General features: G+C 51.6%; 29 protein-coding genes and 1 pseudogene. 18 read left to right on the forward strand and 12 right to left on the reverse strand.

The window, feature by feature from the left end; all coding sequences use genetic code 11:
* Positions 1–4,220 (reverse strand): HYR domain-containing protein (locus B036_RS27840; protein ID WP_157472014.1); only part of this gene is annotated, 4,220 nt, incomplete at its 3' end.
* Positions 4,221–4,422: 202 nt separating this feature from the next.
* Positions 4,423–4,518, reverse strand: a pseudogene (locus tag B036_RS34530) (DNA translocase FtsK); the annotation flags it as partial.
* Between the two features lie 263 nt (positions 4,519–4,781).
* Between B036_RS34530 and B036_RS0102970 the strand changes: the two are divergent.
* From B036_RS0102970 to B036_RS0102995, 6 genes are all read left to right on the forward strand, one after another.
* On the forward strand, positions 4,782–7,187 hold the full coding sequence (locus tag B036_RS0102970; RefSeq protein WP_026231629.1) for a B12-binding domain-containing radical SAM protein: 2,406 nt from the start codon (positions 4,782–4,784) through the stop codon (positions 7,185–7,187).
* A gap of 149 nt (positions 7,188–7,336) precedes the next feature.
* Positions 7,337–8,107, forward strand: coding sequence for an SDR family NAD(P)-dependent oxidoreductase (locus tag B036_RS0102975; RefSeq protein ID WP_026231630.1), 771 nt, complete (start codon positions 7,337–7,339; stop codon positions 8,105–8,107).
* 79 nt (positions 8,108–8,186) lie between these two features.
* The gene (locus tag B036_RS0102980) at positions 8,187–8,819 is read left to right on the forward strand and encodes a hypothetical protein (protein ID WP_020567203.1); all 633 of its coding nucleotides are present in this window, start codon (positions 8,187–8,189) and stop codon (positions 8,817–8,819) included.
* Between the two features lie 166 nt (positions 8,820–8,985).
* A complete protein-coding gene (mqnE, locus tag B036_RS0102985) occupies positions 8,986–10,173 on the forward strand; it encodes an aminofutalosine synthase MqnE (protein ID WP_020567204.1) in 1,188 nt (395 codons plus the stop codon).
* Positions 10,174–10,320: 147 nt separating this feature from the next.
* Positions 10,321–10,953 carry a histidine phosphatase family protein gene (locus B036_RS0102990; RefSeq protein WP_020567205.1) on the forward strand — a complete coding sequence of 211 codons (633 nt, stop codon included), beginning with the start codon at positions 10,321–10,323 and terminating at the stop codon, positions 10,951–10,953.
* Positions 10,947–11,750, forward strand: a complete 804-nt coding sequence (locus B036_RS0102995; RefSeq protein WP_020567206.1) for a menaquinone biosynthetic enzyme MqnA/MqnD family protein — start codon at positions 10,947–10,949, stop codon at positions 11,748–11,750. The genes B036_RS0102990 and B036_RS0102995 overlap by 7 nt, the downstream gene beginning before the upstream one ends.
* Before the next feature lie 337 nt (positions 11,751–12,087).
* Here the strand turns inward: B036_RS0102995 and B036_RS0103000 are convergent, their stop codons facing one another.
* Entirely contained in the window at positions 12,088–14,271 is a 2,184-nt protein-coding gene (locus B036_RS0103000; RefSeq protein ID WP_020567207.1) for a M56 family metallopeptidase, read from the reverse strand.
* The gene (locus B036_RS0103005) at positions 14,264–14,644 is read right to left on the reverse strand and encodes a BlaI/MecI/CopY family transcriptional regulator (RefSeq protein ID WP_020567208.1); all 381 of its coding nucleotides are present in this window, start codon (positions 14,642–14,644) and stop codon (positions 14,264–14,266) included. The genes B036_RS0103000 and B036_RS0103005 overlap by 8 nt, the downstream gene beginning before the upstream one ends.
* A gap of 424 nt (positions 14,645–15,068) precedes the next feature.
* Between B036_RS0103005 and B036_RS33390 the strand changes: the two genes are divergently transcribed.
* From B036_RS33390 to B036_RS0103055, 9 genes are all read left to right on the forward strand, one after another.
* Positions 15,069–15,404 carry a hypothetical protein gene (locus tag B036_RS33390; RefSeq protein WP_157472015.1) on the forward strand — a complete coding sequence of 112 codons (336 nt, stop codon included), beginning with the start codon at positions 15,069–15,071 and terminating at the stop codon, positions 15,402–15,404.
* A 130-nt stretch (positions 15,405–15,534) separates the two neighbouring features.
* Positions 15,535–16,128 (forward strand): hypothetical protein, encoded by a 594-nt coding sequence (locus tag B036_RS0103015; RefSeq protein WP_020567210.1) that lies wholly within the window; start codon positions 15,535–15,537, stop codon positions 16,126–16,128.
* Between the two features lie 88 nt (positions 16,129–16,216).
* Positions 16,217–16,663 carry a hypothetical protein gene (locus B036_RS27845; protein WP_020567211.1) on the forward strand — a complete coding sequence of 149 codons (447 nt, stop codon included), beginning with the start codon at positions 16,217–16,219 and terminating at the stop codon, positions 16,661–16,663.
* Positions 16,664–16,715: 52 nt separating this feature from the next.
* Positions 16,716–16,964 (forward strand): hypothetical protein, encoded by a 249-nt coding sequence (locus B036_RS0103025; protein ID WP_020567212.1) that lies wholly within the window; start codon positions 16,716–16,718, stop codon positions 16,962–16,964.
* 786 nt (positions 16,965–17,750) lie between these two features.
* A complete protein-coding gene (locus B036_RS34535; protein ID WP_406603394.1) occupies positions 17,751–17,894 on the forward strand; it encodes a carboxymuconolactone decarboxylase family protein in 144 nt (47 codons plus the stop codon).
* A gap of 86 nt (positions 17,895–17,980) precedes the next feature.
* On the forward strand, positions 17,981–18,511 hold the full coding sequence (locus B036_RS0103040; protein ID WP_020567215.1) for a DUF4136 domain-containing protein: 531 nt from the start codon (positions 17,981–17,983) through the stop codon (positions 18,509–18,511).
* A 71-nt stretch (positions 18,512–18,582) separates the two neighbouring features.
* Positions 18,583–19,773, forward strand: coding sequence for a molybdopterin molybdotransferase MoeA (locus B036_RS0103045; RefSeq protein ID WP_020567216.1), 1,191 nt, complete (start codon positions 18,583–18,585; stop codon positions 19,771–19,773).
* Positions 19,770–20,891, forward strand: coding sequence for an NTP transferase domain-containing protein (locus tag B036_RS33210; RefSeq protein WP_020567217.1), 1,122 nt, complete (start codon positions 19,770–19,772; stop codon positions 20,889–20,891). Before B036_RS0103045 ends, B036_RS33210 begins: the two co-directional genes overlap by 4 nt.
* A gap of 319 nt (positions 20,892–21,210) precedes the next feature.
* Positions 21,211–23,007, forward strand: coding sequence for an acyl-CoA dehydrogenase (locus tag B036_RS0103055; RefSeq protein WP_020567218.1), 1,797 nt, complete (start codon positions 21,211–21,213; stop codon positions 23,005–23,007).
* A gap of 357 nt (positions 23,008–23,364) precedes the next feature.
* Here the strand turns inward: B036_RS0103055 and B036_RS0103060 are convergent, their stop codons facing one another.
* The 7 genes from B036_RS0103060 to B036_RS0103090 form a co-directional block, all read right to left on the reverse strand.
* Positions 23,365–24,546 carry a DUF1501 domain-containing protein gene (locus tag B036_RS0103060; RefSeq protein ID WP_020567219.1) on the reverse strand — a complete coding sequence of 394 codons (1,182 nt, stop codon included), beginning with the start codon at positions 24,544–24,546 and terminating at the stop codon, positions 23,365–23,367.
* Positions 24,547–24,557: 11 nt separating this feature from the next.
* Positions 24,558–25,922 carry a DUF1800 domain-containing protein gene (locus tag B036_RS0103065; protein WP_020567220.1) on the reverse strand — a complete coding sequence of 455 codons (1,365 nt, stop codon included), beginning with the start codon at positions 25,920–25,922 and terminating at the stop codon, positions 24,558–24,560.
* 240 nt (positions 25,923–26,162) lie between these two features.
* Positions 26,163–27,350, reverse strand: coding sequence for a THUMP domain-containing class I SAM-dependent RNA methyltransferase (locus B036_RS0103070; RefSeq protein WP_406603395.1), 1,188 nt, complete (start codon positions 27,348–27,350; stop codon positions 26,163–26,165).
* On the reverse strand, positions 27,337–28,176 hold the full coding sequence (locus B036_RS27850) for an endonuclease/exonuclease/phosphatase family protein (protein WP_044101728.1): 840 nt from the start codon (positions 28,174–28,176) through the stop codon (positions 27,337–27,339). The genes B036_RS0103070 and B036_RS27850 overlap by 14 nt, the downstream gene beginning before the upstream one ends.
* Positions 28,177–28,355: 179 nt before the next feature.
* Positions 28,356–28,802, reverse strand: coding sequence for a single-stranded DNA-binding protein (locus tag B036_RS27855; protein ID WP_020567223.1), 447 nt, complete (start codon positions 28,800–28,802; stop codon positions 28,356–28,358).
* A gap of 323 nt (positions 28,803–29,125) precedes the next feature.
* Entirely contained in the window at positions 29,126–29,827 is a 702-nt protein-coding gene (locus B036_RS0103085) for a LytR/AlgR family response regulator transcription factor (RefSeq protein ID WP_020567224.1), read from the reverse strand.
* Positions 29,828–29,882: 55 nt separating this feature from the next.
* On the reverse strand, positions 29,883–32,894 hold the full coding sequence (locus B036_RS0103090) for a sensor histidine kinase (protein WP_169435027.1): 3,012 nt from the start codon (positions 32,892–32,894) through the stop codon (positions 29,883–29,885).
* Positions 32,895–33,422: 528 nt separating this feature from the next.
* On the opposite strand from B036_RS0103090, the gene B036_RS34070 reads away from it, so the two are divergent.
* The 3 genes from B036_RS34070 to B036_RS0103105 are packed head-to-tail and all read left to right on the forward strand — an operon-like array spanning position 33,423 to position 44,004.
* Complete coding sequence (locus B036_RS34070; RefSeq protein ID WP_211217364.1) at positions 33,423–37,250, forward strand: hypothetical protein; 3,828 nt, start codon at positions 33,423–33,425, stop codon at positions 37,248–37,250.
* A gap of 49 nt (positions 37,251–37,299) precedes the next feature.
* Positions 37,300–40,674: a T9SS type A sorting domain-containing protein gene (locus B036_RS0103100; RefSeq protein ID WP_020567227.1), complete on the forward strand. Its 3,375-nt coding sequence runs from the start codon at positions 37,300–37,302 to the stop codon at positions 40,672–40,674.
* A 9-nt stretch (positions 40,675–40,683) separates the two neighbouring features.
* Complete coding sequence (locus tag B036_RS0103105) at positions 40,684–44,004, forward strand: gliding motility-associated C-terminal domain-containing protein (RefSeq protein ID WP_026231634.1); 3,321 nt, start codon at positions 40,684–40,686, stop codon at positions 44,002–44,004.
* A 300-nt stretch (positions 44,005–44,304) separates the two neighbouring features.
* Here B036_RS0103105 and B036_RS0103110 read toward each other — a convergent pair.
* Positions 44,305–45,321 (reverse strand): T9SS type A sorting domain-containing protein (locus B036_RS0103110; RefSeq protein ID WP_026231635.1); only part of this gene is annotated, 1,017 nt, incomplete at its 5' end.

The following is a 45,321-nucleotide window of genomic DNA, read 5'->3' on the forward strand; positions in this document are numbered from 1 at the left end:
TGGCTGGCCGTCAGGCTGGCGATGCCACAGGCATCCGTAGCGGAGGCCAGTTGGCCCACCGTCAGGGTCGCCGTGCCGGCGTCGTCGCTCAGTACCACCGTTTGGGGGGTAACCGTGATGACGGGGCGAATCGTGTCCAGAACCGTGATGGTGAAGGTGCAAGGAAGGCTTTCGTTGCCGCTTTCATCTGTGCGGGTCTGGGTAAACTCATTAACACCAACTTCGTCACAGGTAAAGAAGCGAAGTGGGTTACCGACTATTGCCATGGGGGGACAGTTGTCTTCCTCGATAGTAACCTGTTCGCCAGGGGAGGCCGATACCGACCCGTTGGCCTCCAAGTAAATGGTACTGTTGACACAGCTGATGACCGGAGCAATGGTATCCAGCACCGTGACGAAGATGGTGTCGCGCGTCTCGTTGCCGGAGGCATCGGTGGCGATGATTTCTACGCAAAGGTTCGTATTGCCCAGGTCGGCGCAATCGAAGTCGAGGGTGGCATCCTTGCTCGTTGATGCGTTGTTTGCACCTGCGATCCCGCCCCCGAAACCATCTTCCTCTTCATCGTGGTTGAAGCGGAAAATGTCCGTAACGGTCACTTCACAGTTGTCGCTGGCAGCATACTCGTAGTCTTCTACAGACAAAGAGGCCATGCCGTTTTCATCGAGGTAGAGGATGGTGTCGTTGGCCATAACGACTGGAGGGAAGGAGTCCCGCACAATCACATTATAGGAACAAGAACCTACATTGCCCGACTCGTCTGCAGCTTCGAAGGTAATGACAGTTGTACCTAGTTCGAAGGTGGAACCAGGAACCGGGCCAGCCGTTTGCGTACTGACAAGCGGTACATTGTTATTATTGAAAGCAAAATTACGTAAGGCTTCGTAGTAACCTGAGCCAGGAGTTGACCATGGGTCGAAAGACTCCTCATCATCATTATCAGTGGATACCCAGGCAACTTGCCCTCCCGTTGTCGTCCGTAAGGACCAGCGGGCACCTTCGTCTGAATCGAAGACAATAACTGTTTCGGCGTTCAAGTCCAAGAGTCCGTCTTCGTCTCCTATGTCGGCAGGAATTAAGCCTATAATGTCGAACAGACCACTGTTCAGACTATTGGGTGGGCCTAAAATGGCGTATGCCATATCATCGTCGTCTGGAGTGTCTTCCGTATCACTCCCACCTAACAGTCCAGCCAGATTGTTATCATCAGGAGAATCGATCACATCATAGCCAGTAACAAATAGGTTACCTCCGTCTAAAACGTAAGCCAGCAAATTATCCGTAGTAGCAGCATTGTGCTCATCACCACTTCCAGTACCTACTGCATGCCAGTAAATGATATTGTAGGCGGACAAGTCTCCCTGGAGGACATTGTTATCTCCCTGAGCCTTACCCTCCTCGTTATCGTCCTCATCATTACCTCCTTCAAAATCATTCAGGACAACGGTTACATCATACCCCGCATCCAGAAGTTCATCGGGTATTTCCGTCCTGTTTTCATTGTCTGAAACAAATAGGATAGCTAATGGCCCGCCAGAACAGTTGTCCTGGAACATGATGGTATCGAAGCTATAAATTATGCTACAAGCATCCATCCCTACATAGAGTATGGTGTCTGATGGACATTCTATAGCAACGGGCAGTTCGTTATCTTCTACGGTTACGGAGAAACTACAGTTTGCTGTATTACCGGCCGCGTCGGTGGCAGCGAAGGAAACCATCGTTTCACCCAATTGGAAATTCGCTCCACTAACCGGGCCTTCAGTTTGCGTCACGAGTGCGGCCTCTCCAACAACAAGGCGCAAAAAGTTGAGGATTATATCGTTAATTTCTTCTGCGCTGTAGACATAGCTCTCATCCTCGACTTCATCCAGGCCATACCAGTTAAATTGGTAAATTCTAGTGGCACCAGCCAAGCCGTCTACCCGGTGGTCATCGTCATCAGTATTCGAAGAAAATGAGTGGGTGCTGGCGGGCGCGTCAGGTACAAGGATAAGGTGGTTTACGGTCGGATCATCATCATCTTCAGTGACTCCCTTTACGAAAGCGTTATAAACCGTACCGTTGATTGCGGTGTAGGTGCGGACGAAACTATAGGTAAAGCCATCTTCGTCGGCACCCAATTCACCATTAATTTCATAGAAGGTAAGGTCCACAATATCTGCGGCCATCATCCAGAGTCCTGACCGGTAAGCGGTGAAGTAAGCGCTGCCCGTACCAAAGTCATCGGAAAAAGTGATGGCGCCTTCGGAGTATTCGATTTCCGAGGCAAAATCGGTATTCATATAGTTACCGTCGTCGTAAGCGTCATCGCCGCCGTCACTAATGTATTCGTCTTCAATATCATCCTCGTCTAAAATGTATTGGAAGGCAATCGAACCTGCCAGGGCAGCTCCGTTCGTTTGATAGCGGTCCAGGATGGCCTGGAGGGAGAAATCAGCGGTTGGAGAGTTACAAGGATCGGCTACCAGGGTTGGGGTAGGGAAGGTAACTGCAGCGAAACATAATCCTGGGTCTGTATCTACGGTAGTGCCCGTTGGGCAATCTGCGAAGACTGGAGGTGACGTATCGGTCACGGTAAGTTCTGCCGTACAGGTGGAACTTGACGTACCATCACTTACGGTAAGGGTTACGGTGGTCACGCCGAAGGGGAAGGGATTGGCTGGGTCGATGCTCAGGGTGATGGGGTCACCTTCGGGGTCCATGGAGCCGTTGTCGAAGTCTGCGGCGGTCAGGTCCGTTAAGCATGGGTCCTCGTTGGTGAGGTCAACGGTTACGTCTTGGCAGACAGCCATGGGGGGTTGATTGCCGGCTGACTCAAATATATAGGCCGAACCGGCACCAGGAGCCGTATTCGCCCCCGCAGCGTCTTCGGATTCTCTATAAGCTGCGACAATAGCGAAATCACCACTGATCGAAACGGAAAAACCAAAAAAATCGTTAGCCGCCCGGTCGGAGGCGACCAGTTTTTGCCCTTCGACCCAGTTGCCCAACCCGTCGCGCTTGAAGATATAGGCCGAACCGGCATTAGTAGCAAAACTCGCCCCGGCAGCGTTTTCGTCTTCTCCAGCAGCCCCTACAATGGCGAAATCGCCACTGATCGAAACGGAATAACCAAAAATATCGTTAGCTGCCCGGTCGAAGGTAGCCAGTTTTTGCACTTCGACCCAGTTGCCCGAGCCATCGCGCTCGAAGATATAGGCCGAACCGGCACCAACAGCCGTATTCGCCCCGGCAGCGTTTTCGTCTTCTAGATATGCCCCGACAATGGCGAAATCGCCACTGATCGAAACGGAAAAACCAAAATTATCGTCAGCCGCCCGGTCGGAGGCGACCAGCTTTTGCACTTCCACCCAGTTGCCCAACCCGTCGCGCTCGAAGATATAGGCCGAACCGGCACTACCGGCCGTATTCGCCCCGGCAGCGTTTTCGTCTTCTAGATAAGCCCCGACAATGGCGTAAGCGCCACTGATCGAAACGGAATAACCAAACAAATCGTTAGCCGCCCGGTCGGAGGCGACCAGCTTTTGCTCTTCCACCCAGTTGCCCAACCCGTCGCGCTCGAAGATATAGGCCGAACCGGCAAAAGTAGCAAAATTCGCCCCGGCAGCGTCTTCGTCTTCTTGTCTAGCCCCGACAATGGCGTAAGCGCCACTGATCGAAACGGAAAAACCAAACAAATCGTTAGCCGCCCGGTCGGAGCTGACCAGCTTTTGCACTTCACCCCAGTTGCCCGAGCCGTCGCGCTCGAAGATATAGGCAGCCCCGGCTTGACTAGCCGTATTCGCCCCGGCAGCGTCTTCGTCTTCTGTATAAGCCCCGACAATGGCGAAATCGCCACTGATCGAAACGGAATAACCAAAAGAATCGGAATTCCTGCGGTCGGAGGCGACCAGTTTTTGTACTTCGATCCAGTTACCCAACCCATCGCGCTCGAAGATATAGGCCGAACCGGCTTCAGGAGCCGTATTCGCCCCGGCAGCGTCTTCGTCTTCAAAAAAAGCCCCGACAATGGCAAAATCGCCACTGATCGAAACGGAATAACCAAAAAAATCGTTAGCCGCCCGGTCGGAGGCGACCGCCTTGATCACTTCGTTGAAATTCTGAGCGGCCAGGCTGCTGGGGAGGGTGAGCGAGAGCGCAAAGCAACAGAACAAAATTGTTGCGCTCAATCGAGCAAACAACCTGCTCCCATTGCCTGGGGAAGGTAGAACTTTAAGCATGTGTCTTTCTTTAAACTGAGATTAAACTAAGTGGGCAATCTTACACTGGCCCAATGTTACGAGGTAAGGTATGAAACGAAGGATCGTAAAGTTCCGATTCGATAATAAATCATCTGAATGGGCACTGATTACCACCAGAACAGGTAAAATTACCTAGTTGATTTAACTGTCTGGTTAAGATTCAACGCCCGGCAACATCACCGCCAGCTCGGTTATAACCGAGTTTCAGGCGGCGCTGAATCATGGAGGTGGAGCCGTGCTGCTGGCTAATGATCAGCTGGGCGGCGTCCTCAAATGTCGTCGAGGTCGGCGTAGGATAGGGGTGGAAATAGGATGACAACCCCGTAGCACTTTACTTTTTACCCAATTTCTTGATAAGGATGTTTCGTAGCGGGAAAGCCAGGGCGAAGTATGGCAAGTCCTTCTCTTGCCGGTGGCATAATAATCTTTTGTCAGGCCTGCGGCTGGTGCTGATTGCGTCCTTTCTTGAATCAGGGGAAAGAAAAATTAGCTCAAATTAGTTTTGGTGGAAGCTCCTGCGTACTCCGTACCTTCGCCGCCGTGACCAGCATCCTTCTCATTACCCCGCCCTTCACCCAGCTGAATACCCCGTATCCGGCAACGGCCTATTTAATGGGCTTTCTCGATACCAAGGACATTCCGGCCAGTCAAATGGATCTGGGCATTGAAGTGATCCTGGAGCTTTTTACGGCCGCTCGTTTGGCCGAAGTTTTTGAGCAGGCGCGGCCGCTGGTGCAGGGTGAGGTGAAAAGCAGCGAACTGACCTCCGTTGCCTCCGACGTGCGGCAGCAACTCAGCGACTCAGCAACTGTCCCCCTCAGTCATTTGCGGCAGCCACTAAGTGATGCTCCCCCTCATCATCTCACTCCCAATGCCCGCCGCATCTACGCGCTGCGCGCGGAGTACCTGGCTACCATCGAACCCGTCATCGCCTTCCTCCAGGGCAAGCAACCGACGCTCGCCCACCAAATCGCCGGAGAGAACTTCCTGCCGCAGGCCAGCCGCTTCGATCAACTCGAAGAACTCGACTACGCCTTCGGTAGCATGGGCCACCAGGACAAAGCCAAACACCTGGCCACCCTCTACCTCGAAGACCTCTCCGACTTCATCGTGGAATGCGTTGACCCCGACTTCGGCTTCAGCCGCTACGCCGAACGCATCGGCCGTTCCGCCAACTCCTTCGATGAGCTCTACGCTAAGCTGCAGGCTCCACCTACTTTCATTGATCGGATTACTTTGGAGGTGCTGGAAAGAAAACTCGAGGATTCCCTCCAACGTGCGGTAGCCCAATCGCCAATCGAGAATCACCAATCGAGAATCGAGAATCCGGAGGCAGCTGTAGCCAAATCAAATATCGCCAATCGCGAATCGCGAATCGCATATCCCCTGGTCTGCTTCAGCGTCCCCTTCCCCGGCAACCTCTACTCCGCCTTCCGCTGCGCCCAGTGGCTAAAGACTAACTACCCCGGCATAACAACGGCGATGGGAGGAGGCTTCGCCAACACCGAGCTCCGCTCGGTCAGTGATGCCCGCGTCTTCGAATTCTTCGACTACATCACCCTCGACGACGGAGAACTGCCGATTGAGCTGTTGTACGAACACTGTCTCAAGACTTCCAATACACCTGCGTTCGCGCCCCTGAAAAGAACCTTCCACCTCGAAGACGGCCAGGTCACCTACAACGACTTCTCCCTCCGAAAAGACTACCGACAAAGCGCCGTCGGTACCCCAGACTATTCCGGCCTGCCGCTGGATCGCTACATCTCCGTCATCGAAGTCGCCAACCCCATGCACAGCCTGTGGAGCGACGGCCGGTGGAACAAACTGACCATGGCGCATGGCTGCTACTGGGGAAAGTGTACCTTCTGCGACGTCAGCCTCGATTACATCGGAAACTACCAACCGGTGCAGGCCACCATGCTGGTAGACCGGATGGAAGAACTCATCGCCCAAACGGGCGAAAACGGCTTTCACTTTGTCGACGAAGCCGCACCGCCTGCGCTGATGCGCGACCTTGCATTGGAGATCATCCGCCGCAACCTGCGACTGACCTGGTGGACCAACATCCGCTTCGAGAAAAGTTTTACACCTGACCTCTGCCGACTGCTGCAAGCCAGTGGTTGTATTGCCGTCTCCGGCGGCCTGGAAGTGGCCAGCGACCGGCTCCTTGACCTGATCCAAAAAGGGGTAACCGTCGAACAGGTAGCCCGGGTAACCGGGGCCTTCACTGACGCCGGCATTATGGTGCACAGCTACCTGATGTATGGCTACCCGACCCAAACGGTGCAGGAAACGGTGGACAGCCTGGAGATGGTCCGGCAGCTGTTTCAGGCCGGCGTTATTCAGTCGGGCTTCTGGCACCAGTTTGCGCTCACGGCCCACAGCCCGGTTGGCCTCGACCCCGACGCCTACGGCATTACGCCTCATTACCAGCCAATTACCTTCGCCAATAATGACGTTCAGTTTACCGATTCCACCGGCATCGACCATGATAAATTCAGCTTCGGATTGAAAAAGTCCTTGTTCAATTACATGCACGGCATGTGTTTTGATTTTCCGCTACAGGAATGGTTTGACTTCCGGATTCCGAAGACCAATATCTCGCCGGACTATATTGCCGGTTGCCTGGAATATGAAGATGAAAGCCTCAGCCGGTCTACCGCGCGGGTAGTTTGGGTAGGTGGGGAGCCGGAATACCATAAATCGGCCGACGGAGGCCTGGAGATATCCTTGTTTGATCGCCGGGATACGGACACCATTCTTCTTACTGAAACTCAGGGCACCTGGCTGCTGACACTTCTTGACCGGACCGGCGACCGGTCGGCTAAATTGATCACCCTGGGAGAACTTCGGGCCGACTATGAAGCCGCCTTAGCCGCCTTCGAGGATTTTTGGTTCTCTGAAGCCATGGATATGGTGCGCAGCTATGGATTATTGGTAGTGTAACCTCGGGTGATTGATGTTACAGTATGGACTCAGTGCTTCTCCTGTGTCTCCCTCCGCGCTGCCCTCTGTGAAAACAATCTGGTTAGTGCTTTTTTGCTTCTATAGCAAACCCTGCAACGCCTCAAAACGTATTGGCAGAAAGTATAACCATGAATAATGTAGGATTGATCACCGGGGCAAGCTCCGGCATCGGAAAAGAATTAGCCAGAATACACGCCGAAAAAAAACGTGATCTGGTCATCGTAGCCCGCAGGGAATCTGAATTGAACGAGCTCAAGCAAGCGTTGGAACAAGCGCACGGTGTATCGGTAAAAGTTATTGCGAAAGACCTGACAAAGCCGGACTCGGGTAAGGAAATCCGTGAAGAGCTTGACCGCGAAGGTATCAACGTAGACTACCTCTTCAACAACGCTGGTTTTGGCGGTCGTGGCAACTTCCACGAGCAGGAATGGGGAATGCTGTCGGGGATGATTGACCTGAACATAAAATCCCTGACCGAGTTGTGTCATCTATTTTTGCCTGGTATGGTAAAGCGGAGTAAGGGAAAAGTCCTCAACACTTCCAGTACCGCTGGTTTTATGCCCGGCCCGTTGCAGGCTGTTTACTTCGCCACTAAAGCCTACGTAAACTCCTTTTCTAAGGCCATTGCTTCTGAGTTGGAAGGATCGGGGGTGACGGTCACCGCGCTGTGTCCGGGGGCAGTCGCCACGGAATTCGCTGACACGGCTGATTTATCCGACACCAGCCTATTCGAAAACGCAGCAACACCTCGCAGCACCGCCGAAAAGGGGTATGCTGCCATGGAGGCCGGAAAGCTGGAGGTCATTACAGAATTTGGTTTGAAGGTGATGATTAAGGCGGGAATACCCTTTACGCCGGAAAGAGTAGGCATGAATATGATCAAGAAAATGCAGGCTTAGTCCTCCTTCAAAAATCTTTATGATGAAGAAATGGAGGCGCGGCCGCAGGTGCAAGAAGAGGAGTAGCTACCTTCGTTGGATGCGCATCTTATATTGTCTGGTACTGGTCATCTGGATGGTTTCCCTGCCGGCTCAGGATACTTACATTGCTCAACTGGCTAGTGAAGTTTGTAACTGCATGGAACGGATCAGCGTTGAATCAGTCAACCGGCAGGCCACCAATTGCCTGCGGGAAGTCGCCGTAGCTAACGAGAAAACATTACTTAAACGCTATAACCTCGTCGCTGCAGAATCATCTCAAAGGGATCTGCTGGCGGAGCGTTTGGCCGAAGACCTGTTGAGGGATTGTCCGATCCTGGCCACCTTGAATTACGATAAGGAGGAAGAATTTCGTTGGTCGGACCGCGAACGCCCGCCGGCCCCCGAACTGATGCTGTTTAGTAGCGATAAAGGCCCTCCTGCTGATCCGGCAGACAGCGTCACCGGAGAGTCTCCTATTAAGTGGTTGGCCGAAGGCACGGTGAAACGGGTAGCCGCGGGGCGGATGCTGTTAGAGATTGGTACCGGAAATATTCTATCGTTTGAACTTCCTTCAGGAATTGCACGACCTCGCCGAATAAAATCCGGAGACGAACTAAAACTGTCTTTTCGACGGGAATGGCGCAAGGGGGAGAACAGGATTGTCCACGTAGTGACCGGGATCGAGGAGTGATAAAGTGAGGGGGTAGACACAGGAGTGTTGCATAGAAGTCGCAGAGCTACTTCGAAGGGCCCGGTCATATTGACAGCAAAAAAACTTGAAAATAATTACTTTCACTAAAAACTGAAAGTTCCCCCGACTGTTGTATCACTATTATTCTGTCTAATACTTGCCCCTGATGAAAGGTCCTTCTATCCACACTGTACTGCGTGATGACACGCTTCCCGCCGGTTTGCGGGCGATTGCCGAAAAGGTCTTTGCCGGAGATCGTATTACACCAGATGAGGGGCAATTGCTGTACGACGAGGCGCCGCTTGGCTATTTGGGGGCGTTGGCCAACTTCATCCGGGAGAAGCGGCACGGTGACCGGACCTACTTTAACCGGAACTTTCACATTGAGCCCACAAATGTCTGTTTGTATACCTGTACCTTTTGTAGTTACAGCCGTCGAATCAAGAAGCGCGAGGACGGTTGGGAGTACAGCCTGGAGGACATAATGGACATCGTGAAGAAGTATGATGATAAGCCAGTAACGGAGGTGCACATTGTAGGTGGTGTATTGCCACAGTATGATGTTCCTTTTTACAGTGAGCTGTTCAGCCGCATCCGGAAGCATCGGCCGGACCTTCACGTTAAGGCACTTACGCCAGTTGAGTACCACTACATTTTCAAAAAAGCTAAGATCAGCTACGAAGAAGGGATGGCTTTGATGAAAGAAGCCGGTCTGCAATCTATGCCTGGCGGTGGTGCAGAGATTTTTCACCCGGAAATACGGGACCAGATTGCCGGCGGGAAATGTTCCGGCGAAGAATGGCTGCGTATTCATGAAATCTGGCACGACCTGGGGATGCGTTCCAACGCCACCATGCTGTACGGCCATATCGAAGAATTCCGTCATCGGGTGGATCACCTGGAGAAGCTGCGGCAACTTCAGGATAAAACCGGTGGCTTTCAGACCTTCATTCCCCTGAAGTTCAGGAACCAGAACAACGAGTTGAGCCACCTCGATGAGAGCTCGGTGATCGAAGATCTACGCAACTACGCCATCAGCAGGATCTACCTCGATAACTTTGACCACATCAAGGCCTACTGGCCGATGATTGGCCGGACAACGGCGCAGCTCAGCCTCACCTTCGGCGTGGATGACATCGACGGTACCATCGACGATACCACCCGTATCTACTCCATGGCCGGCGGTGAACAAAACCCTGCCCTGAGTACGGAGCAGCTTGTGAAAATGATTCGTTCCGTTGGCCGTCATCCCATTGAACGGGGTACGCTGTACGACGTAATTCAGGACTACAAGGATGTGGAGTTTGCCGACGATAAGCAATACCGGGGGTACACCTCTTTGCCGGTGGTTTGATCGGCCCCTGCCTTTGCTCCCTAACGTTGGTTTGCACCTGCGACCGCGCCCAGATAAAGGGCTAAAGGAAAAAGGGAGAAAAGAAACCGTTCTCCCATTTTCTTCCTTTTCCCTCACTTCCTACCTTTTCCCCTTTACTCCTTTTCTATGAAAACTGTTTATATCCTCCGCCACGGCCAAACTGACTTTAACCTGAAAGGAATTGTTCAGGGAAGTGGGGTGGACTCCAGCCTGAATGATTTTGGCCGGGAGCAAGGAGCTTACCTCTTTGAAAAATACCGGGAGGTCCCTTTTCAGGTGGTGTTAACCTCTGCCCTCCGGCGGACCTGGGAGACGGTTTCCGGTTTCATTGACCTTGATATTCCGTGGGAAAAGCACCCCGAGATCAACGAAATGAGCTGGGGGAGCCACGAAGGAAAAAAGGGAACACCCGAGAGTATTGAAGAATATCGCCGCATCAAGGATGGCTGGTCCGAGGGAGAGATTGACGGCCGGATCGGTGGGGGAGAGTCCGCCCGTGAAATGGGGCAACGGTTACAGACTTTTATCGACCACCTGCCCGACCGCGAAGAAGATTTGATCCTGGTCTGCAGCCACGGCCGCGCCATGTGTGGCCTGGTCACCCTGATGATGGGTAAGCCGATTGACCTGATGAACGAACTGCGCCACAGCAATACCGGCCTTTGGCGGGCTACTTTAAAAGCGGATGGTTTCTGGGAATTCGACCTGATGAATGATCGAACCCACCTTCCGGAGGCACTAATCTCAGGCTCATGGTAAGTGCAGTAGCGGAAGAAAAGATAGGGAGATTTAAGGGAGGTAAACGACACCGCGTGGTGGCCGTTTCTTACCTCAACACCAAGCCTTTGCTCTACGGGCTTTTGCGGTCGGATATTCAGGAAGAACTTGATCTGGATCTGGCCATACCCAGTGAATGTGCCCGCAGGCTGGTCGCTGGAGAGGCGGATATTGCCCTGGTACCCGTAGCGGTAATTCCGGAATTGCCCGAGGCCCACATCATCAGTGATTACTGCATTGGAGCCGATGGCGCAGTGGCCACCGTATGCATCTACGGTGAGGTTCCCCTGGCTGAAATGACCACCATTTTTTTGGACCACCACAGCCGTACTTCCGTTATGCTGACACGCCTGCTGATGGAAGAATACTGGAAGCATGAAGTAACTTTCCTTGACGCCGAGCCTGGGTACATTGATCAGATCAAAGGAACGACCGGAGGCTTGGTCATCGGAGACCGGACCATTGGTCTGGATCAACGTTTTAACTACGTGTACGACTTGGGGGCAGCCTGGAAAGAACATACCGGATTGCCCTTTGTATTTGCGGCCTGGGTATCGGTCAAGCCGCTGGAACAAGCGTTTGTAGCGCGATTTAACGCTGCACTGGAAGCCGGGATGGCCCATCTCCCGGAACTGCAATTACTGCTGTCTTCCCCTCACCCGGACTTTGACCTGGTCGAATACTTTACTCACCACATTGACTATCATTTGGATGATGGGAAGCGGCTGGCGTTGGGTCGGTTTCTCGCTTATGTGCGTAAATCGTTGGGCAAGGGATAGCTTCTAAGTCGCCTCTCCCTCGGTCCCTCTCCCCCGGAGAGGGATGACCCAAGCATCAGTGTTTTGGGGCAAGGGAGCATTGAAAACTTGGCGGACGGAGTATTTTTGGCAGTTTCAATAGAGTATGTTCTAAGCCCTGCTAGAGAGGTGACTTAGGGGCAAAAATATAAAATACTTACGTCCTGTTTAGGAGCCCCGGCAGCGACTCCTGCAACCCCTGCAACAGGAGCGCAGCGACTCAAAAAAAGCAGCTCCCGCCACCAATCACCCACTAAAGGAGGAGGATGCCAGGAGCCGCCACAATTTGAGACTACCAATAAATTTTTACAGTAAATTCTTAATTATTGATGGAGACTTTCACGGAAGAGCCTTTGCCGAATGCTTCACCGGTCTGCTGCTCATAAAGTTCCAAAAGACGCTGATGTGCGGCCGTACTGGCCGTTTTACCATTGACCTTCAATCGGTTGCTATCGAAAGCAAGTTTCGACAGCTCATCGTCACCCTCAAGTAAGCCTTCCCGTTGCAACTGGCTGATCAGGGCCTGGTAATCCGGACCGGCATTCTTTTCATGCATTTCGTGCTCACGGGCCTCCCGGTCAAGGGCGATGGCACGTTCCTCATTCTGGCGCATCCGTTCCCGGTCACGGGTGTTTTGCTCAAGGTATCGCGTTGCCTGATCTTCATCGCTTTTAGCGCGTTCCAGGTCTCGTTGCATTTCGGCCTTACGCCGTTCGAGGCGTTCGATCATGGTTTCCATTTCCTCGATTTCGGAGGCTTTGTCCCGGGTACCGTTGGGGCGCGCTACCTGCCCGTCTAACTCCCAAATACCCCCGTCAGAATTGAACCTGAAGGCGCGCCCCTTCGGTATACTATCGGAGTTAAAAAAGTAGGACTCGCCGTCATGGTCCAGCTTGAACCGCAAGGCTTCTCCATCTCCCTGGTACTCAAAAAAGCCTTCGAAAGAACGGCCCAACTCTTCGCCCATTTCACCCAGGCGCAGACCGAGCTCTTCAAAATCACCACCCATGTCCAGAAAAACGCCGTCCAGACGCTCCAGTCCTTCCAAAGACTCCAGCCCCTCCAGCCCCTCCAGCGATTTAAGAGATTCAAGTCCCCTCAGGGATTCAAGACTGCGGAGGCCCTTCAGGTGCTTAAGATGGTAGGCGCGGTCTTCGTCTGACCACTCTTCAGACCAGCCCCGGATTTGCATCGGACTTTGGTCTTCACTGGTGCCCAGGAGCCGTTCTACCATTGCTTCATGCTGGTCGTATTCCGATTTTGGGATAACTTTTCCGTCGATGGTCAGTTCCTTGATGGCCTTGTCTTCAACGATTACTTCAGTAGACGAACCGTTTCGGTAGGAGCTTACTTTGTGTCGGCCGGAAGGCAGGGAGTCCTGGGCAAGGGCGGGGAGGTTTAGGGCCTCCTTTTTTGGCGCGGGCGCAGGTGCAAAGGAACGGTTGTTAATAGCAGAGCTGACGGCCTCCGCTGCTGTTTCACCAATATCGGCAACGGCGTCAAGGGCTTTTTCGGCGGGGTTGTAAGCGGCCGTACAAACTATGGCAATCAGGGTGAGTAGGGGAAGTAGGAATAATCTGCTTTTCATTTGATAAGGGATATTTTGTTGATGTAGAAAACGTTTCACCCGGCCCAGCAGGCCGGAAGGGTTATTGGTTAAGGCCACGGCGGTAGCCGGGGTGGCGCGTTGGTGTTCGAAGTAGAGGAGGGCCTTGGCGTAGGCCAGGCGGTTGGGGCCGTGCTGCAGTACGAGGTCGTCGCAGCAGTGTTCGCGTTCTTCGCGGATACGTGCGCCGATCCACCAGACCACCGGGTGGTAGTAGAAGACGACTTCGATGAGGCACTGCAGGAGGTTCCACCAGTGGTCGTTGCGCTTCAGGTGCGCGAGCTCGTGGAGGATAACGGCTTCGGCTTCTTCAGTGCTGAGCTGATTGACCACGGCGATTGGGAAAAGGAGCAGGGGCTTGAGGTGGCCGACCAACGCCGGGCCACCAAGTTCCGTGCTGATTCTTAAGTGTAGTAGGCCGTGGTAACCGATGCGCCGGGCCAGGGCCACGATAGTGGCACGGAAGTGGTCGGGCACTGCTACTTCAACTGATCTTTGCATCCTGCGTACGCGCCCAAAAGAAATGCCCAGCCGGACGGTGCCGATGAGGAGCCCGACGGCCCAGAATACGACGATCCAGAACAGCAGCATGCCGGGGTTCCAATAGGCCGGACCCGCTTCTGCAGCCCTGAAGTCAGTCATGATCAACGGGCCAACTGCCGTATAGACGGTTTCTGCGACATTAACTTCAAACAGCCAGGAGAAGGTGATCAGGGAGGTGGCTAGTTGGGCCAGTAAGGTGCCATAAGCCAGGGTGTAGCGCGTGCGGGCGCTGCGCGTCAGCCTTGAAACCAGCCAAAGCAGGCCAGCCAGTAGAGTGGCCTGCCAGAGGCTGTGCAGAATGGTCCAGCCGAGCGTTTCGACGATGGCGGCGTTTTCGGTGAGTAAACTAGTCATTGGCTTTCCCATTTTCAAGTTCTTCGATCAGGCGTTTGATCTCTGCGAGTTCCTCCGAGCTGGTCTGTCCGTCACCCAGCGCGCGGAGCACCAGGCCGGCGGCGGAGCCGCCAAAGGCATTGTCCACAAAGCGGCGCAGCAGGTTCTTTTGCACGTTTTCCTTCGGCGCAGCAGCGTAAATGTGGGTGCGGCTGCTGGTGTCTCGCGTAACCAGTCCCTTTTCGGACATCAGCTGCATCAGCTTAAGTGTAGTGGTATAGCCGATTTCCTTCGGGCTGTTGTTGTTGAGCTGTTCGTTTACGGCGCGTACCGTTGTTGGTCCGGCGGACCAGAGTACTTGTAAAATGACGAGCTCGCTGTCGGTTGGTTGCACGGGTTATGGTTTTCTACGAATGATTTCGTACAAATATATACGAAAGTGTTCGTAGTTGCAAGTTGGGGGTGGGATTTTAACGTTTGGGGGGCTTTTTGCTACTTGTTAGCCAGATTTTTTTCAACTCACGCTGTAGTCAGTATTGAAATTTTTTTTGCTTAGTTTGGTTGTTCGAGGGTCAACTCAACCTTAGATAAGGTTGGTATGATATGTACTTTTTTTCTATTGTTATTGCTTAGTTGTTTAATGCGTTTAGGTAAAGCTGTTAATATAGTTGCAAAAATAATTTATAGTTTATTGTCACACTTCTGAATTCAAGACCTTTTAATTATGTATGCAAGTTTTTTTGAATTAAAACTTGTCATTACATTATTCTTACATCTTGTACCCTAAATTTTTGGTGCAATACAAATCATACATTGTTATGAAAAAAGTCCTCTTTCTTTGTATCCTGTTCACAGGAGTTCATTTTTTAGGGGCTACGTCAATATCAAATGAAGTAGCTCTTACAAATGATAAAGCATTTCTTCAGGAAATGCTAGCGTTAGAAACACTAGACCCAGGAGATCCTCCTCCACAAGAAGGTTTCTGGTGTACCGCAACATGTGTAGTTGGTTGGGGTGGTTGCATGTTAGCATGTTCTTCAGATCTTTCTTGTGAAGATACTTGTAATGATTTCCTGCACGACTGCTCAGCCTTCTGCGACGATCCTGTTGGGACTGTAATATGGGGCCCTGCTGGTACAGGTCCAAATCCGTAATTACTTTACAGCGGAACACATTATCACACTCCTTGTAAGGTTTTATGCCTTAATAAGGAGTGTGATTTCAATTAAAAATGAACACTTATTCTTCTTTGGAGTCACGTCCAGAGGCTAACCCTATATAGTTATGAAGATCGCTACTTACATATTATCTTTTGTTTTAATTGTATTAATAAATTCATGTGGTGAAATACATGACGCGGGTATTATTACTTACAATAATAATCAAGTGACTACGTCTTACGTTGTTTTTGATAAAGAAAGCAGCAAGTGGTTTCAGCCTAAGCAGCAGCAAGGAGGTGAGGAGTTAAATAGTAAATATTTTTTCAAAAAGCAAAAAGACGATTTTGCAATCCGTATTTTTGACACGCCAAACTTTAAAGCTTTTAACATAATATCTCCCTGGGAAGGATATGTAAAAGTGCAAAGTAATCAGAGGAAAGACATACTCGGATTTGATTGTAGAGCTACAGAAATTATCAGTCGCAATAATAGAAAACTATTTCTTGTCTGGCATACAGACAGGATTCAGCCCGGGGTTGGTCCTGAAAAGTGGTGGGGGTTTAATGGCGCAGTTCTTGAAGTTGTAGATTTGTTAAATGAGGAGACATTATTTAAGGCAACAGCTATAGATATAGATTTTCAAGAAGATGTGTTGAGCCCGCCAGATACTACAAACATGATTAATCTCGAAAAAATACAAGACATGAAAAATGGCTGAAATTAGCTTTTTGAGTATGTCGATATTTCAATATGAATTGCCTGTTAAAATTTTAGGTTTTAATTGTGTAAATATAAATTAAAATAAAATGGAAACTAGTAAATTGTCACGTGAATTGATTGAGGCTTACAATCAGCAGGATGTCAAAAAAGTTGATGCCTTAATAGTTCAAGGATTAAAAGCTGTGTCTGGAACAAATGAGGACTGGAATAGAGGTAACCTCCTGCATCAAATTCATACTATCAAAGGTCTTTTGTTTTTGGAGAATAATGAAATCGAAGAAGCAAAAGAACAGCTTATCAAAGCAATAAAGGTTCCTAAGTCTCCTCAGTTAAATGGATTTGGGCCAAATATGCTTTTAGCTAAAAAACTACTTGAAAAAGGAGAAGCCAAAGTCGTATTGGAGTATTTAGATTTATCTAAGCATGTTTGGTCACTATTTACCAGGTTTATTCCCTTGCTAAAATGGCGAAATGATATTAACAAAAATCGGACTCCAGATTTCAAAGCAAACTTGAGATACCATCTTGTTTAGTTCATTCCTGGCAGTAAGATAGGTCGTCGACCCCAATCCGTACCTTAGCCAAATGTTAACCAACTACCCCGACTCCCTAGCCCAAACCCTCCAACAAACCTTCAACTGGGGCGAAGAAACCGTTCCCCTGGCAGCGGCCGCAGGCCGCATCCTGGCCGAGCCCTTGCTAGCGGATCACCTTCAGATCGCCGTCGATCAAGCGGTAGATATTCTTATTTCATTAGCCGGCAGACTTTCTTTGTATTATTTCAATAGCCCTGAAGTTCCAATTGTGCGCTCATTCGTTTGTAGTCATATCTGATATCATCGCCGGCTTGTACATCCTTTGTTTTACCCATAACTCTTCATTCGTCCTACGGTTCAGGTTGCCTTGCGCATCGAATTGACCAGTATGAATAGAAGGTTTAGCGCCCGGCCGAGAAAAGCACCCCTCACCATTGGTTTCAGGACGATAATAATATTGGTGGTGGGTCAGGCCAAAAGCAGTCAAGGCTTCGTCTGATTTTAGTCCCTGCTCGTTGTAGTTTCTGACGCGTACACGCTTGTCGGACGGGCTTATCCCTTTTTTAGACGCGCCTCTTTTGAGTAGCTCTTTTTCAGCGGCCAGTTTCCTGAGTTGGCGATAATTAACTGATTATCAAAGACTAGTTTTCTTTAAAATCGTAGCGGGCCATTGTTTTATGCAAGTTTTGCCCCTCGATATGAAACGATTTTTCCTCGTTAAATAATCACTTTTATGAATATTGACCTTGGTGCCAAGGTTAGCTTGTTCATTGATATTGCCCAAATTTGAAGGCCTCTTTTGTCTAAAGAAATGATAAGAATCAATCAATACCCCAATCTTTATCAATTCTTACACCTACTAAGGAGAATAACTTTGATGCTTCATCAAAGCAAAGAATTATGCCCCCCCAAATATTATCAGTAGCTGAACCAGCTCATGTGAGTAAATGGGGAAAGAGATTCCCGATACGATGATTGCCTTCGGTAGCTTACGTCAGAAGAGTGTAACGTATAGTGCTTTGACTGCCAAAACGAATGAATTAATAGCCTTGGCATTGCCATTACTGTTCGTTGCGAGGGCTGTATTGCTTTTCACGTACATGATGCCTTACATGCCGGAGCCAATAAAGCGGAAATAATGGAAACCGCCGGGATGGTTATTCTAATGGGCGGCCGACCTGCTTTGATGTATGGCAGTAAAGCATTGATGCAATTTCAGAAACAGTAAGTATAAAGCCTAAGGAACTCTGAAGGTGCAATTAAACAGAAAACTTGGAAGCAAGGGTTTTATATAACGATTAAAATGTATAAACAATGAAAACTATAATTTTTTTCCTTTTAACGCTGTCTCTTGGCTTGGTTGCCAGTTGTTCTTCGGTGAAAATAATCACTGATTTTGATCAAGAAGCAGATTTTACCAGCTATAAAATTTATGCCTGGTCTCAAGTCTCAGATCCGTTTAACTTGGACTACCCCCAATACGATAATTCGCTAAACAGGAATCGGTGGAAAGAGGCTATTGATGCAGCTTTACAGCGTCAAGGTTATGTCTTAGGGGAAGGAAATGTTGATCTTGAAGTGGATTTTCACTTACAATTTGAACGCAATGCGGTGCCCTATCATGACCATCATGACGTAGAAGGTCAATCTTCGTACAATTACAAACCAACATCTGTTTACCAATACGACCAGGGCACTATGATCATTCACCTTCTTGACCTGGAGAAAAAGCGAATTGTTTGGCAAGGCTTTTCAACCAGAGCTTTGGATATTGGACTGCTCGAAGATGCGGATGCGAATATTCAAAAAGCGGTAAGTAAAATATTCAAAAATTTTCCTGGGTAAGCTTGTTAGTCTTTGTTTCAAGTCTGAATAATCTCACAACACCACAGCAAGTCAGTCCTTACCTTAGCCCCATGCTAACTGACTACCCAACCGCCCGCCAACTCACCCTCCAACAAAACTTCAACTGGGGCGAGGAAACCGTCCCCCTGGTAGCGGCCGCAGGCCGCATATTAGCCGAGCCCCTGCTGGCGGACCGCCCACAGCCGCCGTTCGACCGGGTGACGATGGATGGCATCGCCATCGACTACACCAACTACGCGACGGGGCAACGAACCTTCCCCATTGAAGGAATCGTTGCGGCAGGCACCGCAACGACATCGCTGACCGACGCTGCAAATTGCCTGGAAGTAATGACCGGGGCCGTCATGCCGCCGGGGGCAACGACCGTAATTCGCTACGAAGACCTGGAGCGGGTGGGGGAGACCTTCGTTTTACCGGACGGCGTGCAAGACGGAAAGAACATTCACCAACAAGGAAGGGACGCGGCCGCAGGTGCAAGGTTGATGCAGGAAGGAGCAAGGATTGGTGGGGCAGCGATCAACTTGTTGGCCAGTTGCGGTTACGCCAACGTGGTGGTGAAACGGTTACCCAAAGTTGCCGTGATTGCTACCGGTGATGAACTGGTAGCGGTAGAAGCGTCACCGTTGCCGCATCAGATTCGGATGTCGAACCTGTTTCATTTGCAACACCAACTCGCTACGGCGGGAATCGCCGCCACCACCCATCACATCGTGGATGACCAGGCGGTGCTTCGGGAAAAGATTGCGGAGCTGCTTTCCCAAAAAGATATTTTGATCTTCAGCGGAGGGGTCTCTAAGGGCAAGTACGACTTTTTACCGGGGGTCCTGGCGGAACTTGGGGTAGAACAACTCTTCCATCGGGTCGCGCAGCGACCGGGGAAACCGATCTGGGTGGGCAGAACCCAGGAAACAATGGTGTTTGGTTTACCGGGGAACCCGGTGTCCAGTCTGACGGGGTTGTTGGCCTACGTTGGTCCCTTTCTGCGGAAGAACCTTGGCATGGTGGCGCGGGAGGACCAACGGGCCTTGGCGGAAGATTTTGCCTTCGGCAAAGACCTGACCTTATTCCAGGTAGTCGCCATCGACCCGGCTACTCAGCGCGTACGTCCGGTGACCAACGGCGGCTCCGGAGACGCCTCCAGTATGCTGCGGGGCGATGGCTTCCTGGTTTTACCCCGGGAGCGCTCAACCTTTGCCGCTGGCGAATCCTTTCCTTTTCTCCCCTTCGACCAACTATTATGAAAAAGCACGATAAACATCCTAAGCTGATCCGGCCTGCTGGCGACCAATACGCCAGGACAGACGTTGCGCTGCTGGGCAGCACTTGTGCGGTGATGGATCCACTGATCGAAGAATGGGCCCAGGCCCTGAGCAAAAGCTACCGGACACTTTCGGTTATTGGTGTACACGGCGAAACGGCGGAGGCAAAAAGCCTGCAAGTTGGAGAGAAACGTTTCAGTACCTCTTTTTCTGCCTGGAGCGAATACGATGAACGAATTCAACGCAGCGAATTTGACGTAGCGCTGGTGAACGGAAACCATTATCCGGCTGCCCGACAAATCGTCTTTGTTGATCCTAAGAAGTCTGGTACTTTAGAGCGACGTCGGGAACAGCTGACGGACATCCTGGCCGTTGTGGTTTGCCCTGGAGCGGATGGTATGCCTGATTGGTTGTCCGAAACGGTCAAGGCGCAAGACGGTGAAGTAATCCTCTGCCGGCTGGAGAAAGCGTCGACGGCCGTCCTTCCCCTGCTTAACCACGTCCTTAGCACCCGCGTCCCCGCCCTGAACGCCCTGATCCTGACGGGCGGCAAAAGTATCCGCATGGGAACGCGTAAAGCTGACCTCGTGTATCGTACAAACGGGGAGACGGAAGGCGCCCGGATGGCGCGCTTGTGTAACGACCTGTTGCCCGGCCGGGTGCATATTTCGGTGGCCGATGCTGATCAACCCACCATCGCCGGCTTTCCCAACCTGGCCGACCGCTTCCTCGGGCTCGGCCCCGCCGGGGCCATCAGCTCCGCTTTCCTGTCGGACCCCAACGCCGCCTGGCTGGTCCTGGCCTGCGACCTCCCGCTGCTGGAAAAATCCCACCTGGAACAACTGATCGAAGGGAGGGACGCCCGTAAATTTGCGACGGCCTACCAACTGGCCAGCCAGCCGTTCCCGGAACCGTTGGTAGCCATTTATGAGCCGCGTGCCTATGCCCGCCTGCTGCAGTTTTTGGGGATGGGTTATTCTTGTCCGCGAAAGGTGCTGATCAATAGTGAGGTGAAAATATTGGAAACGGCAGATGAGGCTGCCTTCCGGAACGCTAATACACCGGAGGATCGGGCGGGTATATTGAAGATGTTGGTTTAGTGAGGGCCAACCTCTCGGCCGGCGACCTTTTTTTAAGCCTTGTGGACTGAAGGTGAAGTAGTCTCTAAGGGCGAGTGGGCTATGCCCCGAGATTTCCCGGGACATAGCCCACTCGTCCTGAACAAAAAAGCGTTATTACGTTTTGGCGACGAAATTTAATTATAGTGGGCTGGCGAATTCAAGATGGTGTTTCTGGTTTGTCAGCACTTGTGCTGATAGGTCATTGCCGCGTTGAGTTTGCCAACTCAGCACAAGTGCTGAGGAACCATTAGCGAATTTTCGCTAAAACCCGTACCTTCGCGCCAAACCTACCCACGCCATGCAATACATCTCTACCCGGAACCTTCGTTTCGTACTTAATGAAGTCCTTGACCTAAACCGGATTCGCTCTTTTGAGCAACACGAGGCATTTGATAATGAAGCCACTGAAATGGCACTCGATGCGGCCAAGCAACTCTCCGACCAGTACCTTTTTCCTTTTTATCGGGAAATGGATAAAAAGAAGGCTTACTACAAAGATGGCGAGGTCCACGTACTACCCGAAGTCGGGGAGAGCATGCGCGCTATGGGCGCCGCCGGTTGGCTTAGTGCCGCCTGGCCATACGACGCTAATGGGCAACAGATGCCGACGGTTATTCTCAACGCAGCCGGACTGATCTTTCAGGCAGCCAACGGGAATATGGCGGCTTACAGCTTCCTGACGACGGGTGCCGCTAACTTGATCCTAACCTTTGGCAGCGATCAACTGAAAGCAACGTACCTCGAGAAAATGGCCGCAGGAGAATGGCAGGGCACGATGGCCCTGACGGAGCCCCAGGCAGGGTCTTCGCTCTCAGACATCACCACTACCTACGAACTGTTGGAGGACGGCAGTTACTCGATCAAAGGGCAGAAAATCTACATCAGTGGCGGCGACCACAATTCCACCGAAAACGTAGTGCACCTGTTATTGGCACGTCAGAAGGGTGGGCCTAAGGGTATGAAGGGTGTGAGCCTTTTTGTGGTGCCTAAGCACTTGCCCGTCGACGGTGAACTGGTCGATAACCACGTAACTACCGCCGGGATTTACGGTAAAATGGGACAAAAAGGTTACGTGGCCGCTCACCTTATGTACGGCGAACAGGGAGAGACCAAAGGCTACCTGGTAGGTGAAGAGTTCCGTGGTCTGAACTGTATGTTTCAGATGATGAACGAGGCCCGGATCGGTACCGGTATCATGGCTGCCGCCAGTGCTTCAGCGGCTTACTACGCCAGCTTACAATACGCCAAGGAGCGGCCGCAGGGGCGCCACCCGGGAAATAAAGACGTAAATGCCCCACAGGTGATCATCGCCGAGCACGCCGATGTGCGCCGGATGCTGCTCTTCCAAAAAGCAGTAGTGGAGGGCAGCGTCGATCTGCTGCTGCAGTGCTCTTTGTACGAGGACATCAGTAAAATAAGCCAGGACGAAGAAGAGCGCGAGCGCGCGCATCTGCTGACGGAGCTACTTACCCCAATTGCCAAATCCTTCCCCAGTGAATACGGTAACGAATCCGTCAGCATTGGTATGCAAGTACTAGGTGGTGCCGGCTACACGGATGATTTCCCGCTGGAGCAGATCTTCCGTGACATCCGGGTGAATTCCATTTACGAAGGCACCACGACCATTCATGGTCTTGACTTACTTGGCCGGAAAATGATGATGAAGGGTGGTAAGCCAGTGCAGCTTTTGACGGAAGAAATTCAGAAAACCCTGGCACCCGCCCTGGCAAATGAAACCACGAAGGGAATGGCTGAAAACCTCGCTAAAGGCCTTGGGTCCGTGCAGCAGGTGATGGGGCATCTCATGGGACTCGCGCAAAGCGAGGATCCGAAGGTCTTCCTGGCCGATGCTACGATCTTTTTGGATTACTTCAGTCTTCACGTCATTGGTTGGCTGTGGCTCCGTGAAGCTTTGGCTGCCGACAAGGCGCTACCAGACGCTGACGGAACTGACGAAGAGAATTTCTACAAGTCGAAAATCCAGACGGCTCGTTTCTACTTCAACTATATTTTCTCCCGCACTGCTGCGCACAAGCGCACCCTGCTGAATACGGAGCGGATTACTTTGGAGACTGGGGGTGATTTGTTGGTGTAGTTTTTGCGCTGGAATTTGAATGTTTACGTCGCCAAGGTCGCCTCTCCCCCGGCCCCTCTCCCCCGGAGAGGGATGACCCTTCGTCAATGGTTTTAGCAAGAATTATTGATTTTCAACCTATTTATGAGGCTTGTTTGGTCCGTTTTTAGGAGTATGCGTTAGCCTTGCCCCTAGTGGTAGAAGAACGAAGTTACGCTGCGGCTACCGCCTTGCTGAATCGACACAAGTTGCTTAAATGGAAGCATTTAATTGTATTTGAGGCCTGAATCCTCCTTCCATTTTACCTAAAAACACCAATGCTTGGGTCACCCCTCTCCGGGGGAGAGGCGACTTCGGGCGGCTAAAGTTCAAATCTTATTAGACAACCCCCAATCCAGCAAACTTCCCCTTCAGCACCGCTTTAGCATCACCCCCCAACCAGTTATCAATCACGTCCGCATAGCAGTTTCTGAAGTCGACTTGATGGATGAGGTCCTCATTCTCGAGCTTGCTCAGGTCAGGTGAAGGGTTGTAAAAACCATTCTTCTTCAGCTTCCCGCCAATCATCATCACGTTGTTGGCAGTGCCATGGTCGGTACCACCGCTACCGTTCTGGGCCAGGCGGCGACCGAATTCGGAGAAGGTCATGATCAGTACATCGTCGAAGAGGTTGTTTTGCTTGAGGTCTTTGACCAGGGCGGATACGCCTTCGGCGTATTGGGTGAGCAGGCGTTGCTGCCGGCCCTTCTGGCCGGCGTGGGTATCGAAACCACCGAGGCTGGCGTAGTAGATATTGGTGGCCGTATCGGCGGTGATCAGTTCAGCGATTTGCTGTAAGTCCCGGCCAAAGGCGTTGCGGGGAAAGCTGACCTTTGATTTGTAGACGCGTGATTGTTCGTATAGATAACCCGCCGCGTCGGTCGTTTCCGTTAGTGTTTTATACAGGTAGTGCAGGTTGCCTTCGGTAGCATGCTCCGTCGGCAGGGAGGCAAAGCGTTGGTTGTTTACTGCTTGCCGCAGGCGATTGGCGTCGCTCATGGCAAAGCCGGTGCGGAGTTCGCCTTTCATGGCCAGGCTCAGGCCGTCGTCCACTTCCAGGGCGTGATAGGCCGGTTGGTTGGTCAGCGTATCGAGGTGGCGACCGATCCAGCCGGTAGACCAGGCTTCCGTCGCCGGACTCCCCGTTTGCCAGATGTCCATCGAACGAAAGTGGGAGCGGTTAGGGTCGGGGTAGCCGACACTGTTGATGATGCTCAGCTCTCCCTGATTGTATAATTCCCGGAGAGGACCCATTGCCGGGTGCAGCCCCTGAACCTCGTTCAATTTCAACACCTCACTAGCGGGGATACCAAGGACCGGGCGCTTTTGGTAGTAAATATCATCACCGAAAGGAATGATGGTGTTCAGGCCATCGTTTCCTCCGGATAACTGGAGGACGATCAGGATTTTACCACTGCGTGAGGCGGTCATTTGATTACGCGAAAATCCCCTGAGAAACGTTGGCGTAAACAAGGCCGTAGAGGCCAGGGTGGAGGCTTTGAGAAAATCTCTTCTTTTCATGGTTCAGGGGATTAGCAGAGTTGGTACTCGGGTAAAGACATTAATTGAACCGCCATCAGGGAAGGATTTTTGGTGAAAACTACTCTTTGGGCTTGCGGACCGAATGGGGGAGTCGGGGCTTGCAGCAGATAGCTGGCCAAACGCTGGTATTGGTCGGCCCCGTTTCCAGTTCCTGCCAGGGAGGTCAGTGGTCCAAGGTTCATTTCGGCTACCAGCTGTTTCAGCTTTTTCTTGGTTTCTGCCTCCAGTTCCGGCGCGAGGTTAAAGTTGATTTCTGCGGCCTTGAACAGGGCTCCCGCCAGGTTGAGACGAAGCAGGAGGGTGGAGTTGTCAATCCACGCCCGGCCCCCGGGCCACCCGGCGACGTTTGGTGGCTTGAGTAGTATTTGTCCCAGCGCCCGCTCCATCCCGATGAGCCCGGTAGGGCTTATTTGGGTGACGTTCAGTTGTCGCATCATGCCCGCCATCAGCTCAATGGGGGACTTGATCCTGTTACCGACGTTTTCCGGGGCGTAAAACCAATCGCTGCTGAAGACCTGCTGCATTAACTGACCGATGTCATAACCAGAAGACCGGAAGTCTTTCGCAAGGGAGTTTACCCTAACCTCATCTACTTGTTCATTGACGAAGCAGGCGTAGATTTTGCGACAGATAAACTGAGCCGTTTCTTTTTGTTTCAGGATAAGGTCGATAATGTCTTCTCCATTAAAATTCCCCGTTGCTCCCATAAAGGTTTTTTCGCCATCATCATGTTGCCGGATGCGAAACACATATTCTCCCTCCTTATTACTGGACCATCCGGTAAAGGCCCGGGCGGCCTCTTTGACGTCGCTTTCGGTGTACCTCCCCCGGCCAATGGTAAACAACTCCATCAGTTCTCTGGCGAAATTTTCATTGGGCTTCAGCTTCCGGTTTTGCTGATTATTCAGGTAACGGATCATTGACGGATCACGGGCGATGGCGAGTACGAGGTCTTTGAAATTACCAAGCGCATGCTTGCGTAAGGTATTCAGCTGACGGGTAGCGAGTAAGCTGAATTTTGTCTCACAGGCAAAGTGGTCGTGCCAAAAAAAAGTCATGCGTTCCAGGAGCGCGCTTTCTTCTGCGTTGGCCATACGTTTTACCCAGTCGTAGTTAATACCCACCAGCAGTTGCTGTTCCTTCTTCCGTTTTTCCTGAGCACTTGCCGCCGACATCATGTCCCCGGAATAATCAGGGCTGGCGTTTTCAGGTAATGGTTTAGCGGTTTCGGCCTGGTTAAACAGGTCGTCAATGGCTTGCCGACGCGTCCAGTTTTGTCGCGTTTGCTGCTCCGTGGGGCTAAGGCCAAAGCCTGCACGCCAGTAGAGGTGTTGAATTTCCGTAAGGTCGCTCATGAGGATATGCTTGGGGTTGCCTATCTGACGAACGTTTTTTTAGAAGGTTTAATTTGGGCGCGGCCGCAGGTGCAAGCGAAAAGATGAAGGAGCAAAGGGGTAAAGTGCCGGACCTCCCGGTCCGGTATGCTTAAACTGGATCGCCTGCTTGCACTTTAACCAACTATTGCACCTGCGGCCGCGCCAGGAACTTGCCCTTAACTTAACGCCTTAGTGCCTTAATGGTAAAATCGACCTTGCCTATTCCTCCTCCAAATGCTTCCCCTTCCGGCTCCCGTCATACAGGTCATACCGAACGTAGCGAACTTCCACCGGACCGTTCATCAACGGGATTCGACGACTGGTTTTCAGTCCGACGGACTTGAGTCCTTCCGGGCTTCCCGTAATGATCCAGGCGGTGTATCCTTTCCAGTTTTGCTTCAGCGTATCGCCGATCATCTGGTAGAGTCCTTCGATATTACCGGTCGTCAGGCGCATCTCATAAGGAGGGTTGGTGACCAGCATGCCACCGGCTTCCTTATCGGTGATCCGTGGTGCCTGGAGTTGGTCGAATGGCTGCGAATACAGGTCAACGTAATTTAGCACTCCGGCCCGATCAAGGGATATTCTCGCCAGGCTAACGGTTAATTCTTCAATGTCAGAACCAACAATGGGGTGGGGAGGCCTGCGTCGGGCGTCCAGCGCCTCCTGGCGGATAGAGGACCAGAGTTCGATCTCAAAGTCAGGCCACCGTTCAAAACCGAACTTTCGGTTTAAGCCAGGGGGGTGGTTCGCGGCGATCATCGCCGCCTCTGCTACGATGGTGCCGGAGCCACACATCGGATCCACGAAGGGAACCTCGCCATCGTATCCAGCCAGTAACAACAAGCCAGCGGCGAGTACTTCGTTGATCGGTGCGCCGCCGGTTTTACGCCGGTAGCCCCGGCGGTGCAACCCATCTCCAGAGCTGTTGAGGCTAACACTTACCTCATCGTTTTTGGTGACGTGGAGATTCAGCCTCAAGTCGGCCTCTTCCTTGCTTACACTAGGTCGTTCACCGGTTTTGTCCCGGAACTGATCTACGATAGCGTCCTTAAACAGTTGACTGAGGTAGACGGCGTTCCGGTGGTAATCCGATGAAGTATTCGCATCTATCCACAGGTTCCCGTCCTTTGCCAGCAACGGGCTCCAGTCGATCGCCTTCAACTGATCATACATCTCCTGTTCATTCCTTGCCGTAAATTCAGTAAGGTTAACCAGGACACGCAGGCCCGTGCGGAGATTTAAGTTGGCACGATACAAGAAATCTTTATCTCCGTTGCAATGCACCACCCGCCGGCCGATCTCAACGTCTTCTCCGCCCAAAGCGGTAATCTCGGCCGAGAGGATTTCTTCAAAGCCTTCAAAAGTAGTGATGGAAAAAGTAGTGATAAGGCTAGCGGTTGGCAGGCGCCCCGTGGGGCGTCAGGGTGAGGCAAATGGGCAGATGATCGCTTAGTTTTCGATCTGTTTCCAAGGTGCTGCAATTTTCGACAAAATCGATAACCCAAACTGCTTCTTTATCAAAAAAAGCAGTGGGGTAGAAGATGTTGTCGATTGGGTAGTTGAGGTAATTACCCGTAGCCGTGCATTTGCGTTTCAGGGTGGTCGGTAAATTTTTTGCAGCAATTGCGTAGCCTTTATCAAATAAAGGCCGGAAGGCTTTATGGTCAGGTTTCATGTTCCAGTCACCGAGGTAAATCAGGGGCTGACCAGACACGCGGTCCGGGTAATCGATAAGGTAAGGTATTTCCTGCTCTGGCCCTTTTGCGTGGGGCAGTGAGTGGAAGTTAACCAGCCAAATAGGTTCCGGGAATCCTTTAACGGCTACTTCGAGCCAGAAAGGCTCGCGGACCACTGCGTCTGCTACAGTATTGTCAAGTTGGTATCGGAGCATTTTTACCTTGGACCGGCGCCATAAAAAGGCGTACCGCTCTTTGTCGTACGAGGAAGTTGAACTGGTAGGCGGGCTTATCCGGTAGTCCCATTCCGTACCGGTGCGATCAAGTGCGGCATCGAGGGCTGCCACCCGCTGGGCACCGGCAGGGTCCTTGGCCACGACTTCCTGAATGGCTACAACGTCTGCATCCCGGAGGAGCGCTGCCATTCTATCTATGTCCGCATCAGTGATCGTTCGGCCCATATCCTGTACGTTCCAGCTAACCAGGCGAAGCTCTTGAGCAGTGGCCGTAATGACCAGCAAGAATAAAAATGAGGCGAAAGACAGACGTAACAAGAATGGGCGATTTAGGCCGTAAAGGTAGGCATTGGGGAGGTGGCAGGCGCTTTGAATAACCCTGGCCAACAAAAAGCGAGGGGTTCCCTTGATCCTTCAGATCTGCGGTCACCCCTCGCTAGAATAGACGGGCCTCCGGCCCTACATGTAAACTGCTGTCAAATGCTTCGTCTCCGGGTCTAAAAAGGTACTGCGTCCTCGGCTACAGTGGCAGCTTTCTTCTTGCCCCTGCCCTTGGCGGGGGTGGAGTCGGCTACCGTATCGGCCGCCAGTTCGTCTTCAGCTTCCTGCTGCTTGCCACCGCTCAGGAAGGTGAAACTGTGGGCTACGATTTCAGCGGTATTGCGTACCTGGTCGTGCTTGTCGATCCACTTATTGTAACGCAGCGTTCCGACGATGGCAACCTGGCTGCCCTGCTCAAGGTACTTTCCGAAGATCTCGGCCAGTTTGCCGAAGGACTTGACCTTGTGCCAGTCGGTGCGGGTTTGGCGGTTACCGTCTTTGTCGCGGAAGTACTCGTTAGTGGCGAGACTGAACTCGGTGATGGTCAGGCCTGACTCGGTCGTTACCATTTTAGGGTTACTGCCAAGGTTGCCAATGAGGGTGATGGAATTACGTACTTGCATAATCAATAATGGTTGTGAGCCGCGTTGGTATGGTTGTTGAAAACGCGCCCCGGGTGGGTAAGAATCGTTACCGCCCGAACGAGACATCATGGCTGACATCCCTTCCAATTGGTGACAATGCAAAGGTGGGGCGACGGGCAAGTCGTAGTCGTTATTTATACGTATACTTACGTTTATATGCGTTTATAAACGTTTTTATACGTATAAATACGCTTAATGTTGTTGATTGTCAAGTAGTTATGACCTTAGGGGTGGTTTGAGGTTTTCGAAAGAAATTATTGTAATTGGTAACCGTACGCCTTCCAATAACAGGTGAATTAAGGTCACTTAGTCTCAAGCAGCGTAAGTAGTTCTTTCTTCCTGTTACGGGATACCAGGGCAATTTGATTTTTGGTCAGGATTACGGAGAACTGCCGGTTTTGGGAGACAACTTCCCGGCAATGGGATAGATTTACCAGGAAAGATTGATGACAACGAAAGAAATAATTTGAAGCAAGCCTGCTTTGGAATGTACTAAGGTTGTGAGATAATTCAATGACTTCCCCAGCTGCATCATATACCCTGCAGTAGCTGCCGCTTCCGGCAACGAAGACGATGTCTTTTTCGGCGATACGGACACTACGGTTTAAGTCGGAGAGCAGTAGAGTGGGGGAATCTGTCTTGGGGCGTTGTAGTGAGACTTCGGCGACTACTCTTTTGAGTTCCGTCGTACTGATTGGCTTGAGGAGGTAGTCAAATGCACGGGCCTTGAAAGCGGCGAGGGCGAAGCGCTGGTGTGCGGTGGTGAAGACGACACGGGTTTTTGTGTCTTTGAACGCTTCGGCAAATTGTAACCCATCAATGCTGCGCTGCAGTTGAATATCCAGGAATGCCAGGTCATAGTCGTGTTGGTCAATAGCTTTTCTGGCACCGAGTGGCGTTACGAAACAGTCGCGTCTGATTACGGAAGGGCAATGACGTTGTAATAACAAGTCGAGAACTTCGAGCGCATCTGGCTCGTCGTCAAGTAATAGGGCGGAGAGCATCCGGGGTGTCTTTGCCCTAAAAATAGTAAACCTGCGTTACAATGAACACATAACATTAGTTATAAACCGTCGTAGAAGTAATAAAAATGGTCACTGTTGTTCCACCGCCTTCCATGGCGTTCATGTTAGAGACTTCTAACTCAACCCCAAAATGTTTCTGGGCCAGTAGGGCCAGGCGTTGTGAAGTGAGCCGCATCCCCAGCGATTTATTCGAGTGTGGCTTGGTGGGGTCGATGCCTTTACCGTTGTCCTGGACGCTTATGGACAATCCGTTTTCCGTTTTATCGAAATTAATTTTTACGATACTTTTCCCGTCGTCGGAGAGCCCGTGGGCGAGGGCGTTTTCTACGTAAGGTTGAATGAGAAGGGGTGGGATGCTGATGTCGTGAAGTGCGAGTTCCGGATCGGTAGTGAGTACGTAATTAACCCGATCTTTGAAGCGTAGTTTTTCCAGTTCCAGGTAGTTTTTAAGCATATTGATTTCATCGTAAAGGGTATGCTCGTCCCGCACGGAGATGTTGAGGGTTTGCCGAATAAGGTGGGCAAATTTGGTGAGGTATTCGCTGGCGTTATCGGCCTCGTTCTTCAGGATGAATTTATTAATGGAGTTCAGGCAGTTAAAGATGAAGTGGGGGTTCATCTGGGCGCGGAGGGCGGCGCGTTCCAGTTCCACTGCTTGTTCTTTTAATTCCCTTTCCCGGTCTATTCGGCGCTGACGCAGGTGCAGGGAAAGGTAGAGGGCAAGAAGGAGCCCGGCCACGGCCAGTACCCAAAACCAGGTCGTGCGATACCAGTACTGACCGATATTGAAGCGGAGCGAAGCCGCCTCACTCCAGTAGCCGTCCTGGTTGCGGGACTGGACGGCAAACTGGTAATCTCCCGCAGCGGCGTTGGCGAGGCGGAGGGTGCGTTGTTTGGTGTATTTCCAGTCTTCACCGTCGTGCAGCCGGTAGCGGTAGGGGATGTTGCCGCGCATGGCGAAGTTGATGGTGGAGAAAGTGATTTCGAGGTCGTTTTGGTCCGGGGATAAGTTGATGTCTTCGGACAGGGAGATTAACTCCCCGTTGACGCGTAGTTGCCTGATGTCAGGTGGCGTTGCCACGCTATCTTCGGGCGTTTCCTGAAAATCAACCAGACCACCACTGGTGGCCAGCCAAACCTTACCGCCGCCGCTGGCGGACTGGTGAATCTCGTTGCTGGGTAGGCCATGGGCGGTGGTGTAGGTTCGGACGGTGTAGGGCTGTTTCGAACCGGTCGGCGTGAGGTCTGAAAAACGTACTATGCTTAAGCCGCTGAAGGTGCTGGCGTAGATAGTACCGTCAGGGGCAATAGTCAGATGCCGGATATTTTCACTAGCCAGGCCCTCCTGTTTCCCGATGACTGTGAGGCTGTCGTTACTCAGGTGCATCAGTCCCCGGCCCCGGGTAGCGAAAAGGAGTGAAGAGTCAGAGAGTATCTCAATCGATTCGATCCGGACATCGAGCTCCGGATAACCGAGGTTATCCTTGATGAGGGTGTCGTAGTTCTCCCAACGGTGGAGGCCGTGTTTGCTGGCGACGAGATGGGTGCCGTTGGGGAGAATACGGTAGTCATTTGCGTAGAGAAAGTCCTCTCTGTCGCGAAGAAAATCGAAAGTGAATGCGGGAATTCTGGCCCGGAGACGGGTACTGAAATGGGCTGGTCCGTTGAGTCCTGCGGCTAAAAGAGTGGTGTCTTCATAGAATCGGTATCTATTGATCTTTACCCCCCCGTTGAGTCGCAGAACTTTCTCTTTAAGGTTAAGGTGAAAAGTAATCGAAAAAAGTTGGTTACTAAATGCTTCAAAAAACAGGGTTAGCGGTTTGTAAGGAGTATTGTATTTCTGGTTAATACTTTGGAAGCCAAACGGGTTTTCTGTGGTCACGATAAGGTTGAAGTTTTCGTAGCCAGCAGCTATTCGCTTTTCACCAATAGTGGCTAAAGAAATGACCTTTGCATTTGGATAACCCTGGCGCTGATCGTAGATATTGATGGCAGGATTGGGAAAGTGAAAAATGCCCCGGTCGGTGGTCGTTACCCAGAGTCCTCCGTATCGGTCTTCTGCTACGTAAGAAGCGTTGCAGTTATCGATTAGGGTCTGTCCGCCTCCAGTGAGGAAGTCGGTGAGGGTTTCATAGTAACGCAAACCCTGTCCGTTATTAAAGCCCAGGAGGAAACCTTCAGCGCGTAATTTATACTTAAAGAGTCCACGATTTTTGCCTGGTACGACATATTCCCGCGCGGCCGCAGGATTGTTGATCGAAAAAACCCGCGCTAAACCTTCCCGAAGAATTACGACGGTAGTATCCTGATCGTGCGAAATGGTCGTGAAGGTAAAAGAATTAAAATATGGTATCCAATTGTCAGCAGTAAAATCATGTTGGTGTAGTACCCGGCCAAAGGGGTCTTTCAGGTATGTTTTTACGACTCCTTGTGACCTAAGTTGTTTTGCACGATGCCGGTCTGCTTCGGTGGCGAAGAATGCTCCAGTTCGTTCTATGGTTGGATTTTCCAGGATGGAGGTGAAGCCCCAGGGCAGATTGGGGGTATATCTCTTTTCGATGGACCCGTCGCCGGAAACGATCAGGGGACCAGCGGTAGATAGGTTGATGAGCAACCTTCCTCCGGGCAATACTCCTTTGATTTTCGCGTGAATGTTGTTTACGCGCAGCGCCTCTTCGCGCAAGGCTGCGTTTCCGGTAAAGGGAAGGAAGCGATTCGTGTTTTCTCGCCATACATATACTTGGGCACTTTTACCTGCACAGGCGTATATCTGTCCGTCCGGTCCCTCTTTGATGCTATAGACGACCAGGTCTTCCAACCCCTCAGCCTCTTCGTAGGTTGTGAACTCATACCCGTCAAACCTCGCCACCCCATTATCCGTCCCAAACCACATATAGCCCCGGCTGTCCTCCATCACGACGTAAACTTCGGAGCTGGGCAGGCCGTCCTCCACGCCGTAGTTGATGGCGTAGGGCAATGGGGGCAGCTGGGCGGAGAGGGGGCCAGCAAGTAGTAAAGTTAGCAGGATGATGAATAAGCGTGGCATAAATAGGGTTGCTCCGCTAAAGTAGGTTTTTAGCCGGATAGCACTGGGAGGAATGCCCGGATTTGAAATGGTGGTGGGGTGATTTGAAAGGTTGGGGTGGTTTGTGGGAGGGAAAGGGGGTAATTGGGTTTTGACAGGCTCACTATGCTTTAATCCCATTGTTTGGCACCTGCGGCCGCGCCTATAATTATCGACGACATGAAAACTACTGCCCATTACCTATTTAGGTTAACACTCTTGTATTTATTGGTTAGCAGCACGGTCCTATTTGGCCAATGCGCCCCGGGAAATACGTTTTTACAAAGTCAAGCGGACGTTGACAGTTTTGGTGCTACGATTGCAGGGTGTAGCCATATTCTTGGCTCAGTATCGATTAGGGAAGACATGGGGCCAGTTGATAATCTTGACGCTTTTATCGGAGTCGAAATGATAGATGGCAATCTAGACATACAAGGTTTAGGCGGATTAAGCTCTCTGAACGGTTTAGACAATCTAGCGTACGTTGGTGGAAGCCTGAGATTATCAACCTTGCCTCTTATCAACTCACTTACGCCACTTGCTTCGGTAGCGCATGTGAATAATCTGTTGGTGTTAGTAATGGATGGTCTTATCGACTTGGATGGATTACAAAACCTCACACAAGTTGATGGCTTTGTCTTTATTGTTGAAAACGAAAACTTACAGAGCCTGCACGGTGCGGACAACATATCAACCATTCCAATTGAGCTACGGGTTGCCGATAACCCGACACTATTGACACTTTTTAATTCTTCTGCACTTTTGCAGGCAGGCGCAATAGTTATCGACGGGAACGAGCTATTACTGGACATGCTTGGGTTGGAAGGAGTCATGACGGTTGATGGTAACCTACTGATCAGGAACAATGATCTGTTATCCGATTTAACCGGATTAGGAGCCTTGGAGAGTTGCGGGAACATGAATATCCGACTAAACGGCGGCTTGAATAATTTTTCCGGAGCCGTTAATTTAACAACGATCAACGGGCCGCTAAGCGTCAATTTTAACGCTAGTCTTTCCTCCCTTGAAGGGCTAGATCAATTAACGACGGTCAGCGGACCCGTAGGAATAAACTTTAATGCCAATCTTACTAGCCTGGAAGGTTTAGATCAACTGACCACGGTTAACGGTAACCTTACCATTAATTCAGCACTACTCAGTGATGCATCCGCTTTGGTTAATTTGAGCACCGTCCAGGGAGAACTGAGCATCACCAATACGAACCTTACGTCTCTTGAAGGCTTTCGGAACATCGATCCGGCGGGGCTAACTTCCCTCTTGTTGGAAGACAATGGATTCCTTACACGATGTGCCTACCTGAACGTTTGTTCTTACCTCTCTTCCGGTGGAGCTAACCTGATATCCGCCAATAATGGTTCCCAGAACCCGGCAGGTATGCAGGCTGGTTGCCAATCTGCTGTGGAGATAACTTCCATTTGTAGCTCCTGCACCTCCTTTGATCCTCAGATAACGCTTGGTGCCTTCGACGAAATGTTCGGCAGCTGCCTGGCGGAGCTTTCGTTCATAATGTCAGATTTATCGGGAACAGCGTCCCTTGTCATAACCACCAACGCTGGAGCTTTTGGTTTTCAAAGTACGCCGGGAGACTTGACGGCGGCATTCAATTTTGACAACTCTGAAGTAACCTTCACCCCCGCTGACGGAAATACCACCATCAGCTTTGGTGGGTACAACGATGGTTTTGGTACTTTCTTCATCGAATTATTGGACCCGGCTGCCCCATCACCCGTGATTACCATTACGGCTTTAAATGAGATGGGCGAAGAGCTGTGTTTCTTTACTTATACCTATGAATGTTCGCAAGAAGGAAACGAGTCATGCGCCGACGACTTCACCCTCACCGAAACCGGGGGCGATCAATGTTGTCCCTCTCTCTCCTACGCCAATACCGGCAGCGAGGCCGTTTTCGGCGTCAGTTTCATATTGACCGGCGGCGTGGTTTTCGACCCGGTGGTCACTGCTTTTCCCGAAGGGTACGTACCAGTGGACTACAGCTCCAGCACCCGTGTCCTCGCCCTAAGCAGCGAGGAAGCACTGCCCGCCAGCGTCGAAGACCTGCTTGATTTCTGCATGCTCAACGTCAATGACTCTGAACAGCAACTCATAGTCGATTACCTCGGCGCGAACCTGCGGACGGTACTCTGCTCCGACACCCTAACCTTCAACTGCCCCATCCAAAACTATTGCCTCGACGTAGCCTCCGACACCCTCGTCTGCGCCGAAGACGGCTACCGCCTGCAAATGAACGTAGTCGTTCCCGACAACAACTACACCGACGACGTGGGCCGTGTAAAGGTCGTAGTTCCCGGTATAATGGATCCCATTATGTACGACTTCCCGATGCCGCTCACCGCCGGTGAAAGCTTCGGAATTGACACCTTGCTCAATCTGCCTGATCTGGTTGCCGGCGACACCCTCAAGGTGCTCGTCACCGCCCACGACGGGCCGGAGGAGCGGCTTTGTTGCTTTGCGGATTCGTTGTGTCTGGAGGTGCCTGATTGCGCTTCTTGTGACGGTGCTACCATTACCTTTGATCCGTCGGAGGACGAGTGCTGTTGGAGCTATTTTATTACTTTTCCAAACTCGCCACCGGACATCGATTCTGTCTGGTTTCTTTTTCAGGAATTTACTGGGGCTGATTTCCTGCTAACAGAACTAGACAATCCCGGATGGCAGCGTATCACGATAACGCCCGGAGAAGAGTACGCTTACATTCCCATAGGAACTCCAGACTTAACGACTCCGCTACAGCTACTCGAGATATGTACTACGCCTGGCGGCGATAATGTGAATGCGCTGATTTCCTACGCCACGTTTAATCGAGCCACGAGGGAACGCCTCTGTAATTTTACGGGCGGAGGACTTCAGGAAGCTTGTCCAGCCAAGCCCTGCGACTCACTCGCTGCCACCCTCCAATCAGCCCCGGACACCCCCTGCGCCTACGATCTCTTCCTAGACAACACTTACACCACCGACCCCGACCTAATCACCTCCGTAACCGTAAACATCATCAGTGGCCCGGAACCAAACTTCTCGGGCGCCAACCTAATCCCGACCGCCCCCGGCTGGGATTTCGCCACCGGCAGCGGCGGCAGCTACACCCTGAACCCGGCCGACGGGGCGATGCCGCTCGGCACCGGGCAGCAAGTGTTTCGGTTTAATATTAAAGAGTCTTTCAGTGCGGACAGTACCTACGTGGAGGTTGCCTTCCTTTCCGGTATGGACACACTCTGCCGGGACACGGTGGTGGGAATTTGCCCGGGCTGTATCACCATTCCGGAGGAAGAAATACTTTGTGATGAAGACCACCACCTCTACCGCTTCACCTTCATTAATCATTCTCCCTACCCAGTAAACGCTGTAAGGATACTAGAGACGGATACACCCGGTATGGACGTACTACTGAACGCTCAAACGCACTTCCTGGGCGTAATGGTGCCGGTGGGCGGCACTTACACCGGCTTTTTACCCGTGGAGTTTATGGACAATGGAGACGGGGAGTTATGTTTTGACATCGTCTTGCGCCAGGTGGTAGACGGGGAACTGCCCATCAACTGCTGCTTCGCGACCTACTGCGTGGAGGTCTCCGATTGCTCCGGTACGCAGCCGGAACGCTGCGTAGAAAGAGCCGGCGTACCGACACCGGACAACTGCCCGCTGGAGTATCTGCCCGTCTGCGGCTGTGATGGGATTACCTACACCAATATCTGCTTTGCGCAGGATCGGGGCGTTGTCAATTACACCCAGGGGCCATGCCCCACCACCCCGCGTCCATTTCCCAATTTTCCAATTGATGGTATTGAGATCCTCGACGGTACGGTAATCATTAGCACGCCTATTCCCTTTCCCATTCCAGACGGGCAGCCTAATTGGCACGGCTACATTCTTCAGCGGCTGCGGACCTCGGATGATACCTGGTGGCAAGTTGCCGCCACCACCGTTGCCGAAGATGACATTATCCGGCTGGTGGACAGCGACCCGGCTGCTGGTGATCAGACTTATCGCCTCCTTGCCGTCACCATTTTCGGAGAGCCCTTTCTTAGTGAAACGGCTTCCATCGATGTACCCGCCAGGCGGGCGGGCATTACCCTTTCTCCGAATCCGGCGACGGGTGCCGTTTGGATCACCAGCGAATACGAAGGCGCGGCGACCATCGAAATCATCTCCGTCAAAGGGCAACGGAGTTCTTCCGTGATCGCAAACTTTGCCGGTACACCCGTACGCCTGGACCTGGGCCAGCGTGCTGCTGGTGTACATACGGTGGTGGTGCGGTTTGATGATGGGCGCTGGGGGAGTAAAAGGGTAGTGGTGGAATGATGGATTATCCCCGAATTGATCGTATCGTAGACCCTTTAAATTTTTAGTTTTGCGAATCTTAATCCTTTTACTACTTCTCCTGCCCAATCTAATTGCCGCGCAGTGCCCGGCTGGTTCAGTTTCCCTGAATAGCCAAGCAGAAGTTGATGCGTTTAACCAAACCTATCCGGGGTGCCATAAGATTGACGTGACGCTTTTTGTGGAGGAAATCTCTGCTCCAATTTTCAACCTGGATAGCTTGTACCGTATTGACACAATTACCGAGGGACTCATCGTAAGAAACATCCCCGCACTGGTTGACCTGAACGGGTTACAGAGTCTACGGTTTGTAGGGCGAGACATCAGACTCCTCGGGCTACCCAATGTCACTAATCTTGATGCACTTTCGAATGTAAATCATTGTGGAGAAGACCTTTCAGTCGCAGACATAGGAAAAATAACGGACTTATCTTCCCTATCGGCCTTATCTGAAATTCCCGGCGATTTAGTAATTATCAATAATCCAGAGTTAACATCTTTAGGAGGCCTGGAAAATATTATAACGGTAGGGGGGGCAATGAGCGTGTCTGGTAATGTCAAGCTTTTTGACATTACGGCGTTGTCAAACGTAAGCTCAACCGGAGGTATGCTGAGAATCGTTGGAAATCCCGTGTTGACCAACTTAAGTGGGCTGGAGGGAATCAGTTCGGTGGGAGGAGAAATTTTACTCGCAAACAATGATCTACTAACCAGCCTGGCTGGAGTGAGAAACGTCGCTGCAGCCTCTTTTTCTGTGCTCACCCTCGTGAATAACCTCAGCTTGACGGATTGTTCCTACGATAACATTTGTGAACACTTGTCGGGAGGAGGTACTCATCAAATCAGTTTAACCAACGGGACAAGTAATGCCCCCGGGTTTCAGGAGGGATGTCAGACCGCAGTTCAAATTATTGAAGGTTGCGAGGTAGCGCCCCAGGAGGAGTGCGGTGCTCAGCTATTCGGAGCTGACGCACAATTCTGTCAACCTGTCTATAGCTACGAAAACGAATCTGGTGATCCAATACACGGAGTTGCCTTCAGGATCAGCGGAGCTGAATTCAACCACGATGATATATTTTGGAGCATGGAAGTTGAGCGACCAAGTTTCTCTTCTAATTCGATACTGTTAACAGCACCCGATCTAGCAGAATTACCAACTCTGCTGAGTGATTTTGTGGGTCTATATTTTCAAAACGTTGTCGCCAGCCCAATAGAATTGATCGTTGAATACCGTGACAGCACTTTGGAGGGTGTCATTTGTGCTGACACTTCGTTACTAAACTGTCCAGTTCCAAATTATTGCCTAGAAGTAGCTGCTGATACCCTCGTCTGTTCGGAGACCGACCCGGGCTACCGCCTGCAAATGAACGTCGTCGTACCCAACGACAACTACACTGACGACGTGGGCCGCATCAAGATCGCGGTCCCCGGGCTGGCACCAATTATGTACGACTTCATGCCTGCGCTGACCGCCGGGGAAAGCTTTGGTATCGACACCCTGCTGACTGGTATCGGGCTTACCGCCGGGGATTCCCTGAAAATCCTGGTTACCGCCCACGACGGACCGGAGGAGCGGCTGTGTTGCTTCGCGGATTCGTTGTGTTTACCCATCCCCGAATGTATTGATCCTTGTGAAGAACTGGACGCTCAGGTCATTTTTCAACCGAGTGAGTCTCCAGATGCAAGCGAGTGTTGTTTCGATGTAGTAGTCATCAATAACACGGCATCACCGGACCTTTTCGATTCCTTGTCCATTGATCTTTTTTTTCCAGGGGGTCAATTCCCAAGCTTTTCGCCTGTTTCGAATCCGATATGGAGTTTTTCATTACTTGGCTCCAATCCTTTTTCCTGGCAATTTTCGGGGAATCCACCTACTAACGGCGGAATGCCTGAAGTGATCGCTTCTTTCTGTATTGATCGTACGGAAGAGGAGGTGTTCTTTGAATACTCCACCACTTTTATCGATACGGATAGCGGTGAGGAATGTGCTCTGGCAACAGAAGTGGTTAGTTGCGACCCGCTCCCCGTAACTTGCGATTCTATCTCCGTCACCCTCGCCGTTAACGAAACTGACAGCTGCTGCTACTATTTGGTCTATGAGAATAGTTTGCCGGAAGGGACGATTGACTCTGTTCAGATCAATCTCTTTGAAGGCCCTTCATACGCTTTGGATAATTTTATTCTGACCAATAATTTTGCCTTTAGCCTCCTCAGGGAAAACGGAAGAAGTGACATAACCCTTGGTCCTTTCCCCATCTTCAATACACCCATCGCCCCCGGAACCGACACCCTCCTCCAGTTCTGCCTGGACCCCGCCCACCCCCTCGACTCCACCCGAATAGCAATAAACACCTTCCTCAACGGCGACGTAATGGAACCCTGCCGAGACACCCTCGCCGCCCTATGCCCAGCCCCTGACCCCTGTGATTCCCTGGCCGCCTACATCCTCCCCGACGAAGACGAACCCTGCTGCTACAACGTCTTCCTCGACAATACCTACGCCAATGAGGACGACCCACTGCAGTCCGTTACGGTTAACCTGGTCGGTGGGCCAGCGGAAGAATTCTTCGGATTTTCCCGGATTCCCGTCGCTCCGGGCTGGGCTTTTGCGAGCGTCGAAGAGGAACGCCGTCGGTATACCCTCACGCCATCCGGAGCCAACGTCCCAACGGGGCTCGGGCAGCAGGTCTTTCAGTTCTGCGTAGCCGAAGACTTCAGCACCGATTCGACCTACGTGGAAATTGCCTGGCAGACGGCAACGGATACGATCTGTGCGGATACGGTAGCGGCCATTTGCCAGAATTGTCTGGCGATCGAGGAAGAGGAATTGGGTTGTAACAACGGGCAGCCAACGTACGCCTTCACCTTCACCAATTATTCCGAGATTCCGGGCAATACCATCAGGGTAATATACACGGAAGGCGTTCCTGAGGGAATTGAAATGCCCGAAACCATCACGCTGATGGAGATGGTCGGGCCGGGCGAGACCTACTCCGGCACCCTGCTTATTGACCTCAATAATGATCTGGAGGGGCAGGAAGTATGCTTCGATATAATCCTGGAACAGGTATTGCCCAATCAGGCAGCGATCAGGTGTTGTTACGTTACGCACTGCGTGGTATCGTTGGATTGTGGTCCCGGTAATTTTGCTCCTGACGGTGGCGAGGTTGCTATTCTGGCGTATCCAAACCCTGCTAACGGAGCGGTGATGTTGGCGAGTAATTACCTGGGCCTAGCTAAGGTTTCTTTACTGTCCTTTACGGGGCAGAAGGCGGAAATTCTGTCGGTTGAGTTTGTGGGTATGCCGGTGCCGGTGGCCCTGGGCAATCGTCCTTCCGGGGTATATACCGTGCTGGTTCAGTTTGCGGATGGTCGCCAGGGTGTCCGCCGAATCGTCATCAAATAGATCCGGACAATGCAGCACTCTATTGCTCCTCTACCTTTACTTTGCACCTGCGGCCGCGCCCTCATTCGGTTCATTATTTGGGCGCGGACGCTGGTGCAGTGGAAGGATGAAAAGAGCAAGGGGTGGGGCCCATCCATCGTGCTTGTCCTGCTGCTGGTGAGCGGGAATTTACCCGCCCAGAGCTACGACAACTGGTACTTCGGTGATTCCTGCCACGTACAATTTGGCTTGAACGGTCCGGTAATTATTGACACCGGTAACCGGCCGCATTTCGCCCGCACCGGCACTGCCTCCGTCTCTGACGTTCAGGGCAACCTGCTGTTTTACTCCAACGGAGTGGAGGTACGCGACGGCAACATGAACCTGGTACGAGACAGTCTTCGCGGCACCGGGACGCCCGCCATGCCCGCCGTTGCCACCCCCGTGCCCGGTCAGCCGGGTAATTACTTCCTGTTTACGACCAGTCGCTTTACCAATACCTTCACCGAACACGACAGCGTCTTCTATTCGCTGGTTACGACTGCCGGCGGCGTCACCGTCCATGATCCTGTTTTTTTTGGCGACAGCGTTAATCATAAGGTGCTTGTCATCCCGCACGACAACGGGCAGGATTACTGGGTCATCGCCCCGCACGGCGGCAACCCCGACCAGGGTGCCTTCTACACCGCTTTGATCGCCAATGGTACCGTCAGCCCTCCCGTCGTTCAGTATTTCGACCATCCTTACGGCACGGACGGGAGCTTTGGCGATATCCGTGCTTCTCCTAACGGTCGCCTGATCGCCTCGGCCCGGAACACGAGTCGGATCGACCTGATGAGTTTTGACCCGGCTACCGGTGAGATGGCCTGGCTGAAATCCCCGCTAATGGATTATCGCCTCGCCGGCCTTGAGTTCAGTCCGGACGGTTGCGACGTTTATGTAGTCGGTAATGGTGCAACCTTTAGTCCGGGGGATGACTTTCCCGGTCGGCTTCTCCGCTACCGCATCGGCCTTAATGAACTCGAAGAGCTGGAAATCCCGGGGGCCTTTCCCTTTAACTTTCAGCCGGAACTCTCCGGCCTCCAGCGGGGTCCCGACGGCTGGTTGTACTTCGCTAATCAGTTGGCCAACGCCGTTGGCCGCTTTGACCCTACAGCTCCCGACCCCTTCGCAACGGTCGATGCTACCTTCCTCCAGTTCGGACCGGGTACCGGTCAGGTACAGCTCGGGCTGCCGCATCCCTTACCGCGTATGCTGAACCTAAATACGGGGATTGGCTGCGAGATCAACTGTGAACCGCCGGTCTGTAACCAAACCTCCGTTCGTTTAGTACCGACGGAGGATGGTTGTTGCTACCGCCTCTTAGTAGACAATGAGTTTGCCTCCGATCCGGAACTCTTGCAGTCGTTGACCATCGGGCCGCTTGACGGGCAATCCATTAGTTATTCCGCAGTAGACTTGTTGCCACAACCGCCCGGTTGGTCCGTAACCATTTTGCCGGGCAGCCAGTTTGCTGCGGTTGGCACTGCCGACACCTTGCCGCAGGGCAACGGTTTTGAACTGCTTACCTTTTGCCTGGAGGAGGCACCGGCTACCGCTCCGGTAAGCCTGGTAGCCGAATGGCGGTCTGCTGATCAGGTGCTTTGTACCGACACCGTTGCGGCTACTTGCTACGGTTGTCTGGAGATCGTCACTGATTCTCTGGGCTGTGGGACGGACGTTATGGAATACAGCTTCAGCTTTGTGAACCACTCGCCGTACCCCGTGAACACCGTTCGTTTGCTGCCGCCGGAAGGCGGCGGGGCGGATATTTTGCTCTCCGAAGAAACGATTACGCTGACGGAGGAAATACCGGTAGGGGGCACTTACTCTGGGCGGATTTCCGTGTCTTTTCTTGATGTGGACGGGGATGGAGAGTTTTGTTTTGACGTAGTGTTGAGAAGGGTTGTATCGAGCCTGAATATAAACGTCAACTGCTGCTACGCAACGCATTGCGTTACCGCTGAGAATACGGTCTTGTTGGGTGGAGTATCATTGCTGGATGCTTTGATTAACGTTGCTCCGGCACAGGCGATTAAGTGCGACCCTGCAACGGTTGAACTGACGGCAACGATAACGGGCCTACCGGCGGGTGCGGAGGAAGAGGTCACTTGGTCCGGGCCAAATAGTACAGCTTTGTTGCCGCCACTCAGGGGACCGTCCGTTTTAGCCATTGAGGCAGGTGTTTTTCTGGCTACCTACCGGGATGTTTTTGGATGTATCGTGGAGGATTCCGTTTTAGTTGCTGAAGACAGGAACCCGCCGAATGCCGTTTTGGCGGATAGTATAGACCTCACTTGTGAGGATGTGTTGCAGCTTGACGGTAGTATGAGCTCGCCCCCTGATCTTGAATTTGTCTGGACAGCCCAGGGAGGAGGGACGATACTGAGTGGTGTAAATGGGGCGATGCCATTTGTTGAAGGGGTAGGGATTTATCAGCTGATCGTTGTCAACCCTGAGAACGGTTGTAGGGACACGGCGCAGACCGTCGTAAATGCTGAAGAGTTAACGCCCGCTTCATTGCCGGAAGATATTTCGGACTGTTCCGTTCCACAAATCATTACGGGAAACTTACCGCCCGGGACGGAGGGAAGTTGGTCCGGCATAGGTGACGACCTGGCAGAATGGTCTGCCGACGGCACAACGGTAACCGTAAGCAACCTGGGAGCTGGGTTTTCGCTGGTTTGGACGCTATCTGCGCTTGATTGTCCGGAATACAGTTCGGATACTATTTTACTAAGTAGTGGGCTACAACTTGTCGCGAATAACGACACCCTTAACAGGTTTAACGGTGAGGGATTTGGATCCGTTAACTTGCTGGATAATGACGAGCTGGTGGGTGAGGTAACTATTAGGGTGATCAACGCCCCCGAATTTGGGGTTTTTAACCTGGAACCTGATGGACTTTTTACGCTGCAAATTGATCCTTGCCTAATGGAAGAAACCTCGATGAGGTATGAAATTCGAAGTGCTGATTGTGATGCCTTGCTTTCAACAGCTACACTATTTATTCGCTCAACTTTGGGCAACGCCGAAATAGTTTACAATGCTATTTCCCCTAATGGGGATGGGATGAATGACCTGTTTGTCTTTGATCAGATTGAGCGTTGTCCGGTAATGTTTCCCGAACGAGAGATCATCATCTTTAATCGATGGGGAGATATTCTTTTTGAAGCCAGACCCTATAATAATGATTGGGACGGAACCAATGCTCAAGGCGTCCCAATACCGGAAGGGACTTATTATTATGTATTGCGGTTGGATGTTGGGGAGGGAGCTGTAGTGCGGGGGGATGTTACTGTTATACGATAGCTTGAGGTTGGATAATAATACGTTCAGGAACTGGAAAACAAAGGAAAGACCCAAGAGAAAGGGAGTTACAGCAAACCGCTGTAACTCCCTGATACTCCTGAAAAGATTTTGACTTCAATAATGAACTGGTTTAAACTTTTCATTCTCGACCTTATCCGCGCCCTGATGATAACTAGCGTCGTTGCGAAAATCCTCGTTTAGACACGCTCTTAGCTATGGCTAAACTCCGGTTTTCGCGCCTAGCCAGTAATCATCAGGTCTGCGGAGCGGCCAGTTCAGGAAAGTTTAAACCAGTTCAGTTTACATTTTTACAATCGGGGTTTTTAAACTTTTTCCCTGAACGGTCAGATCAAGGATATAGGTTCCGGAGAACAGTTTTGAAACATCTAAAGTGATCAGTTCTGCTTGAGAGAATGCTCGATTTATCATTAGCTGCCCATTAATGTTAAAGAGGCGAACCTGAATATCTTTTACAGTCTGCTCGAAGTCAATTCTCAATTCATCCTGAACTGGATTCGGATAAAATGATAAACCGACAATATTTAAAGCGTTAGTTCCCGTAATGATGTAGGTAATACATTCAGAAGTAACGCTTTCAGAACAATTCTCGGCCGTAATAACTACAGCATAGTCTCCGGATACCGTTGGAGTAAAAATTGAGTCAGTCTCTCCGGTGATTTCTGTTCCATCACAAGTTATCCATTGGTAACTTACTCCAGTTGCATTTGCGGTTAAGGCCCCATCAGCTTCAGTTACTGAAGCATCTATGGTTTGATTTATGCCAAATTCCGCTATCAGCGCATCAATGTCCCCCGGGGTACACTCGACGGTGGTAGTGCCCTCAACGGTTTCCTGGCAATCCTTGGAAAGGGTATAGCTGTAGGTGCCGTAGGGGACATCGGTGAAAGCAGTAAAGCCGCCGGTGACCAGGGTCTGGTCGTAGGACAGGTCGTCATTGTAGAGGCGCACGGTTACACCGGTAGGTGGGAAGCCAATGCCGCCCGGAGGCGTCAGGTTGATGAACAGGTCGTTGGTGGTGCGGTTAATCCCGAACGCTGCGACCAGTGCGTCAATATCCCCCGGGGTACACTCGACGGTGGTGGTACCCTCAACGGTTTCCTGGCAATCCTTGGAAAGGGTGTAATTGTAAGTGCCGTAAGGGACATCGGTGAAAGCAGTAAAGCCGCCGGTGACCAGGGTCTGGTCGTAGGACAGATCATCATTGTAGAGCCGCACGGTTACGCCGGTTGGCGGGAAGCCAATGCCGCCCGGAGGTGTCAGGTTGATGAACAGGTCGTTGGTGGTGCGGTTAATCCC

The sequence above is a fragment of the Neolewinella persica DSM 23188 genome (genome assembly GCF_000373105.1).
GTDB classification, from domain to species: Bacteria; Bacteroidota; Bacteroidia; order Chitinophagales; family Saprospiraceae; genus Neolewinella; species Neolewinella persica.

What these genes read in the sequence shown, in the direction of transcription:
- B036_RS0102975 (WP_026231630.1), top strand. Translation starts at nt 7,337, where the DNA reads ATGAATAATGTAGGATTGATCACCGGGGCAAGCTCCGGCATCGGAAAA.
- B036_RS0102980 (WP_020567203.1), top strand. Translation starts at nt 8,187, where the DNA reads ATGCGCATCTTATATTGTCTGGTACTGGTCATCTGGATGGTTTCCCTG.
- mqnE (WP_020567204.1), top strand. Translation starts at nt 8,986, where the DNA reads ATGAAAGGTCCTTCTATCCACACTGTACTGCGTGATGACACGCTTCCC.
- B036_RS0102990 (WP_020567205.1), top strand. Translation starts at nt 10,321, where the DNA reads ATGAAAACTGTTTATATCCTCCGCCACGGCCAAACTGACTTTAACCTG.
- B036_RS0102995 (WP_020567206.1), top strand. Translation starts at nt 10,947, where the DNA reads ATGGTAAGTGCAGTAGCGGAAGAAAAGATAGGGAGATTTAAGGGAGGT.
- B036_RS0103000 (WP_020567207.1), bottom strand. Translation starts at nt 14,271, where the DNA reads ATGACTAGTTTACTCACCGAAAACGCCGCCATCGTCGAAACGCTCGGC.
- B036_RS33390 (WP_157472015.1), top strand. Translation starts at nt 15,069, where the DNA reads ATGAAAAAAGTCCTCTTTCTTTGTATCCTGTTCACAGGAGTTCATTTT.
- B036_RS0103015 (WP_020567210.1), top strand. Translation starts at nt 15,535, where the DNA reads ATGAAGATCGCTACTTACATATTATCTTTTGTTTTAATTGTATTAATA.
- B036_RS27845 (WP_020567211.1), top strand. Translation starts at nt 16,217, where the DNA reads ATGGAAACTAGTAAATTGTCACGTGAATTGATTGAGGCTTACAATCAG.
- B036_RS0103025 (WP_020567212.1), top strand. Translation starts at nt 16,716, where the DNA reads ATGTTAACCAACTACCCCGACTCCCTAGCCCAAACCCTCCAACAAACC.
- B036_RS0103040 (WP_020567215.1), top strand. Translation starts at nt 17,981, where the DNA reads ATGAAAACTATAATTTTTTTCCTTTTAACGCTGTCTCTTGGCTTGGTT.
- B036_RS0103045 (WP_020567216.1), top strand. Translation starts at nt 18,583, where the DNA reads ATGCTAACTGACTACCCAACCGCCCGCCAACTCACCCTCCAACAAAAC.
- B036_RS33210 (WP_020567217.1), top strand. Translation starts at nt 19,770, where the DNA reads ATGAAAAAGCACGATAAACATCCTAAGCTGATCCGGCCTGCTGGCGAC.
- B036_RS0103055 (WP_020567218.1), top strand. Translation starts at nt 21,211, where the DNA reads ATGCAATACATCTCTACCCGGAACCTTCGTTTCGTACTTAATGAAGTC.
- B036_RS0103060 (WP_020567219.1), bottom strand. Translation starts at nt 24,546, where the DNA reads ATGAAAAGAAGAGATTTTCTCAAAGCCTCCACCCTGGCCTCTACGGCC.
- B036_RS0103065 (WP_020567220.1), bottom strand. Translation starts at nt 25,922, where the DNA reads ATGAGCGACCTTACGGAAATTCAACACCTCTACTGGCGTGCAGGCTTT.
- B036_RS27855 (WP_020567223.1), bottom strand. Translation starts at nt 28,802, where the DNA reads ATGCAAGTACGTAATTCCATCACCCTCATTGGCAACCTTGGCAGTAAC.
- B036_RS0103085 (WP_020567224.1), bottom strand. Translation starts at nt 29,827, where the DNA reads ATGCTCTCCGCCCTATTACTTGACGACGAGCCAGATGCGCTCGAAGTT.
- B036_RS0103090 (WP_169435027.1), bottom strand. Translation starts at nt 32,894, where the DNA reads ATGCCACGCTTATTCATCATCCTGCTAACTTTACTACTTGCTGGCCCC.
- B036_RS0103105 (WP_026231634.1), top strand. Translation starts at nt 40,684, where the DNA reads ATGCAGCACTCTATTGCTCCTCTACCTTTACTTTGCACCTGCGGCCGC.